At 41.1% G+C, this 57671-nt stretch carries 57 protein-coding genes (2 of these 57 only partly in view); 54 read left to right on the top strand and 3 right to left on the bottom strand.

What is annotated here, in order from left to right; all coding sequences use genetic code 11:
- From LMF89_RS02565 to LMF89_RS02545, 5 genes are all read left to right on the top strand, one after another.
- Window positions 1–195 carry the 3' end of an ATP-binding protein gene (locus LMF89_RS02565; protein ID WP_229533760.1) on the top strand. It extends 1653 nt beyond the left edge of the window, so the window shows 195 of its 1848 coding nt (coding positions 1654–1848); the start codon falls outside the window, past its left edge; its stop codon occupies window positions 193–195.
- A 10-nt stretch (window positions 196–205) separates the two neighbouring features.
- Window positions 206–907, top strand: coding sequence for a GNAT family N-acetyltransferase (locus LMF89_RS02560; RefSeq protein WP_229533759.1), 702 nt, complete (start codon window positions 206–208; stop codon window positions 905–907).
- A gap of 35 nt (window positions 908–942) precedes the next feature.
- Window positions 943–1659 carry an aspartate/glutamate racemase family protein gene (locus LMF89_RS02555; protein WP_229533758.1) on the top strand — a complete coding sequence of 239 codons (717 nt, stop codon included), beginning with the start codon at window positions 943–945 and terminating at the stop codon, window positions 1657–1659.
- Window positions 1660–1795: 136 nt separating this feature from the next.
- Window positions 1796–2110: a pyrimidine/purine nucleoside phosphorylase gene (ppnP, locus tag LMF89_RS02550; RefSeq protein WP_229533757.1), complete on the top strand. Its 315-nt coding sequence runs from the start codon at window positions 1796–1798 to the stop codon at window positions 2108–2110.
- 99 nt (window positions 2111–2209) lie between these two features.
- Window positions 2210–3451 (top strand): GDSL-type esterase/lipase family protein, encoded by a 1242-nt coding sequence (locus tag LMF89_RS02545; RefSeq protein WP_229533824.1) that lies wholly within the window; start codon window positions 2210–2212, stop codon window positions 3449–3451.
- A gap of 234 nt (window positions 3452–3685) precedes the next feature.
- Here LMF89_RS02545 and LMF89_RS02540 read toward each other — a convergent pair whose 3' ends face one another.
- A complete protein-coding gene (locus LMF89_RS02540) occupies window positions 3686–4552 on the bottom strand; it encodes a MurR/RpiR family transcriptional regulator (protein ID WP_007958818.1) in 867 nt (288 codons plus the stop codon).
- Between the two features lie 785 nt (window positions 4553–5337).
- On the opposite strand from LMF89_RS02540, the gene LMF89_RS02535 reads away from it, so the two are divergent.
- From LMF89_RS02535 to ilvB, 15 genes are all read left to right on the top strand, one after another.
- The gene (locus tag LMF89_RS02535; protein WP_229533756.1) at window positions 5338–6672 is read left to right on the top strand and encodes a GntP family permease; all 1335 of its coding nucleotides are present in this window, start codon (window positions 5338–5340) and stop codon (window positions 6670–6672) included.
- A gap of 179 nt (window positions 6673–6851) precedes the next feature.
- Window positions 6852–7946: a zinc-dependent dehydrogenase gene (locus tag LMF89_RS02530; protein ID WP_229533755.1), complete on the top strand. Its 1095-nt coding sequence runs from the start codon at window positions 6852–6854 to the stop codon at window positions 7944–7946.
- Between the two features lie 207 nt (window positions 7947–8153).
- Window positions 8154–9671 (top strand): FGGY-family carbohydrate kinase, encoded by a 1518-nt coding sequence (locus LMF89_RS02525; RefSeq protein ID WP_229533754.1) that lies wholly within the window; start codon window positions 8154–8156, stop codon window positions 9669–9671.
- The gene (locus tag LMF89_RS02520) at window positions 9672–10703 is read left to right on the top strand and encodes a 2-hydroxyacid dehydrogenase (protein ID WP_229533753.1); all 1032 of its coding nucleotides are present in this window, start codon (window positions 9672–9674) and stop codon (window positions 10701–10703) included.
- 19 nt (window positions 10704–10722) lie between these two features.
- Window positions 10723–11541: a Cof-type HAD-IIB family hydrolase gene (locus tag LMF89_RS02515; protein ID WP_229533752.1), complete on the top strand. Its 819-nt coding sequence runs from the start codon at window positions 10723–10725 to the stop codon at window positions 11539–11541.
- 18 nt (window positions 11542–11559) lie between these two features.
- Window positions 11560–13092, top strand: coding sequence for a gluconokinase (locus LMF89_RS02510; RefSeq protein WP_229533751.1), 1533 nt, complete (start codon window positions 11560–11562; stop codon window positions 13090–13092).
- A 40-nt stretch (window positions 13093–13132) separates the two neighbouring features.
- Window positions 13133–14095: a phosphoglycerate dehydrogenase gene (locus LMF89_RS02505; RefSeq protein WP_229533750.1), complete on the top strand. Its 963-nt coding sequence runs from the start codon at window positions 13133–13135 to the stop codon at window positions 14093–14095.
- A 144-nt stretch (window positions 14096–14239) separates the two neighbouring features.
- Entirely contained in the window at window positions 14240–14482 is a 243-nt protein-coding gene (locus LMF89_RS02500) for a carbonic anhydrase (protein ID WP_229533749.1), read from the top strand.
- Window positions 14483–14561: 79 nt separating this feature from the next.
- Window positions 14562–15911, top strand: coding sequence for a methyl-accepting chemotaxis protein (locus tag LMF89_RS02495; protein WP_229533748.1), 1350 nt, complete (start codon window positions 14562–14564; stop codon window positions 15909–15911).
- On the top strand, window positions 15904–16698 hold the full coding sequence (locus tag LMF89_RS02490) for a DctP family TRAP transporter solute-binding subunit (RefSeq protein WP_229533747.1): 795 nt from the start codon (window positions 15904–15906) through the stop codon (window positions 16696–16698). The genes LMF89_RS02495 and LMF89_RS02490 overlap by 8 nt, the downstream gene beginning before the upstream one ends.
- Before the next feature lie 831 nt (window positions 16699–17529).
- Window positions 17530–18075: an acetolactate synthase small subunit gene (gene ilvN, locus LMF89_RS02485; RefSeq protein ID WP_229533746.1), complete on the top strand. Its 546-nt coding sequence runs from the start codon at window positions 17530–17532 to the stop codon at window positions 18073–18075.
- A gap of 100 nt (window positions 18076–18175) precedes the next feature.
- A complete protein-coding gene (gene ilvC, locus LMF89_RS02480; RefSeq protein WP_229533745.1) occupies window positions 18176–19171 on the top strand; it encodes a ketol-acid reductoisomerase in 996 nt (331 codons plus the stop codon).
- A gap of 18 nt (window positions 19172–19189) precedes the next feature.
- A complete protein-coding gene (locus LMF89_RS02475) occupies window positions 19190–20716 on the top strand; it encodes a 2-isopropylmalate synthase (protein ID WP_229533744.1) in 1527 nt (508 codons plus the stop codon).
- Window positions 20717–20809: 93 nt separating this feature from the next.
- Window positions 20810–21883, top strand: coding sequence for a 3-isopropylmalate dehydrogenase (gene leuB / locus LMF89_RS02470; RefSeq protein WP_229533823.1), 1074 nt, complete (start codon window positions 20810–20812; stop codon window positions 21881–21883).
- A gap of 24 nt (window positions 21884–21907) precedes the next feature.
- Window positions 21908–23581, top strand: a complete 1674-nt coding sequence (gene ilvB, locus LMF89_RS02465; RefSeq protein ID WP_229533743.1) for a biosynthetic-type acetolactate synthase large subunit — start codon at window positions 21908–21910, stop codon at window positions 23579–23581.
- 187 nt (window positions 23582–23768) lie between these two features.
- On the opposite strand, the gene LMF89_RS02460 is transcribed toward ilvB, so the two are convergent.
- On the bottom strand, window positions 23769–24956 hold the full coding sequence (locus tag LMF89_RS02460) for an aminotransferase class I/II-fold pyridoxal phosphate-dependent enzyme (protein ID WP_229533742.1): 1188 nt from the start codon (window positions 24954–24956) through the stop codon (window positions 23769–23771).
- Window positions 24953–25432, bottom strand: coding sequence for an Lrp/AsnC family transcriptional regulator (locus LMF89_RS02455; protein ID WP_229533741.1), 480 nt, complete (start codon window positions 25430–25432; stop codon window positions 24953–24955). The genes LMF89_RS02460 and LMF89_RS02455 overlap by 4 nt, the downstream gene beginning before the upstream one ends.
- A gap of 382 nt (window positions 25433–25814) precedes the next feature.
- Between LMF89_RS02455 and LMF89_RS02450 the strand changes: the two genes are divergently transcribed.
- The 34 genes from LMF89_RS02450 to LMF89_RS02285 form a co-directional block, all read left to right on the top strand.
- Entirely contained in the window at window positions 25815–26231 is a 417-nt protein-coding gene (locus LMF89_RS02450) for a deoxycytidylate deaminase (protein ID WP_229533740.1), read from the top strand.
- A 21-nt stretch (window positions 26232–26252) separates the two neighbouring features.
- Window positions 26253–26912 carry a nucleoside triphosphate pyrophosphohydrolase family protein gene (locus LMF89_RS02445; protein ID WP_229533739.1) on the top strand — a complete coding sequence of 220 codons (660 nt, stop codon included), beginning with the start codon at window positions 26253–26255 and terminating at the stop codon, window positions 26910–26912.
- 95 nt (window positions 26913–27007) lie between these two features.
- On the top strand, window positions 27008–28036 hold the full coding sequence (locus LMF89_RS02440) for a glycosyltransferase family 4 protein (protein WP_007958856.1): 1029 nt from the start codon (window positions 27008–27010) through the stop codon (window positions 28034–28036).
- A 151-nt stretch (window positions 28037–28187) separates the two neighbouring features.
- Window positions 28188–29369 (top strand): non-hydrolyzing UDP-N-acetylglucosamine 2-epimerase, encoded by a 1182-nt coding sequence (wecB, locus tag LMF89_RS02435; RefSeq protein ID WP_229533738.1) that lies wholly within the window; start codon window positions 28188–28190, stop codon window positions 29367–29369.
- A gap of 369 nt (window positions 29370–29738) precedes the next feature.
- Window positions 29739–29951 (top strand): AtpZ/AtpI family protein, encoded by a 213-nt coding sequence (locus LMF89_RS02430; protein ID WP_229533737.1) that lies wholly within the window; start codon window positions 29739–29741, stop codon window positions 29949–29951.
- A gap of 28 nt (window positions 29952–29979) precedes the next feature.
- A complete protein-coding gene (locus LMF89_RS02425) occupies window positions 29980–30363 on the top strand; it encodes an ATP synthase subunit I (protein WP_229533736.1) in 384 nt (127 codons plus the stop codon).
- Window positions 30364–30421: 58 nt separating this feature from the next.
- The gene (atpB, locus tag LMF89_RS02420; protein WP_007958863.1) at window positions 30422–31093 is read left to right on the top strand and encodes a F0F1 ATP synthase subunit A; all 672 of its coding nucleotides are present in this window, start codon (window positions 30422–30424) and stop codon (window positions 31091–31093) included.
- 71 nt (window positions 31094–31164) lie between these two features.
- Window positions 31165–31416 carry a F0F1 ATP synthase subunit C gene (gene atpE / locus LMF89_RS02415; protein WP_007958865.1) on the top strand — a complete coding sequence of 84 codons (252 nt, stop codon included), beginning with the start codon at window positions 31165–31167 and terminating at the stop codon, window positions 31414–31416.
- A gap of 79 nt (window positions 31417–31495) precedes the next feature.
- The gene (atpF, locus tag LMF89_RS02410; protein WP_229533735.1) at window positions 31496–31999 is read left to right on the top strand and encodes a F0F1 ATP synthase subunit B; all 504 of its coding nucleotides are present in this window, start codon (window positions 31496–31498) and stop codon (window positions 31997–31999) included.
- Window positions 31993–32559, top strand: coding sequence for a F0F1 ATP synthase subunit delta (locus LMF89_RS02405; RefSeq protein ID WP_229533734.1), 567 nt, complete (start codon window positions 31993–31995; stop codon window positions 32557–32559). The genes atpF and LMF89_RS02405 overlap by 7 nt, the downstream gene beginning before the upstream one ends.
- A gap of 2 nt (window positions 32560–32561) precedes the next feature.
- Window positions 32562–34088: a F0F1 ATP synthase subunit alpha gene (atpA, locus tag LMF89_RS02400; RefSeq protein WP_229533733.1), complete on the top strand. Its 1527-nt coding sequence runs from the start codon at window positions 32562–32564 to the stop codon at window positions 34086–34088.
- A 5-nt stretch (window positions 34089–34093) separates the two neighbouring features.
- Window positions 34094–34948 carry an ATP synthase F1 subunit gamma gene (gene atpG, locus LMF89_RS02395; RefSeq protein ID WP_007958873.1) on the top strand — a complete coding sequence of 285 codons (855 nt, stop codon included), beginning with the start codon at window positions 34094–34096 and terminating at the stop codon, window positions 34946–34948.
- A 22-nt stretch (window positions 34949–34970) separates the two neighbouring features.
- Window positions 34971–36380, top strand: a complete 1410-nt coding sequence (atpD, locus tag LMF89_RS02390) for a F0F1 ATP synthase subunit beta (protein ID WP_229533732.1) — start codon at window positions 34971–34973, stop codon at window positions 36378–36380.
- A 3-nt stretch (window positions 36381–36383) separates the two neighbouring features.
- Complete coding sequence (locus tag LMF89_RS02385; protein ID WP_229533731.1) at window positions 36384–36794, top strand: F0F1 ATP synthase subunit epsilon; 411 nt, start codon at window positions 36384–36386, stop codon at window positions 36792–36794.
- A gap of 125 nt (window positions 36795–36919) precedes the next feature.
- Window positions 36920–37675 (top strand): YwmB family TATA-box binding protein, encoded by a 756-nt coding sequence (locus tag LMF89_RS02380; protein WP_229533730.1) that lies wholly within the window; start codon window positions 36920–36922, stop codon window positions 37673–37675.
- A 62-nt stretch (window positions 37676–37737) separates the two neighbouring features.
- Complete coding sequence (gene murA / locus LMF89_RS02375) at window positions 37738–39015, top strand: UDP-N-acetylglucosamine 1-carboxyvinyltransferase (RefSeq protein ID WP_229533729.1); 1278 nt, start codon at window positions 37738–37740, stop codon at window positions 39013–39015.
- A 172-nt stretch (window positions 39016–39187) separates the two neighbouring features.
- Entirely contained in the window at window positions 39188–40180 is a 993-nt protein-coding gene (gene spoIID, locus LMF89_RS02370) for a stage II sporulation protein D (protein ID WP_229533728.1), read from the top strand.
- Between the two features lie 55 nt (window positions 40181–40235).
- Window positions 40236–40961 (top strand): M23 family metallopeptidase, encoded by a 726-nt coding sequence (locus LMF89_RS02365; RefSeq protein ID WP_229533727.1) that lies wholly within the window; start codon window positions 40236–40238, stop codon window positions 40959–40961.
- Between the two features lie 152 nt (window positions 40962–41113).
- Entirely contained in the window at window positions 41114–41380 is a 267-nt protein-coding gene (gene spoIIID / locus LMF89_RS02360; protein WP_229533726.1) for a sporulation transcriptional regulator SpoIIID, read from the top strand.
- A 151-nt stretch (window positions 41381–41531) separates the two neighbouring features.
- Complete coding sequence (locus LMF89_RS02355; RefSeq protein ID WP_229533725.1) at window positions 41532–42560, top strand: rod shape-determining protein; 1029 nt, start codon at window positions 41532–41534, stop codon at window positions 42558–42560.
- 49 nt (window positions 42561–42609) lie between these two features.
- On the top strand, window positions 42610–43353 hold the full coding sequence (flgF, locus tag LMF89_RS02350; protein ID WP_229533724.1) for a flagellar basal-body rod protein FlgF: 744 nt from the start codon (window positions 42610–42612) through the stop codon (window positions 43351–43353).
- A 184-nt stretch (window positions 43354–43537) separates the two neighbouring features.
- A complete protein-coding gene (flgG, locus tag LMF89_RS02345; RefSeq protein ID WP_229533723.1) occupies window positions 43538–44326 on the top strand; it encodes a flagellar basal-body rod protein FlgG in 789 nt (262 codons plus the stop codon).
- A gap of 9 nt (window positions 44327–44335) precedes the next feature.
- On the top strand, window positions 44336–45328 hold the full coding sequence (gene flgA, locus LMF89_RS02340; RefSeq protein ID WP_229533722.1) for a flagellar basal body P-ring formation chaperone FlgA: 993 nt from the start codon (window positions 44336–44338) through the stop codon (window positions 45326–45328).
- 61 nt (window positions 45329–45389) lie between these two features.
- Window positions 45390–45989, top strand: coding sequence for a flagellar basal body L-ring protein FlgH (locus LMF89_RS02335; protein WP_007958894.1), 600 nt, complete (start codon window positions 45390–45392; stop codon window positions 45987–45989).
- 13 nt (window positions 45990–46002) lie between these two features.
- Window positions 46003–47115 (top strand): flagellar basal body P-ring protein FlgI, encoded by a 1113-nt coding sequence (locus LMF89_RS02330; RefSeq protein WP_229533721.1) that lies wholly within the window; start codon window positions 46003–46005, stop codon window positions 47113–47115.
- Between the two features lie 14 nt (window positions 47116–47129).
- Entirely contained in the window at window positions 47130–47507 is a 378-nt protein-coding gene (locus LMF89_RS02325; protein WP_229533720.1) for a rod-binding protein, read from the top strand.
- A gap of 199 nt (window positions 47508–47706) precedes the next feature.
- Entirely contained in the window at window positions 47707–49113 is a 1407-nt protein-coding gene (locus tag LMF89_RS02320) for a phosphodiester glycosidase family protein (RefSeq protein ID WP_229533719.1), read from the top strand.
- A 50-nt stretch (window positions 49114–49163) separates the two neighbouring features.
- Window positions 49164–49472 (top strand): biotin/lipoyl-containing protein, encoded by a 309-nt coding sequence (locus LMF89_RS02315; protein WP_007958907.1) that lies wholly within the window; start codon window positions 49164–49166, stop codon window positions 49470–49472.
- 16 nt (window positions 49473–49488) lie between these two features.
- Window positions 49489–51294 (top strand): SpoIVB peptidase S55 domain-containing protein, encoded by a 1806-nt coding sequence (locus LMF89_RS02310; protein ID WP_439651920.1) that lies wholly within the window; start codon window positions 49489–49491, stop codon window positions 51292–51294.
- 340 nt (window positions 51295–51634) lie between these two features.
- Window positions 51635–52408 carry an MlaE family ABC transporter permease gene (locus tag LMF89_RS02305; RefSeq protein WP_229533718.1) on the top strand — a complete coding sequence of 258 codons (774 nt, stop codon included), beginning with the start codon at window positions 51635–51637 and terminating at the stop codon, window positions 52406–52408.
- Between the two features lie 22 nt (window positions 52409–52430).
- Window positions 52431–53195, top strand: a complete 765-nt coding sequence (locus LMF89_RS02300) for an ABC transporter ATP-binding protein (protein WP_229533717.1) — start codon at window positions 52431–52433, stop codon at window positions 53193–53195.
- Window positions 53192–54466, top strand: a complete 1275-nt coding sequence (locus LMF89_RS02295; protein WP_229533716.1) for an MlaD family protein — start codon at window positions 53192–53194, stop codon at window positions 54464–54466. Before LMF89_RS02300 ends, LMF89_RS02295 begins: the two co-directional genes overlap by 4 nt.
- 128 nt (window positions 54467–54594) lie before the next feature.
- Window positions 54595–55896, top strand: a complete 1302-nt coding sequence (locus LMF89_RS02290) for a TolC family protein (protein WP_229533715.1) — start codon at window positions 54595–54597, stop codon at window positions 55894–55896.
- Between the two features lie 329 nt (window positions 55897–56225).
- Window positions 56226–57671, top strand: the 5' portion of a protein-coding gene (locus tag LMF89_RS02285; RefSeq protein ID WP_229533714.1) for a translocation/assembly module TamB domain-containing protein. The gene runs 2868 nt beyond the window's last position; 1446 of the gene's 4314 nt are visible here — the first part of the coding sequence; its start codon is at window positions 56226–56228; its stop codon lies off the right edge, out of view.

Genomic DNA, 57671 nt, shown 5'->3' with positions numbered 1-57671 from the left:
GGCTCAGGAATAAAAACTGAAATATTAGAGAATATTGGAATCCCCTTTCAGACAACAAAGGAAAGCGGTACCGGTTTAGGTTTACCCGTTTGCTATAGTATTGCCGCAAGACATAATGCGAAAATTACGGTAGAAACTGGTCCTAAAGGAACGGAGTTCTTTATTAAGTTTAAAATAGGACAGAATAATTTATGATAATGAGAGGGTGATAATCATAATAGATGTAGCAGATAACGACCATAGTAAGGAATATGAAATTAAGTTTTTAAATGAAACTCACTTAGACCCAATACTCTGTTTACAGGATACCGTAATAAGGAGTTTATCAGATTCAGCAATTTACTATGGAGAGCCAATAGAATTTTTTCGCAAGCAATTAATGATTAAAGACGGTTCAATGGGTATTTTTAAAAAGGAGCAAGTAGTAGGCTTCCATATGGCATCATTTCCCAGTTTCAATGAAGCTCAGTTAGGTGTTGATATTGGACTAAATCAAGAGGAGTTGTCACAGTTTGTTCAATTAGGACCAGTTGTCATACATCCAGACCATAGGAAAAAGGGACTTCTAACTAGAGTTGCTAATATGCATTTGAAAACTCTTGAAGAAATGGGATATAAGCACGTATGTCTTACTATTTCTCCTAATAATTATCCCACAATAAGGACAACTTTGGCTCAGGGTTTTGTGATAAAGCAGATAAAGAAAAAATTTAACAATTTACTTCGTTATATATTTCATTTAGATTTTAGAAATCGCTTTAAGCAACCTAAATACAGTGTTCGAATACCAAATACAGATATTGAATCCCAAAAGTTTATCTTCAGTCTAGGATTTTACGGTTATAATGTTTTAAAAAATGATAATGGTTTTGACATTGTTTTTGGTCATGATGCAATCAAAGCATAATCGTACTAGTTCATTTCGTTGAGGAGGGAGCTATTTTGAAAACTTGTGGTATTGTCGGCGGTATGGGACCAGAGGCAACCGCACTGTTTTATATGAAGATCGTCAAACAATTCGTACATACCAAAGGATATCCTCCCATTCTTATGTATAGTGTTCCCGAACCCTTTCAAATTGCCGATTGTTTTTTACAACGTAATGAAGAGGGAGACTTGCTAGAACAACTTGTGATTGAAGGCATTAAAACAATACATGATAACGTGGATTTTTGTGTAATTCCTTGTAATACAGCTCATATTTATATAAATGCAATTCGAGAGGTTTCAAAAGTTCCTGTTTTTAGTATCGTGGAAGAAACCTGCAGGCATCTTAAGCTGCATAAAATAAGAAAGGTGGGAATTCTAGCCACTACTGCATCTGTTGATAACCAGCTATACACAAGACCCCTGTACGAGAATAATATAATTCCAATATTGCCTATGACATATCAGCAAAAGACTGTGTCAGAAATTATATATCGATTGGTAAAAGGAGAAATCTTAGCACCTGACAAAGCAGCATTACTGACGATTATCGGCAGTCTAAAAGAAATGGGTGCCGAATGTGTGATATTAGCTTGTACAGATTTACCTATTTTACTTTCGCAGGATGATATTGATTTTCCTCTGTTTGATACCTTAGATATATTAGCAGAAGTAGCTAAAAATGCAATAATAGGTGAGTATACAGTTGGTAATACCCTAAGTACAGCTTAAAGAATATATAATTAGACTAGCTCTTAGAATTTCTAGCTTTTGCATTTGGTAATGAGTATGATACAATGAAAAAAGTAAAAAATATGGATCGCCTAATGCTGTATAATGAAGATGGGAAAGACAAGGGGGAATACGTGTGGATCAATTTAAAAATGTTACGATTGTAAAAAAGGCAAATGCATATTTTGAGGGGAAGGTAACAAGCCGAACAGTTCTTTTTGCTGATGGAACTAGAAAGACCCTGGGAATTATGCTGCCAGGCGAATATGAGTTTGGTACTGACGCTGCTGAAGTCATGGAGATTTTGGCAGGAGAACTAGAAGTATTGTTATCAGGTGAAAGTACCTGGAATGTATATACAGGCGGAGATCGCTTCCAAGTTCCGGCCAATTCACGTTTTTCATTAAAAGTAAAAATTGTTGCGGATTATTGTTGTTCCTATGAAGAATAATTCACGATAAGAATGTAGTAGATACATACTGTTGTCACAAGCGTATGCTTGTGGCAACATTTATTTTGGTATATAAAGAGAGGAGAAAGTTTTTTGAGAGTGTTAAGGATTATTTTTTTTAGTCTTGCGCTGTTTTTGGTAACGGTAAATGGCTATGCCCAAAACGATAAAATACAGCTTGTATGGCATAATGCTGAGGATGCAGTTATGTATGAATTGGAGGTCGCCAATTGTCCCATTAAGAATAATAAGAAAGCTTCTGCCAAGCAGATTGTTTATAGTACAACCAAGATTTCTACTCCTGGTATTGAATTGAATACAGCTTTATTTAAAGGCGAAAAACTAAAAAAGCTGTATTATCGTGTTCGTCCTTTAGATTTAGATAAGAATCCTCGTGCTGCTTTTTCAAATCCTATTGCTTTAAGTAAAGGGGTCCTTAATCCTGATAAGCCAACCATTACATCCAGCTTAAAAAAGAATCACCCCCTGCCGCTATATCCTGTATATTCATGGATACCAGTATTAGGAGCTGATTCTTATGAAGTGGAAATATTGAGTGCCCCGCCAGAGAAACCTAATGGCACGGAAGCATCAAAATATAGAATCCGTTCTTCTATACTACAAGGAGGATTTGGATTTGATTATTATGATACTCATGCCTATGTAGAGCCAGGGACGTTTTACTGGCGAGTACTTGCATTAGATGAGAATAAAAAGCCGATTGGCAAGTATTCTGATGCGAGCCCATTGACCGTGAAAACAGGCAGCCGAAAATGGGCTGTGTTTGGCGACAGTATTACTCATGGGGGTGGGGCCATTTCTAATCCGCCATCGGATGATCGTTTTGAATATGTCTCGTACTTGCCTTTTCCTGTGAAGAATTTAGGCAGAAGCGGAGATACCAGCGAGGCGATGGTGGAGCGTTTTGAACATGACGTACTTCCCTTTAAGCCTCAATATCTGTTTATTTTGGGCGGAACGAATAGTATTCGTGGTGGTGTATCTGGAGAAGAAGTCATTGAATCCCTAGAATCACTAAGGGAAAAATGTGAGGAAAATGGAATCACGCCTATTTTCTTGACGGTCCCCCCTGTAAATCCTGAAAGAATACAACGGGTATTTGATCAGTCAACCGCTGATAACTGGCAGGTGGAATTAGCGAAAGTGAATGAGTTTATTCGGAATCAACCCTATGCGATTGAAATTTATTCCCTGCTAGCAGATGAGAATGGAATACTTCCAGTAAAATATGCTCAGGATGGATTGCATCCTGACATCTCAGGTAAAAAAATTATGGCTGATTCCATCAAGAGTTTTTTAAAAAATCATCCCGAGCTGTAAAGCCGTACTGAATAATAATATAAAAAACACCGATTGCGAATTTTCGCATCGGTGTTTTTTATAAGTAGAGAACGTATAAGTTTTTAGGTGCGGAAAAGATGAGATTTTATGAACCACAAAGGCACAATGCCGCTAACGCGGCACGCAAAGGAGTGCACGAAAAATAAATAAAACCCTTTGTGTCCTTTGCGCCTTTGTGGTTCAAAACGGCTATGTTTTAAGTGAGCACTTTTCTTATAAACGAGTTTTAGCAATGGATTGACGAATCTTTTGCATATTGTGTGTAATTCGATCGGGTTGTCTTAACATGGCTCCAACATAAAGCACGTCAATGATTGCTAGATGAATTAAACGTGAGGACATTGCCTCGGATCGATAATTAATTTCTTTCGCCATACCGTTTAAAGTGATATTTGATATCTGGCTAAGGGGAGATCGGATGTGACTTGTGATACCGATAATCGTTGCGCCATTTTCTTTTGCAATTTTTACAGACTCCAGAACGCTTTGATTAGAGCCAGTATGAGATATGGCGATTACGACATCACCAGGATGCAAGAGTGAGGCAGAAATCGCTTGCATGTCCTGGTCAGCATAAGCTCTGACAGAAATGCCAAAACGTGAAAAGCGATGTTCCACATCGGCAGCGATGGGTGCTGAACCTCCTGTGCCGTAGACCTCAATGCGACGAGCCGCCAAGATTGCAGTGATTGCGTTTGATAAAGATTCTGCATGAATGATTTTTAGGGTGTCATGCAACGCCTCGTTGATATTTTGAAAAACTTTGCTGGCGACTTCGTCAATAGGATCGTCTGCATTGACTTCGTTGTATATGGATTCAAAGGGTTCGTATAAGTCGCTTGCTAAGGCTATTTTAAGACTTTGAAAACCTGGAAATCCTAATTTATTTTTGCAGAATCGTGAAATGGTAGCCTCGGCGCTCCCTGTAATTTCAGCCAGTTCGGTGATTGTCATATGAATGACTTCGGATGGATTGGAAATGATGTATTCTGCTAATTTTCGCTCTGTTTTAGTTAAGGATTGAAACATATTATGTATGAGTGCTAAGCACACGTTAGGTTTAGGCTCTCGTGTAGTCATATTTATCTCCTTATGAACCGTACTTTGTAAATGAAAATATTATATTGATCAAGGTATTTGCGAACTCAGAAGAACTCTTTGTGTAGCAAGGTTGTTTTACTATTGTGCAGATGAAAAAAATACATTAAATGTAAAGTCAACCGTTGACAATGTAAGTATAACAAATGACGGGGAAGTATAACAAGAATTCTTTATTGAAAATGAAAATAATATCAAAAAAACATAGAGTTTTATCCTTTTTAAGGTCGTATTTATCGTGTTTTAAAAAGTGAAAATAATTTTACAAAATGCAAATAAAATCAAAAAAGATACATAAATATGAATAAAAGAAGTTAAAAACAATAAGTGCTATTCAAAAAAAGTTTTTCTCTAATGCGGAAGATATTAAGAACAGCGTCTTACGTATTAATAAATATAGTTAAGATCTTCACCATGATAACACTGAAAAACTAAAATGAAAATAATTACGAATTGTATAAAAATATTGAAAATTACATTTAAAGTTATTGATTTTATTCTTTGCAAATTGTATAATACATATGAAAATAATTTTTAAAATATAATAATGATTGAAAATAATTTGCAAAAATGATTAAATAAGCCTGATCAATTATTTTTGCAGATATTCATAAGAATCGCTCCTCGTTTTTAAAACGGAGTTAAACAAAATAGAAAGGCGGTGGGAAGGGGTTAAATAACAGAATTTTCTTTGTTTAAGACAAGGAGGGATGAGGTTAGTCCCACGAAGGGAACAAAGCTAGTAGGATAAAAGAGGAGGAATATTAATGTTAATCGGAGTTGCTATTGCGGCTGTTCTTTTGCTCTTGCTTATGATTACTTATTTTAAAATTAATCCTTTTGTAACCTTAATGATTGTGTCGGTATTCTTAGGAGTGGCAGCGGGGATGCCCTTTGACAAAGTCCTTGCCTCCATTCAAGCGGGGTTAGGTAATACCCTTGGTTTTATTGCAATTGTTTTAGGACTTGGCACCATGTTGGGAAAAATGTTAGAAGAGTCTGGTGGTGCAGAAAGAATTGCCAAAACCTTGATTAACTTGTTTGGATTAAAAAAAGTTCACTGGGCAATGATGATTGTTGCCTTTATTGTTGGGATTCCTGTTTTTTTTCAGGTCGGTGTTGTACTTTTAATTCCTCTTGTATTTACGATTGCAAAGGAAACTGGAATTTCTTTGCTGAAAGTTGGCCTTCCTTTGGTTGCGGGGTTATCCATTGTTCATGGTTTGGTTCCCCCTCACCCTGCAGCTATGGCAGCTGTAGATATATTTAAAGCAGATGTTGGCAAAACAATATTATATAGTCTTATTGTTGGTTTGCCTGCGGCAGCTCTTGCCGGTCCCTTATTTGCCAGTTTTATTTCAAAACGCATGCGAGTGGTTGGGGTACCTGAAGGTTTTGCTGACCAGATTAAAGCAGGTCGGGAGGATCATGAAATGCCGGGATTCGGCATTACAGTTTTCACGATATTACTGCCCGTTATATTAATGCTATTTGCAACAATTGCTGATTTGACAATGGATCGTACGTCTCAGATGTTTGCGATTTTGAAATTCATCGGCAGTCCATTTATGGCCCTCTTAATTGCATTATTGTTTGCTTTTTATAGCTTTGGTTTTAGTCGTAATTTTAACTTGACGCAAATCGGTAAGTTCTGCGATCAATCGCTTCCAGCTATGGCCAGCATTTTAATGGTTATCGGCGGTGGCGGTGCATTTAATAAGGTATTATTAGATAGTGGTATTGGTAATGAAATCGCTAAGATGGCCTCCACGATGGGGTTAAGCCCGATTATGTTAGCTTGGACGATTGCAGCTATGATTCGTGTTGCTACAGGTTCCTCTACGGTTTCGATGATGACTGCAGCTGGTATCGTAGCACCTCTTGTTGCAAATTCGGCAGGCGTGTCCAAAGAAATTATCGTGCTGGCTGTGGGATCAGGAGCGCTGGTTCTTTCTCATGTGAATGATGCCGGGTTTTGGATTGTAAAGGAATACTTCGGTATGTCCGTTACTGAAACATTAAAAACATGGACAGTTCTGGAGACGATTCTTTCTGTATCTTCATTGATATTTATATTGCTTCTATCTAAGGTAGTTGCATAGAACATAAAGGTGTATGGACGTCCAGGTGTACATTAACTACAGCTGGACGTCCAACTATGGTGGAGAGATCGAATATAAGTTTAAAATAGATTCACTTATCATTAACGCTCATAAAAGAGTAATTTCGGTTCGATTTTATCAACTGTTGATTATTCTTATAAGACAAAGGAGGAAGTAGTATGAAAGCAGCGATATATCAAGGCATTGGAAAAATGACAGTTGAGGAGATTGAAACACCTCAGGTTCAGCCAGGAACTGTTTTGATTAAAGTAAAGGCTTGTGCAATTTGCGGCGGGGATTTAAGAACCTTTCGTCATGGCCATGCGGCGATTAAACCGCCAATTGTTTTAGGGCATGAAATAGCAGGAGAAATTGTAGAGGCAGCGCCGGATGTTACTGCATATTCGGTAGGTGATCGAGTCATCGTTGCACCAGGTATTGGGTGCGGAACGTGCTCCTATTGCTCATCTGGCTGGCAAAATATGTGTTATACACGCAAAACCATAGCCCATCATTATAATGGTGGCTTTGCTGAATATGTGCTTGTTCCAGCAGGTGGTGTCCGGGTTGGTAATATCAATCGTATTCCCGATGAGGTTACCTATTTGGAAGCGTCTCTTGCTGAGCCGCTGGCTTGCGTATTGAATGCTCAAGAAGTAATGAATATTGGTTTGGGTGATTCAGTGGCGGTGATCGGAGCAGGACCAATCGGCATTATGCATGCTGAGGCGGCCAGGGCAAGAGGAGCAGGCAAGATCTTTTTAATTAACCGGAGTCCCAGACGTTTGGAAGAAGCAAAGTCATTTGGCTTTGATGGATATATTGACCTGAGTTCCCAAGATGGGGCGAAGGCTGTGATGGAGCTGACAGGTGGCTTGGGAGCGAATGTAGTGATCGTCACGGCAGGTACACCAGAAGCTCAAGTTTTAGGTATTAATATGGCTAGCAAAATGGGCAAAGTTTGTTTGTTTGCAGGATTGCCTAAAGATCAGCCTGCGATTACAATCGATGCTAATTATGTACATTATCGGCAAATTGCTATTTATGGTGCATTTTCATCAGCGCCTCGGCATAATGCACTAGCCTTAGAGTTGATTCGTAATGGTAAGGTATCAGCTAAGAAAATTTTGACTCATTTAGTGACATTGGATGAGATCTGCCAAGGGATGGATCTGGTTACTAATCGGGCAGGGCTGCGTGTGTCGGTAACTCCATTCCTGGATGAACTTAAGGATGAGATTGACCAGCATTCTGGGATCATCGTTATAAAATAAATGTATAGCATCCAGTAAGAAAAACGCTACGCGTCCTTTAAAACATATAAAGGAAACCGAACCACAGAGAACACTCTGTGTCCTCTGTGTTCAACATTCTCCTAAACTTATAAATTCTATAAGAAATGAATATTGATTATTAGTCTGCCATGTGTAACCTTTACTTCAACGGATGTACAAAGAGATAAGAAGCAGGAGGGGAAGGAATTGGCTTGTTTAATCGGCATAGATATAGGAACTACGAATTGTAAAGCTGCAGCCTATACAGAAGATGGTATGTTTAAAGCAGTGGCTAGTCGTCCAACTGTGACTCACTATTTAGAAAATAATTGGGCCGAATTCGATCCTGGACAAATTTGGGATGCGGTACAGGATATATTACGAGATATTACCCGTCAATTGGGAGGAGAAAAGATTGATGGCATCGCAGTGGCTAGCATGGGGGCTGCTGGTGTTCTGCTTAATGAGAATGACGAATGGATACATCGTTCAATTGCTTGGTTTGATACCCGGACGGAAGGAATTGCTGCCGAGTGGCGCGAGGATTTTGGCAGTGAAGAAGTATTCAGCATTAGTGGTTTTGTACCGAATCCGATGGCGGGTATTACAAAAGTGCAATGGATTCGAAGGCAAAAGCCAGAATTGTTTAAAGGTGTGAAGCGATGGGTTTCCATGCAGGATTACATCGTGTACCGGCTTACTGGCGAGGCAGTAGTCGATTTATCCGTAGCTTGCCGGACGATGGCGGTTGATCTAAAGGAGCGCTGCTGGTCTGATAAGATTCTGGATCATGCACAGATCCCACGAGAAATATGTTCGACCATAAAACGTTCGGGAGAATTGGCCGGAACTGTAACAAGTCATTCAGCTGGTTTAACAGGCGTTGAGGCGGGAACTCCTGTTTTTGCTGGTGGGATGGACTATGTATGTGGCGCTTTTGCTTGTGGTTTGACGCAAAGCGGTCAAGTGTTAAGTGCTATAGGGACCAGTGAGCAGGTTCTTATGGTTGTTGATGAACCAGCTAATGATGTAAAGCATATTGATACCAACTTTACTTGTGTAAATTATGTTGTGGATGATAAGTATTATATCGCAGGTCAAGTCATTTCATCGGGTGTGATTTTAGATTGGTTTCGCACTGAAATGACCAAGGAGGATTTGACTACCTTGCTCGATGAGGCAGAAAAGTCGCCATTGGGAGCAAAGGGAGCGATATTATTGCCTCATTTCCGTGGGAAATATGCACCAGGAGCGGATCCCTTATCCAAGGGAGCACTCATTGGATTGACTACTTCTCATACAAGAGGCGATTTGGCAAGAGCGATCATAGAAGGACTCTGCTATGAATCTACAACGATTATAGAAGGAATACAAAAGATAGTAGATTATGAGATTGAGACTGTGAATGTAGTAGGGGGAGCAACAAAGTCACCTTTTTGGATGCAGATCAAAGCAGATATCTTAGGGAAACCTGTTGTTTGTTTAAATGTGCCTGAGGCTGTTACACTTGGTGCAGCAATGCTGGCTGGACTTGGTGCTGGGATATACAAAGATCCCGAAGATGCTGTACGACAAACAAGGCGTGATGATACGGTTTATCTTCCAGACTCAGTGAGGCATGAAGCATATCGTACCATGTTTGAAAATGTATATGAAAACGTTTATCCTGCGCTTCAAGGGATACATCACAAAATCGATGCTCTAATTAAGAAGGAGGAGAAATAAATGAAATTTTTAGTGGTAGGAGATCCAATGCTGACAGCAGATACGCTGGCAAAAGCAGTACGTGATGTCTTCGGCGATGAAGCGGTTGTAAAAGGGGTAGATTGGAAACCAGAAAGTGAGGAAGAATTTTGGTTCTTACGCAGTCAGGTTGAAAAATTTGGTCCTAGTGCCGGAAAACCTCCAGCGGAATTAATCGAAGCAGGCAAAGATGCCGATGTGATTATTACTCATCATACCCCATTGAATAAAGAGCTGATTGAGCAAAGCAGTGCATCTTATGTTGGAGTATGTCGTGCTGGCACCGAAAATGCAGATGTTAATGCTGCAACAGCAAAAGGCACTAAAGTAATGAAAACCATGGGGCGGAATGCAGAGGCTGTATCCGATTTTACGATTGCACTGCTGCTGTCGGAGCTGCGCAATTTGGCAAGGGGCCATGCTGCATTGATGCAGGGAGACTGGAAAAAGAAATATGCTAATTCTGGATTTATGGGTGATGTGCGTGAAAAAACGATCGGTTTAGTAGGCTTGGGTTATATTGGGCGTCTGGTTGCCCACAAATTGGCAAACTTTAATGTTCGCGTTCTGGCATATGATCCATATATCAAGGCGGAAGCGGTGCAAGGATCGGGAGTGGAATTAGTTTCACTAGAAGAACTATGCAGGCAATCTGATTTCATTAGTATCCATGCCAGACTTAGTAAAGATACGGCAGGTCTGATTGGCAAAGAAGCGCTTTCATGGATGAAACCAACGGCGTATTTGATTAATACTGCACGAGCAGGTTTGATTGATGAGAAGGCATTAATAGAAGCGTTGCAGAATAGGCAAATTGGCGGAGCGGCCCTGGATGTTTTTTGGACAGAACCAATAGCAAAAGAACATCCCCTGTTAACTATGGAGAATGTCACTTTGACCCCTCATTTGGCTGGTGCGACGAATGATACATTTGCTCAAACACCGTATTTATTATTGCGCGAATTGAAACGTGTTTTAGATAACAAAGAAACTTCCAGTTGGATTGTAAATTAATTTGTAGAGAGGTAGCTTTATGATGTATCCTCCTGTTCGACTGATTGCTCTTGATTTGGATGGAACGTTATTAGATGAAGAGAAAAAGATTCCCGATCAGGCTGTACAAATGATTGTCAAGGCCAAAGAGAAAGGAATCATTGTTACGCTGGCATCGGCAAGACCTTTTTGTTCTATGCTGCCTTATGCCCGCCAATTGCAGTTAGATACACCGCTGATTTCTCTGAGTGGTTCCTATGTGACAGATGAAAGAGAAGAAAGAATATGGCTAAAAAGACCGATGAATTTGCTGAAGTTTAGAGAAATGGTTCGCATTTTTGAAGAAGAAAACTATTATGTCAAAGTATATTTAGAGAATCAGCTTATTGTTCAGCAAGCCACCAAAGAAACTGTCAATTATTCTCGAATCTTTGGGGTGCCTTATACGGTCCTAGGTCCAAAGAAATTAAGAACATTGGAGAAGGCACCTCTGCGCATTGCATTATTTGATGATTCTATACGGATTCGAAATGCGCAGCAAATTTTAAAAACGTGGTCAGATGATTTTGCTGTGATTCGGGATACCGATCATGGTTTAGAAATTGTAGAACCGACTGTCAGCAAAGGAGCGGCTTTGAAAATAATCTGCTGCGGTTTGGGGATTCCTATGGAAAATGTGATGGCAATTGGAAATGAAGGCAGTGATATTTCAATGATTCGAGAAGCGGGTATTGGAATCGCTATGGGCAATGCCTGTGAGGAATTAAAGCAGTGCGCTGATGATGTAACAAAAACAAATGAAGAATGTGGTGTAGGATATGCAATACAAAAATTTGTTTTTAAAGAATCATTAAAATAGTGAGTAAGGATGATGAAGATGAAACCTTCTGTATGGATCGGTATCGATATAGGGACAACGGGAGTAAGAGCCGTGGCGTATCAAGCTGACGGGCAGTCTCTTTGTGCTGCTTCTCAGGACTATCCGCTGTATACTCCTCATCCCGGCTGGGCTGAGCAAGATCCTAATGAAATCATTGGTGCAATGGAAAGTGTCATCAGCGATGTAGTAACCTCGTTAACCCAATCTGGACGCAAGGCGGAAGGGGTTTCCATCAGTTCCGTATTTCACAGTTTTCTCGCCTATGATAAAGAGGGAGAGCCGACTACAACGCTAATGACTTGGGCAGACAACCGCAGCCAGGAAATTGTGCGAGAGATGAAAAGGATAGATCCCGATTTCCTGTCCATATACCGTCGTACAGGATGTCCGCTTCATCCCATGTACCCTATGGCTAAGATTGCTTGGCTTCGCAAAGAACGTCCTGAGATATTCAATCGCTCATCGTATTTTGGCTCGATCAAAGATTATGCCTTTCGAATATTGACTGGGCAATGGGTGGTAGATCGTTCGATTGCCAGCGGTTCCGGTTTGTATAATCTATTCAGCCTAGAGTGGGATCGGGAGTTGCTAACATATCTGTCTATTTCGGAAGAGACACTGCCGAATGTTGTATCGACAACATACAGCCAGCCCTTAAGAGGTGAGATGGCTCGCCGGACAGGTTTGCAGCCGGGAATTCCTGTAGTGATTGGTGCTGGTGACGGCGTATTGGTAAATGTAGGCATCGGTGCGGTAAGACCTGGGGATATGAGTGCTACGATTGGCACAAGCGGTGCAGTCCGTATGCTGACAGATAAACCGTGTACAGACGAAAAAGGACGGACTTGGTGTTACAATCTTACGGATACCGTATGGGTTGCAGGCGGAGCCATTAATAATGGTGGAATTGCACTGCGCTGGATGCGGGATCATTTTAGTGAGACAGAACAAAGAGTGGCAGAAAAACTTGGCATCGATTCCTATGAATTGATGTCTAGCTATGCAAAAAAAATAGCGCCGGGCTCAGAGGGGCTCATTATGCTTCCTTTCTTTACCGGTGAGCGAGCTCCAAACTGGAATGCGGACGCCAGAGGTGTACTGTTCGGTCTTACCCTGCAGCATGATAAACGACATATGATTCGCGCCACCATGGAAGGGGTATGTTATCGAATGAACAGTATCCTGCTTGCCCTGCAGGAAGTGACGGGACCGGCTCGTGAAATTAGGGTAAGCGGCAGCTTTATCAGGTCAGAATTATGGCTGCAGATTTTAGCTGACACGTTGAATCAGGAAATAAATGTCCCAAATGTAAACGAAGGGGCAGCTTTTGGTGCCGCGGTATTAGGCTTCGTTTCTGCGGGAATTTTGAAGGATATATCTTCTACGGCTGATTTTGTAACAATTGAAAAAACCTATAAGCCGGGAGCGTCGGCAGTTAAGTGTTACCAAGAACTATATGATATTTATAACCGTATATACTGGAATCTGCAGCAGGAATTCATGGATATTGCTGCGTTTGGTAAAAAATGATACATCTAAGATAGCCAATAATTGCTAGGGGGCATAGAGTATGGCAAAGGTATTAATTACGGCCCGTTCAGTTGCTGCTAATAAAGAAGGCAAGGCAATACTAGAAAATGCAGGGCATGAAATTATCACTCATGTTAGTGATGGTGTTAAGTCAGAGGCTGAGATGATTCGCATTATTCCCGGTATGGATGCGATTATTGCCGGTCTAGATGAAATTACTGACAAGGTTATTGAAGCAGGAGCGCCTGGATTAAAAATAATAGCCAGAAATGGTGTGGGATATAACAAAGTAGATGTAAAAGCTGCTGCAAAGCTAGGTATCCCCGTTACCCTTGCACCAGGAACTAATACCATATCGGTTTGCGAATTAGTATTCGGCTTGATGTTGTCTCTAGCAAGAGCAATACCGGGTCAGGATGCCCAAGTTCGTCAAGGCAGTTGGAAACGTAATTTAGGTTGTGAATTATATGGAAAAGTATTAGGGGTGCTGGGTACAGGGAATATTGGCAGCGAAGTGATAAAAAGAGCACATGCTTTTGGTATGGAAATTATAGCTTTTGATGTTTGGCAGAAACCTGAGTTATGCCAGAATTATAATGTGAGATATCTTTCCTTAGAAGAAGTAGTAGAAAAAGCTGACTTTTTAACAATGCATTTACCCGTTACCCCTGATACAAAGTGCCTTATTAATGAGCGTACTTTGACAAGCATGAAAAAGTCTGCTTTTATCATCAATACGGCTAGAGGTGAACTGGTAGATGAGAAAGACCTTTATATCGCATTGAAAACAGGAATGATAGCTGGCTATGGTGCGGACACTTTGACTCATGAACCGCCGGCACCGGATCATCCGCTGCTTACACTGCCTAATGTAGTGTTAACTCCTCACTGTGGAGCATACACGGAAGATGCTGTTACACGATGCAGCGTTACCGCCGCCCAAGAAGTTGTACGTGTTCTAAGTCATCAGGAACCTATGCATGCTGTTGCAGTAAATGCATAGAATAAAGGATTATCATATAAGAGTTACTAGTAAAGTGTTAGTAAAAAACGACTAAGGCTTGGATCGTATACTTGGCTCAATGAGCGCTTCTGATTCTATATCTGAAGCGCTCATTGAATAACTTTTGGAGTATTTTGTTGTCAAATGATGATATCCCCAGGCATGCTGAAACAAAAGATGCAAAACCGAGGGATTGATAAGAGGCAGATTCGTAAATTTGAGGAAGAAGCAATTGCTTGGCTGGACAAAGTTCACGATAGTGAGGAAGAGGTTAAGAAACTGGTGGATGCACTGCGTAAAACGACTATTATTCCAAGGAATGTTCCTATTCATGGACTGATGATTCATCCTGACACAGGTGAAGTATCACTTTTGACAGATGGTTAGTGCTTTGAAAGATTTGTTATGAATGATGTTATGCAACCATTTGTATTGTTAATGAACAAATCGGAGGAGGCGTTAGATTATGGAAGAAAAATATATGAAATTATTTTTTGTATTATCGCCCATATTAGTACTTGTTTTACTAATGTATATCATTTTATCCGGATTTGATGTGTATAGCATATTCTTAACGATTGGAGTTTTACTATCTTGTTCTTTCAACTCAATACTATTGCATCGAATCATTCGACCTTTGAAAATAGTTTCAGAACAAGCTTCCCGCATGAAGGATGGAGATTTGACAGTTTCGCTGGAATGTGCAGGTAATAACGAATTAGGAGAAATAACAACATCAATTAACTCTGCATTGGAATATCTACGTACACTCTTGGGTTTAGTGACTGATGAAGCGGCAGAAGTGTCAAAAAAAAGCGTAGAAATTGCATCTGTCTCGGATGGGACTAGTCGCGATATAAGGCTAATATCAATGACAGTAGCTGAACTTGCTTCAGGTGCTCAGGAAACGGGTACTATGGCGCAAAATGCTGCTAGCAAAACAGATCAAGTTTCTGAATTAGCAAAAAATACGGCAGCAGGGTTGCAATCTTTATTGCAAATTACACAGCAAATTGTGGCGTCAGTCCAACAGGGGAGCGAAGCAATAGGACGGTCGAGAAATATTGTCAATGAAATTGCAGCAACTGCTCAGTATAATGTACGCCTGGGTGGAGAACTTAAGGGGAAATCGCAAGAAGTAAGAGAAATTATCAAGCTTATCAATAGCATTACTGCACAAACGAATTTACTAGCATTGAATGCAGCGATTGAGGCAGCAAGAGCAGGAGAGCAAGGCAGAGGGTTTGCAGTTGTCGCAGAGGAGGTTCGTGAGCTTGCCAACCGATCTCGCCATGCGGCTGGTCAAATTAATGAAATTGTCGAAAGTATGCTTTCTGATATTGGACATGTAGTGGTAGCCTTTGAAACAACGCAGGAAAGTATGAATACAGGTGTAAATACAATTACGGAGGCGAATGTTAGCTTTGCAGATATAAGATCCGATATTGAGAAATCCCGTATTAAATTACAAGAGGTAACATTGCTTGCCGATAATCAGGCAGAAGCTGCTGCTGATTTGATGTCAACTGTGCACGGTGTGGCTGCGATTGCTGAGCAATCTGCTGCAGCAACGCAAACAGCGGCTGCTAGCAGCGAGCAAATCACCACGTCTGTTGCCCAAATCGCTAGTGGTACTCAACAGTTATCTCGTTTGGCCGGAAATTTGGAACAAGCAGTTTTTCGATTTCATTTTTCGAATACAAAAACCTTACGCGTTGGGTTTGAAATGACAGATAAGTCTGTATGCTATGCGGGTATGGAGAGATTTGGACAAATCCTGCATGAACGCACTCAGGGGCGTTATAGTTATGATTGAAAAGCTAAAAGAAGGAAGTCTAGAAATGACATATCCGGCTTTGCCGACGCTGGCAGGCTTAGATAAACGATTTATGATTTTTGATTTCCCATTCTTGATTAGAAATGAGAGCATAGCAGATTACATACTTCACGGACCTTTTGCCAGAAAACTGCTGGATATGCTTGATCAATACGGATTTTATGGTCTGACATTTGCTGAAAGCGGATTTCGCAATACGACCAACTCGCGGCACGCTATTAAGGGATTAGAGGATTTTCGCGGACTGAAGATTAGAACCATGCAGAATGATCTTCATATCGATACTTGGAAGGCTTTGGGAGCAGACCCAGTACCGCTGCCTTTTGCGAATTTATACAATGCTATGCGGTTAAAAGAGGTAGATGGTCAGGAAAACCCTATTGCTACGATCTATGACGATAAATTTTTTGAAGTGCAGAAGTTCTTAACGCTCACCAATCATGTGTATTCACCTTTTATACTGATGTACTCGAAGAAGCTATGGGACATTGTTCCAGCTGAAGATAAACCTATTATCGAGCAGGCTGCAAAAGAAGGTGCCTTATATACCACTGAGGTGAATCGGAAAAGGAAAAAGGATAATTTGCAAGCATTAGAAAGAAACGGTATGTCCATAGGGCAAATTAGTTCGATGGAGATAGCTAGAATTCAAGAAATGGTTAAGCCGGTAATTGATCGATATAAAAATCAAATTGGCAAAGAGTTGGTAAACGAGCTTTTTGCAGAGATAAAACAAGCAGAAGAAAAAACAGTATATAAAAGTTAAAAATGGTCTAAATACTTCGAATTTTTATTTGTTGCTTATATTTAAAATGATTACGATATTTATTCATGCTATTTTAATAATAATACAGTAGAGAACCCTTGCTGTCCTTTTAAAACACAAAGGAATAGTAAGGGTTTTCTGCTATGCAGGTATATATTTGGGAGGAATTAGCTGGTCATTAACCCGGCTGACTGAATTGGATTCTGCTTAGCAAGCAATGGGATGTTTTCTCTATACTGAGGAATATGAAAAGGTGCAATACATTTTTCTTTTAAATATTATGGTAAAACAGTAAAATAATCTTGCTTTTTCTCTGTGATGACTGGTATAATGGCTTAAAATGTTACACATAGGTAGTCATGTAGAATAAGTTTGTATTTCTGTGAAGGATATTTTCCTTATTTGTTCATGCTGCAGGTTCATATTTACTGAAGGAGGACTTGTATGCATTGGCATGAGAATGTTTAAACTATGTATAATCTGATGTGTAATCGCCAATAGGAAAAGGTGACCGGTAAAAAGAGTTGAGTATACAGCCGATTGGTCTTGGCAATAGAGTAACGTTGTCGTTTGAAGTGTAAAAAAAAGTTACAACGTCGTAACGAGAAAGAGTATCTAGGGTTCCGCTGTAAAAAGGACTGGACCGAGCGATACAAATGCGCGTATGCGGATTACACCGTGAGTATAAAAGACTCTGCGGAAATTTTCTCACTGCTGAAGCCTGTCGTATACATGATTGTTTCAGCAAAGAATAGACAAATCTATTCTTATAGTGGGAACCTTTCGGTGGTTTTTTTGTTTTTACTAAGCAATAAAATGGAGGTGGATGGAATGGGTCATCATACAATCTCAATTTTAGTACTGAATCAATCGGGGGTATTGGTACGAGTAGCTGGAATGTTTTCTCGCCGAGGGTTTAATATTGAAAGTTTAGCCGTAGGTACTACTCATGTCCCAGAATACTCGCGTATTACAGCGGTCATGCAAGGGAGTGACGCGATTGTAGCACAGGTGGTGAAGCAATTAGAAAAATTGGTAGAAGTAAGGGCCGTAGAGATCCTGCCTGTTAATACCGCAGTCGTAAGAGACATGGCGATGATAAAAGTCAAGGCGGAGCAAGATAAGAAGTTAGAAGTTTTGCAGCTGGCAGAAACTTTTGGAGCCAAGGTCGTGGATATTTCAAATGAGACTCTAATGGTAGAAATAACTAGTGGGAAAACCAATACGGATGCATTAATTGATGCTTTATCATCCTATGGAATCTTAGAAATGATTCGTACAGGCGTTGTTGGCTTGCAACGAGGTGACTGTAGTATCTATGAAAAAGAAAAATGTGAAATTAGTGATTTATTCGATGCAACCCAAGTTAAGGTATAGGGCAAAACCACCTCTCAAATTCTAAAGAGGCTAGCTCTAGAAAAGTAAGAGGCTGTTTTATATAACATAAGAATATTAAAATGTAGGAGAGATGATGAAAATGAGTAAAATGTATTATGACAAAGATGCGGTAGTAGAATTAATTACAAGAAAAACGGTGGCGATTATTGGTTATGGAAGCCAAGGGCATGCTCATGCACTGAATTTACATGATAATGGAGTAAAAGTAATTGTAGGTTTGTACGAGGGCAGTAAATCTTGGGAGAAAGCAAAAAGTGATGGTCTAGAGGTTCAGGAAGTTGCTCAAGCAGTAGCTGCTGCTGATGTCGTTATGATTTTAGTTCCTGATGAAAAACAAGCTAAAATTTACAAAGAGCAAATCGCACCAAATTTGAAAGCTGGCTCTGCCTTGGCTTTTGCCCATGGCTTTAATATTCATTTTAACCAGATTACTCCGCCAGCGGATGTAGATGTATTTATGGTGGCTCCTAAAGGTCCTGGGCATTTAGTGCGCCGTGTATTCCAAGAAGGCGGCGGAGTGCCATGTTTGAAGGCTGTATATCAAGATGCGTCAGGTCAGGCCGAAGCTTTATCCTTAGCTTATGCATGGGGTGTTGGCGGTACAAGAGCAGGAGTATTGACAACTACTTTCAAAGAAGAAACAGAAACAGATCTTTTTGGTGAGCAAACTGTCTTGTGCGGTGGTACTACTGCTTTAGTAAAGGCCGGTTTTGAAACGTTAGTAGAAGCTGGTTATCAGCCTGAGATTGCTTATTTTGAATGTTTGCATGAATTGAAATTGATTGTAGACCTTATGTATGAAGGCGGTATGGCAGCTATGCGTTACTCTATCAGCGATACGGCTGAATATGGTGATTATATGGTTGGTAATCGCATTGTAACAGATGCAACAAAAATAGAAATGAAAAAAGTCTTAACAGAAATACAAAACGGTGTATTTGCGAAAAACTGGATTTTGGAAAATCAAGCAAATCGTCCTGAATTTTCTGCAACTAGACGCCGTGAAGCAGAGCATCAAATTGAAACAGTGGGTAAAGAATTGCGCGGTATGATGAGCTGGCTGAAGAAAAAATAGTAGGACAGAGGTGTTGGTATGGAACGCAGAATTAAGATTTTTGATACCACACTACGTGACGGTGAGCAGACGCCTGGCGTATGTTTGGATATGCATGAAAAACTGGAAATTGCCCGAAGTCTGGTTAAATTAAATGTGGATATTATTGAAGCTGGTTTTCCCATTGCTTCTCCAGGGGATTTTAAAGGTGTCAGTCAAATTGCAGAATGTATAAAAGGCCCTGTAATTGCAGGCTTATCAAGAGCCAATAAAAAAGATATTGATGCCGTGGTGGAAGCTTTGAAGAAGGCTGAGCGTCCTCGGGTTCATACGTTTATAGCCACTAGTGATATTCACATGGAATATAAATTGAAAATGTCCCGGGATCAGGTTTTGGCGGCTACAGAGGAATCGGTTCGCTATGCGAAACAATTTATCGAGGATATTGAATTTTCCGCGGAAGATGCTTCTCGGTCAGACTGGGGTTTTCTCTGCCAGGTATATGGCAAAGCCATCGCAGCAGGTGCGACGGTTATTAATGTACCTGATACAGTAGGGTATACAACACCTGATGAATACGGTGCCTTAATTCGTCATTTACGGGAACATGTGCCTGGTATTGATAAGGTCGATATTAGTGTTCATTGTCACAATGATTTAGGATTGGCTGTGGCCAATTCTCTGGCTGCTGTGCAAGCTGGTGCTAACCAAGTGGAGTGCACGATCAATGGATTGGGTGAACGGGCTGGAAATGCTGCATTGGAAGAGCTGATTATGGCCTTTTATACTCGCCGTGATTACTATAAAGTAACCACTGGCATTGATACAAAACAAATTTATCGTGCCTCTACGCAAGTGAGTGCATTAACAGGTGTGGATGTGCAGATTAATAAGGCAATAGTTGGTGATAATGCTTTTGCTCACGAGTCTGGCATACATCAACACGGTGTTATGAATAACTCGCTAACCTATGAAATTATTTCTCCTGAAGTGATTGGCATGAGTCGTAATTCCATTGTGCTGGGGAAACATTCCGGCAGACATGCTTTTGAAGAACGTCTAAAGCAGCTGGATTATAATTTGGACAGTGAAACAGTTAATATGCTGTTTGCCAAATTTAAGGACTTGGCGGATCGCAAAAAAGTGGTGTTTGATCAGGATATTGTAGCCTTGATTATTGACAAACCTTCTGTCCATCCTGCCTGGTATCGTTTAGTTTCTTATCAAGTCGTGAGCAGCGGCAGTGCAAATGCTGCAACAGCTTCTGTGCGATTAGAGACAAGTAATGGTATCACGGAAGAGGCGAGCTGCGGTGATGGTCCGGTAGATGCAGTATTTAAGGCGATTGAACAGGCGGTAGGTTTTGCTATTGGCTTAAAAGATTATCAATTAAAAGCCATTACTGCTGGCGAAGATGCTTTAGGGGAATCGACTGTATGGATCGAGTACAATGGCGCTGTATATAATGGACGAGGTTTAAGCACAGATGTGATTGAAGCAAGCGCCAGAGCGTATATTAATGCGATTAATAAACGATTGACAGCATGTGGTTATCCCGAGGCTTAAGAAAGTCACCGCGGAGTGATGCTGGTGAAGTAAATAGTAGCTGCAGGATTATTTCATGCTGCAGTTGATTTAGTAGGTCAAGGAGAAAAAATGATGAGTGAGAAACGAATTGTTGTGATCCCTGGTGATGGTATTGGGGAAGAAATAACAACAGCTGCTGTCTGTATACTAAAAAAAGCAGCAGGTAAGAGTGGAATACAATTGCATGTTGAGCGTCACTTGGCTGGCGGCGCGGCCATCGATGCTTATGGTCTTCCTCTGCCTGATAGTACCATCCAGGCAGCGAAGAAGGCAGATGCCATACTTCTTGGAGCGGTTGGCGGTCCTAAGTGGGATCAGGTTGCTCCGGAAATTCGAGCGGAAAAAGCGATTTTAGGATTGCGCAAAGAGTTGGGGCTATATGCGAACCTGCGGCCCATCCGTGTAGCAGAAGCATTAATTGAATTTTCCCCCTTAAAACCAGAGGCAATTTCTGGTGTGGATATTTTATTAGTACGAGAATTAAATGGCGGTATTTATTATGGCGCGAAAAATGAAGCGGCAGTGGTAAACGGTGTGGAGCAAGCATCGGATCTAGAAATATATAGCACTCCTGAAGTGGAGCGGATTGTAAAGCTGGCCTGCCAGGCAGCTCAATTACGGCGCAAACAGGTAGTATCTGTAGATAAAGCCAATGTCTTGGCTTCCTCACGTTTATGGCGTAAAACAGCGCAAAAGACTGCCGCACAGTATCCTGATGTCAATTTGAGTCACCTTTATGTTGATAATTGTGCTATGCAGTTAATTTTGGCACCAAAGCAGTTTGACGTAATTGTAACTAACAACCTGTTTGGCGATATATTAAGTGATGAAGCTGCTGTTCTTACAGGATCTATTGGCATGCTGCCGTCGGCTAGTCTTGGCGATGGTACGGGCTTATATGAACCGATCCATGGTTCGGCTCCTGACATCGCAGGTAAGGGCTTGGCCAATCCGGTGGGGACCATCTTATCCGCCGCCATGCTTCTTCGTTACTCATTAGGTGCCGAAGAAGCAGCGGCAGCAATTGAAAAAGCCGTGGATCAAGTCTTGGTTCAAGGATATCGTACAGCCGATTTGTATAAACCTGGTTCAACTAAAGTTTCAACGGAAGAAATAACGAGTTTGATTGAGAAACAACTTGGTTAACATCTTCGTTAGGAGGTGACTTGTATGAAGATATCTGGTGCCCAGGGGATCATAGATTGTTTATTAGAGCAAGGAGTCGATACGGTTTTTGGTTATCCTGGAGGACGTATTCTGCCCCTGTATGATGCGATATATGAAGGAAAGATACGCCACATCCTTACGGTGCATGAACAAGGGGCTATCCATGCGGCAGATGGTTATGCCCGTGCTAGTGGCAAGGTAGGAGTTTGTATCGCCACCAGCGGTCCGGGAGCTACCAACTTAGTAACTGGTCTTGCGAATGCCTATTTGGATTCAGTACCCTTAGTCGTTATCACGGGTCAAGTTTCTACAGATCTAATTGGTGCTGATGCATTTCAAGAAGTGGACATCACTGGGATTACGATGCCGATAACGAAACATAATTTTCTAGTTAAAGATGCTGCAACCTTACCGGAAATCATGCGTTTTGCTTTTCGGATTGCCTCTTCAGGACGTCCGGGTCCTGTACTGATTGATATACCCAGTGATATTCAAACAAACCTGTTTACCTTCAACAAAGAAGAAGATCAGGAAAAAAACAAACCTAAATTTCAATGGGAATTATCAGAACTGGGAAGTTCGCTGATCGATAAGGCGGTAGCAGTGCTGGAATCAGCAAAACAGCCTGTAATGATCGTTGGCGGCGGTGTAGTTTCATCTGGTGCTTATGAACAGGTTGTTGCCTTAGCTGAAAAGATGAATGCTCCTGTTGTGAGCACTCTGATGGGGCTGGGATCATTTTCTTCTGAACATCCATTATTCTTAGGATTAACAGGGATGCACGGACATAAAAGAGCCAATCTTGCCGTTCATGGTGCTGATGTGGTAATCGCCATCGGCAGCCGCTTCAATGATCGGGTAACAGGTAATAAGTTTAAATATGCAGAAGGAAAAACGCTAATTCACATTGATGTAGATCCTGCCGAATTGGATAAGAATGTTTCCACCCATATTCCTCTGGCGGGAGATGTGAAGCAATTGGTAACGACACTGCACGAGCGGATGAAGCCTCTTAATCCCTGTCTATGGTGGAATGTGATCCAGGAATGGAAACAAGAATTTGCAGCAAAACCGGATGGAAATGATCTTTCAGCCACATGGATGCTAAAGCAAGTAGCTGAAAGAACAAAGGGCAAACCATTCATTTTTGCGACAGATGTAGGGCAGCATCAAATGTGGGCGGCTCAGAATCTCCACATCGAGACCCCTCGTTCTTGGATTACTTCTGGCGGCTTAGGTACGATGGGATTTGGTCTTCCTGCTGCCATTGGTGCTCAGGTAGCCATGCCGACGAAGCGGGTGATCGCCATTGTCGGTGATGGGGGCATAAAAATGACGGGTTGTGAACTCTTTACCGCAGCGAGTCAGGGATTGCCTTTGATTACGATTATTGTGGATAACAGTTCTTTGGGAATGGTGCGTCAATTACAGCAGCTGTTTTATAAACAGCGGTATTCGGAGTCTTTATTGCCGGTGCCGATGGATTTTGTCTGCTTTGCAAAAGCCTTTGGCATTGAAGGTACATTGACTACAACGCAAGAAGAATTCTTAGCAGCATTTTCCGCTGCAGTGGAAAGCAACTGTCCTCGGGTGATTATTGTCAAAATCCCCACGGAGCAGATCGTTACCCCCATGCTGAAGCCGAATTCACCACTGGATACATTTATGGATATATAGTAAAACAAAGAGACCTAAGCACTGTAGCTTGGTCTCTTCGTTTATAGTATCATTGGAATGTATGATAAAATTATTAAACCATAAATTTTACGAACCACAAAGACGCAATGCCGCATCTGCGGCACACAAAGGGGAACACAAAAGATATAAATAAACCCTTTGTGTCCTTTGCGTCTTTGTGGTTCGCTTATGTCTTGGACGCGTCAGTGTTTTTGAGACTTTCAATAAATCGTCCGATGCGTTCCAGGGCTTCTGTAATATTTTTGGTAGAGGTAGCATAGGAACAGCGGACAAAGCCTTCGCCGCTTTCACCAAAGGCATCCCCTGGCACTAAGGCTACTTTTTCAGTCATGAGAAGTTGTTCGGCAAATTCTAAAGACGTTAGACCTGTCTTCTTAATAGAAGGGAAAATATAAAATGCTCCCTTGGGTTCAAAACAATCCAGGCCCATTTGGCGAAATCCATTGAAAATTAAACGACGGCGATAATTGTATTCTGATACCATGTGTTCTACGTTCTTTTCGCCGCTCTTTAGGGCTTCAATCGCTGCAATTTGCGCTGTGATGGGAGTACATAACATCGTATACTGATGGATTTTCGTCATGGCAGCAATGAAATCAACATTGGAAACTGCATAACCAATACGCCAGCCTGTCATGGCATAGGCTTTGGAAAAACCATTTAACACGATGGTGCGATCTCGCATGCCGGGTAAACTGGAGAAACAAGTATGAGTGCCATCATAGGTTAATTTGGCGTAGATCTCATCAGAAATAACAATGAGATCATGTTTTAGTGCAAAAGCAGCAATGCCTTCTAAGTCATCTCTGCTCATAATCGCACCGGTGGGATTATTGGGATAACCGATGAGTAATATTTTGGTACGAGGCGTCACATATTCTTCTAATTGCTCTGCCGTAATCCGAAATTCATTTTCTACATTGGTTGGTATAGTAATGGGAGTGCCGCCTGCTAATGTGACGCAGGATTTATAAGATACATAGCAGGGCTCAGGAACAAGGACTTCATCACCAGGGCCTAGCAGGGCCCGCATGGCCAAATCAAGACCTTCGCTAACCCCGACGGTTACAAGGACTTCTTGGCGGGGATCATAGGTTACCTGATAATCCTTATGTAGGGATTTGGCAATTTCTTCACGAAGCTCGAGCAGTCCATAATTGGAAGTGTAGGAAGTATAGCCGCGGTGCAAGCCGTGAATACAGCTTTCTCGTATATGCCATGGCGTGATAAAATCCGGCTCACCAACACCCAAGGAGATTACTCCTTTCATTTCGGCAGCGATGTCAAAGAAGCGACGGATGCCTGAAGGCGGAATGGCTTTAACGGTTGGCGCTATGCGATCAGACCAATTCATGGTGATACCACCAGCCTATGCTCTTCTTCTTCATCATTAATAATAACCCCGGCAAATTTATATTTTTTTAGCATAAAATGAGTTGTAGTGCTGACAACCCCATCGATTGTAGATAATTTGGTAGAAACAAAATCGGCTACTTCTTTTAGGCTGGTCCCTTCTACGGTAACCGATAAATCGTAACCTCCTGACATTAAATACAAGCTGCGTACTTCCGAATAACGATAAATGCGTTCAGCGATGGCATCAAAGCCTACTTCACGCTGAGGGGTAATTCTTACTTCAATTACAGCGGTGACATTATCCACGCCCGCCTTTTCCCAATCAATGATGGTTTGGTACTTTACAATGATTTTTTCATCTTGATATTTTTTTATCAGTGCGGCAATTTCCTCTGCAGGTTTATTTAGCATAATTGCCAATTGCTCCGGGGTTTGGGTATGGTCTTTTTCTAGACATTCTAAAAGTTCTTTCATCGAATGTTTCCTCCTTGCTATTTTAAAGAACACTGTATTTTTTAGAATACCACATATGCTGAAAAAAAGTACATGTATTTACAAAAATAATATGATGATTATTGAAAACAATGCGCTTATTTATGAAAAAAATAATGAACCGCGAAGGGATATTATGAACCACAAAGGCGCAATGCCGCTGTCCGCGGCACACAAAGGAGAAAAAGTATAAAAGAATCCCTTAGTGTCCTTTGCGTCTTTGTGGTTCAATTCGTTTTATTTGTTTTAAAGAATGCGTTAAGCATTTTCGTATTCGCTAATTCTTTTTTTTCCTTTTTTATAGTATAATTGGAAAGAAGTATGTATAGCATTTATGATGAATAGTTAATTAGAGGGGACATTTATGCGGAAGAACTGGGATTTATATTTTTTGGATATTGCATTTCAGGTAGCGGAGCGCAGTACTTGCTTAAGACGGCAGGTGGGCGCTGTGATCGTAAAAGATAAAAGAATCAAAGGGACTGGCTATAACGGCAGTCCGGCGGGGTTGCCTCATTGTCTTGATGATGGCTGCGCTATGCTGGATGGACATTGTATACGCTGCATTCACGCGGAGCCCAATGCCTTGCTGGAGTGCACTCCTGATGAAAGGCAAGGAGCTACTTTGTATTGTACTGATAGGCCCTGTCCTGAATGCCAGAAGCTCATCATTACTTCTGGTATTACAAAAGTAGTATATGGGAGAGATTATAATCCCCATACAGATTGGTTTGCACTATCTTCTATTGAAGTAGTATACATGCCAAAAGAGGAAATGTAATTTTATCCTAGGAGGAGCATTGTGATTGAGTCGATTTATCTGCCAAAGCTGAATAATCTAACTCCTACCTTAGATTCAACGCTGCTGAAGATTATGGAAGAAGCCGGTGAATTAGCCCGAGCAGTGCTGCACTTCTTGCCATATGAGAATATGCTGTCTGCTAAGGAGAATATTCCAGTAATCGCAGAAGAATTGTTAGAAGAAGTAGCAACCGAGTTATTAGATGTAGCGCAAACATGTGTTACCATGTTGTTTGTTATGGAAGAATCCTATGATGTAGAAGTGGATGCCTTAATTGATGAACATATTGGGAAATTGACACGTAAAGGATATTTGTTTGATCATACGCTTTTGTATAGTATTACAACGGTAGGTGCATTTAAGTATTTAAATTTACCTAGGCTCATTTTAGATGATGTGACCCTTTTAACGACGGTTTGCAAAATTCAAGAAGAAATAGGGGAATTTACGCAATTCTTGGGAAAACGATCAGGGGCATCAGGTGAAAAGCCAGACTTAGGAGTGCAGGCTGCCTTGTTAGGCTGTGCCTATGAGCTATTAGACGTGGCTCAATGTTGTTTTACCATGATGTATATTCTGGCAAAAAAATATCAGGTTAATATGGAAGAGCTATTAGCAGGACACATAGCCAAACTCAGGCGAAAGGGTTATTGCATGTGATTGAAGCAAATGAATTTCACTAAAGTAGAATCCGTTTGACAAGGGTATTAGCGTGATGTAAAATGGGATTGTTGCGTAGAAATGAGGTGCTAATTATGCAAACATATATTGTGGCGTTTACGATTGCTTTAGCGGTTGCTTACTTTGCAACACCGCGGGTAAAAGATTTTGCGATAAAAGTCGGAGCATTGGATGCTCCAGATGATCGAAAAGTGCATACTAAACCCATTCCCCGGATGGGTGGATTGGCTATTTATGCAGCCTTCGTGTTGGCTGTGTTAGCAAGTATGTACGTAAGTCGTGAGGTTATGGGGCTGCTAGTAGGCGGTACAGTCATTCTAATCGTAGGTATTATTGATGACTTAAAGCCATTGCCAGCGAGGGTGAAGCTGTTAGGTCAAATCATAGCAGCGGCTGTTCTGGTCATGTTCGACATTAAGATTGAGTGGCTAACCAATCCTTTTGGCGAAATGATTTATGTAGAGTACTTGGCAATACCACTGACGATTTTGTGGGTGGTTGGCTTAACTAATACAGTTAACTTGATTGATGGATTGGACGGATTGGCGGCAGGAGTATCTACCATTGCGTCAGTTACGATTCTGTTAGTGGCGTTGCAGCAAAATTTCTGGACTGTGGCTGTGTTAACAGCAGCGTTAGCTGGGAGTGCATTGGGCTTTTTACAGCATAATTTCAATCCAGCGAAAATATTTATGGGTGATACAGGAAGTATGTTTTTAGGATATATGTTAGCTGCGATATCCATTCTCGGTACTGTGAAAAGTGCGGCTACCATTGCTTTGATTGTACCGATTGTAGCTTTAGGTTTGCCGATTTTGGATACGGCTTTTGCAATTATTCGCCGTTACATGAGTGGACGTCCTATTTTTAAACCCGATAAAGGGCATTTGCATCATCGATTATTAGAGATGGGGCTTACGCAAAAGCAAGCCGTATTATTAATGTATGTTATGAGCGGCTGTTTAGGTTTGAGTGCCATTGCCTTAACCGAGGTGAATAAATCCTTTGGGGCGCTTATTATTGTTGTTTTGCTGGGTATTGCCTTTGTTGGTGCGAAAAAAATAGGTGTCCTAAAGGCAACGAAGTCAATTGAAAGTCACTGAGGATACATTTTGGGCGGGCATTATGCCTGCTCATTTTTATTCTATATCTAATTTAAAAGTGCTTAAACTCGAAGAAATGTTTTGTTTATGTTCTATTCTTTGTATCTGCGTTTAAAATATTTTTCAAGTGGATTAAAGGGGGAGTATGTATATGTCACGTATTAAAGTAATGACCGTATTTGGGACAAGGCCAGAAGCAATTAAAATGGCTCCGGTTATTTTAGAACTCAACAAGCATTCAGAACATATTATACCGATTGTAGCAGTTACTGCCCAACATAGAGAGATGTTAGACCAAGTACTACAATTATTTCACATTGTGCCAGACTATGATCTGGATATTATGTCTCAAGGACAAACCTTATTTGATATCACTTCCAGGGCTATGTATGGGCTAAATGAAGTGCTAAGTAAGGAAAAGCCTGACATTGTTTTGGTGCATGGAGATACAACCACTACTTTTGCGGGAGCATTGGCTGCATTTTACCACCAAACAGCTGTTGGTCATGTAGAGGCTGGTCTTAGGACTCATAATAAATATTCACCATTCCCTGAGGAAATGAATCGTAAATTAACAGGTTCCTTGACCGATATCCATTTTGCTCCAACAAAAACGGCAAAAGAAAATTTAATAAGAGAAGCAATAACAGCCGATGCTACTTTTGTTACGGGTAATACTGTAATTGATGCGCTGCTGACGACTGTGGACAAAAACTATCGATTTGCCGAGGAAGTCTTGGCGAATATCGATTATACAAAAAAACGGGTTATTTTAGTAACGACTCATCGACGTGAAAATTTAGGGGAGCCCATGAGGCATGTATACCAAGCCTTACGAGATATTGTGACAGAGTTTGAAGATGTGGAAGTTGTTTTTCCAGTCCATAAAAATCCTCTTGTACGGGATGTTGTCAATAGCGAATTAGGCGGTATTGAAAGGGTGAAATTAATTGATCCTCTAGAGTATCAGCCATTCGCCAACTTATTGGCTCGTTCATACCTTGTTCTCACTGATTCCGGCGGTGTGCAGGAAGAAGCTCCTGCCTTAGGAAAACCTGTGTTGGTATTGCGGGATAATACAGAACGCCCAGAAGCGATTGAAGCCGGAACTGTAAAGTTGATTGGTACGAATAAAGATAGAGTGTATCAAGAGACACGATTATTACTAGCTGATTCGGGGGAATATGATCGTATGGCAAATGCTTGCAATCCTTATGGCGATGGACAAGCTTCCAGACGAATTGTAGAAACGATTTTATGGAAATATGGCTTTTTCCAAGAAAAACCAAGTCAGTTTGGTGATTCTTGCGATCTTAGGATAAAAAAAGATTGATACAGGTGAAGACTACTCTTTTTGAGTTCTAGGAACGCCTATTTGCCGGATTTGTGGCTCTGAGGCTCCCACTAAAAAGAAGGGAATCTTAGAGCTGTTTATTTATTACATTAGATTGGAATATGCTTGTGTAAAAAAGACAAAAAAAAGGGCAAGAAAATGCCATTGTATACATAGATAATGGCAGGAGTTTCCTGGTGGCTGTCGAAAATTAAACTATTAGAAAAAATGACTCGAATCATTTTATCATGTAAGGATGTTTTTGATGATTTTTTAATACTGGTTTCCCAATCGTAAAACTTATAGTTGCAGGTCAATTCGAGCAATACTAACAATTATGAATGAAAAGATTATATAGAGGTAGATGCCATGCGAAAAGATAAGAACACATTGTTAAGTGCATTTAATACAGCGGCATCCATTGGTTTTTATTTTGTATCCTCTGTAGCAGCAGGCATATTGTTAGGCAGGTTTGTAGATGGGTATTTTTCTATTGCTCCTTGGGGAACTGTGTGGGGCATTGTGCTCGGTATGATAGCGGGAATGTGGTCCATATATAAGAAAGTGGTGGGAGGAAAATAGAGAGTAATTCATTACTTTCTGGATCGATATGCAGGAATATGTTGTAGAAATTAAAAAGACAATCATGCAAATGTTAGTATGGGGTAGTTTGATCTGTGCTGCGGCTTATTTTACAGGACATTCTGAAAAAATAGCCGGACTCATTATTGGAATTTTCACTAGTGCGATTTATTTTTTATTAATGGGGTATCGTATAAAGAAAAGTGCTGAAATGCCTGTAAATCAGGCGTTACTATATACAAAAATAGGTTGGCTCATACGGTTGAGTTTTATTGTTGCGATGCTGTTATTGTCAATAAAACTGCCAGGAATTGATTTTTGGTCAGCAGTATTTGGCTTATTTAGTCTGCAGATTGTTTTGTTCTTACAAGCTGTAGTGCTTGTAACAAAAAGGTTTTTCGTAAAATCATAGTTGCATAGACGCAATTTAGCGTTTTAGCATATTGTACTAACAAGAAAGGAGGGAGGATATGGAACACGGTCATGAAATTGGAAGTCATCCCTTAGCCCATTTTGCAGGTTTGACCTTTAATATGGATACGCTAATCATGACTTGGATTACGATGGCAATTGTCATTGTACTGGCGATAGCCGCAACCAGGAGAATTGAACTTCGGCCGCGAGGCTGGCAGAATTTCTTAGAAATGGCTGTCGTTTATTTACTGGAACAAGTGGAGACAAACATGGGACCAAAAGGTCAAAAACTAGCTCCGCTCATTATCACACTATTTTTATTCTTAGTAGTAGGTAATGAACTCGGACTAGTACCGGGTTTTACATCGCCAACCAATGATATTAATACGACACTAGGATTAGCATTAATGATTGTTGCAATCGTTCATGTTCTAGGAATCAAAAACAAAGGGTTTACAAGGTATATCAAACATTTTTTTGAGCCCTATATACCTTTTGTAGTGATTAATATTATTGAAGAGGTTGCCAAGCCAATTACATTATCATTTCGTTTATTCGGTAATATTTTGGCTGGAGAAATTCTATTACTGGTATTAGGCATGCTGGTACCTTATTTTGTACCTACGTTATGGCTGGCTTTTAGTGTGTTTGTTGGTATTGTACAAGCATTTATCTTTACCATGTTGTCAATATCCTATCTTTCAAACTCAATGCAAGACGGTCATTAGGTAAGGCGTAAAGATTGTGAATACAGATGATAATCAAATAAATTAAAAAGATATTTAAGGAGGAATTTATTGTGGAACATGCAATTATCGTGGCTGCTTCCGTTTTAGGGGCAGGATTTGCCATTGGTTTGGCTGCAATTGGTGCTGGTATTGGTGATGGTGCTGTAACGGCAAAGGCGATTGAGGGGATGGCTAGGCAGCCAGAAGCCAAAGGTACAATTTTGGTTAATATGTTGATTTCAGTAGGTTTGATCGAATCGATTCCAATTATTGCTGCTGTAATTGCCATTGTATTGGTATTTGCGAATCCGTTTATAAAATAAGGTTTTTTATATAAGGTTGCTGGCTTGAAAAGTTCTTGCCAGTGTCTCCTTTATACCGATCAAAGAGGAGGTGCTTTCATTGGTTGAATTGAATGGGACGCTACTAGCGCAAATTGTGAATTTCCTGCTTTTAGTTGTCATCCTTGCTAAATTTGCCTATAAACCGTTAATGCAAGGCTTGGCAGATCGTCAACAAAAAATTGCGGATGCGATTGATACCGCAGAACGTGACAGACGAGAAGCTGAACAACTAAAACTAGAATATAAGCAGCATTTGGTAGAAGCGCGAGCTAAAGCACAAGCAATTGTGGAAACCGCTGAGAAATTGGCAGAAGAAAATAAAGAAGAAATTTTAAAATCTGCACGAGCAGAAAGCGCTCATATCTTGCAAAAAGCCCAAGAAGAAGTGATGCGAGAACGTGAGTTAGCTCTAGCACAGCTTCGCAGTGAAGTGGTAGCTATGTCTATGGCAGCTGCAACTAAAATTGTAAAAGAAAAAATGGATACCGAATTAAACGCTAGCATTGTGTCTGATTTTATTGAAAAACTCGATGAACAGAAAATAGGTGGTCTGCCATGCTAGCCAATCAGTTAGCCGTAAAATATGCTCAGGCCCTTTATGAATTGGCCGCTGAAAAAGATATGCTGGATATAACGGAACAAGAGCTGCATTTTGTAGAAAGTACAATTGCCTCTTATGACGACCTATCGACATTGATGTATCATCCCCAGGTACTGGCCCAAGTGAAAAAAGAAACCATTCATAAAGTTTTTGGACAAGACATTCATGATTTTGTCCTTAACTTTTTATTGTTACTGGTGGACAAACGACGGGAAAGCATTTTACCAGCAATTATTTATGAATATGTAAAACTGGCAAATCAGGCTCGCAATATTGTGGAGGCTGAAGTAACTACAGCCTTACCTCTAGATGAAGGCCAGCATACAGCACTTGTAAATAAATTAAGTTTGGTAACGGGCAAAACAATCGTATTGAAAACACAAATTAATCAAGGGATTATTGGAGGAATCATTGTCAAGATTGGCGATAAGCTCATCGATGGCAGTGTGGTTCGTCAATTAGCGACATTGAAAAAAGCGCTTTTAAATAATGAAGTGACGGGGATTGAGGTGACAGACTAAATATGAAAATCAGGCCAGAAGAAATAACTGCGATTATTAAGCAGCAGATTGAAAATTATAAAGTAGACCTTAATGTCGATGATATTGGTACTGTTATTGAGGTTGGAGATGGTATTGCTCGTATTCATGGTCTCGCCAAAGCGATGGCAGGTGAATTATTAGAGTTTCCTCATGAAGTATATGGCATGGTACTGAATCTTGAAGAAGACAATGTAGGTGCGGTTTTACTAGGGGGAGAAACCTTAATTAAAGAAGGCGATACTGTACGTCGTACAGGTCGTATCATGCAGGTTCCTGTTGGCGAAGCAATGGTTGGACGAGTCGTCAATGCACTCGGTCAGCCCATTGATGGAAAAGGTCCCATACAGACAACGGAGTTTCGCCCCGTTGAATTTTTGGCTCCAGGTATTGCAGCTCGTCAATCCGTTAAGCAGCCCCTGCAAACCGGTATCAAGGCTATTGACTCGATGGTTCCCATTGGTCGCGGACAGCGTGAGCTGATTATTGGAGACCGTGGTACCGGGAAAACAGCCATTGCCGTTGACACAATTCTGAACCAAAAAGGGCAGGATGTAATTTGCATCTATGTGGCAATTGGGCAAAAAGCATCTACGGTAGCTCGTGTAGTGCATACCCTAGAAGAAAGCGGCGCTATGGCTTACTCCATTGTTGTTGTTGCCTCGGCATCCGACAGTGCGCCATTGCAGTACATAGCCCCTTATGCTGGTGTCGCCATCGGTGAGTACTTTATGTACAAAGGTGGTCATGTACTTTGCGTATATGATGACTTATCCAAGCATGCGGTAGCCTATCGTGCCATGTCATTATTACTGCGTCGTCCTCCAGGACGTGAAGCGTATCCGGGTGATGTTTTCTACTTGCATTCTCGCTTGTTGGAGCGGGCAGCTAAGCTATCTGATGAATTAGGCGGTGGTTCCATTACCGCATTGCCAATCATTGAGACATTGGCAGGCGACGTATCCGCATACATCCCCACCAATGTAATTTCCATTACGGATGGTCAGATCTTCCTGGAAAGTGAAATGTTCTACGCGGGTGTCAGACCGGCGATTAATGCTGGCTTGTCAGTATCCCGGGTAGGGGGTTCTGCTCAAATTAAAGCTATGAAACAAGTCGCAGGACGTTTGCGTCTTGATTTGGCACAATATCGGGAATTGGCAGCCTTTGCTCAGTTTGGTTCTGATCTTGATAAAGACACCAAAGCTTCTTTAGATAGAGGACAACGTACCATTGAAGTATTAAAACAGCCTCAATACTCTCCGATAGTGGTGGAAGAACAAGTCATGATTATTTATACGGCCATTAATGGCTATATCGATGATGTTCCTGTGGCGGATGTGGCTAAGTTTGAGCGTGATTTTATCAAGTTCTTACGATCTAACCATCCTGCTATTGGAGAAACCATCAGGGAATCAAAAGTTCTGTCTACCGATACGGAAAATGCGCTAAAAGAAGCGATTAAAGAGTTTAAAGAAACATTTCTTACTGATGATAAAACGGCGAGGTGATGTAAATGCCTAATGCACAGGATATACGCCGCCGTATAAAAAGCGTAAAAAATATTGAACAAATTACCAAGGCTATGAAAATGGTGGCGGCCGCAAGGTTGCGCAGGGCCCAAGAAAAAGCTGCTGCAAGTCTTCCTTATACACAAAAAGTACGAGAAGTGCTGGCAAGCGTAGCTAGTCATGCAAGTGATCTTTCTCATCCTTTGCTGGAAGTAAGAGAAGTCAAAAACATTGCTTACTTAGTGCTAAGCGCTGATAAGGGATTAGCAGGTGCCTATTCTTCTAATGTGATCAAAGAAGTGTTGCCCCGTATTGCAGGTAAGGCAAACAGCAGTGTGATTACCGTTGGGCGTAAGGCCAGAGATTATTTTAAACGACGCGGCTATCGCATCGATGAAGAATTTACCGGCTTTTCGGAAAAACCTACCCTGCAGCATGCGATCAACATCGCCAGATCTGTAGGGGAAGGGTTTAAAAGCGGCAGATATGATGAGATCCATTTGGTCTACACCGTATTTCATTCTGCGATTACCCAAAAGGCTACCAGTGTAAAGCTTTTGCCCATTGAAGATGTGGCGGCATCGGATGCGGATGCCAATCCTTCAGACTACATTTTTGAGCCTTCAGCGGAAGAAGTTCTGAATCACTTAGTTCCTCAATATTTAGAAACGACGATTTATGGGGCATTGCTTCAGGCATCCGCTAGTGAGCTGGGAGCTCGCATGACAGCCATGGGTTCTGCCACTGATAATGCAGAAGAATTAATTGCAAAATTGATTTTAAATTATAATAAGATTCGTCAGGCTACCATTACTCGGGAAATTTCCGAGATCGTGGGCGGCGCCGAAGCGTTGAAGTAAAAAGAAAAGGAGGGGGAACCCTTTGAGTACAGGTAAAGTGATACAGGTTATTGGACCTGTTGTTGATATTGAATTCCCTCCGGAGCAGCTACCTGCCATCTATAACTCTGTTAAAATCGCAGATACGTCTACAGACGTAGAAGTCAGCCTAACGGTAGAGGTTATGCAGCATCTTGGAGACAATCTTGTTCGCTGCGTTGCTATGTCTTCTACAGATGGTTTGACTCGCGGTATGCAAGCGATAGATACTGGCGCCCCAATTAAAATTCCTGTGGGTAAAAGTACGCTGGGCCGGGTATTTAATGTACTAGGTAATACAGTAGACAATAATGAAGCCCCGGTAGAAGCGGAAGATCATTGGCCCATTCATCGTCCAGCACCAAGTTTCGAAGAGCAAGAGACATCAACACAAATTCTGGAAACGGGTATTAAAGTCGTAGACTTGATCGCTCCTTATTCCCGGGGTGGTAAAATTGGCTTGTTTGGTGGCGCGGGTGTAGGAAAGACCGTACTGATCATGGAGCTTATTCGCAACATTGCCACGGAACATGGCGGGTACTCTGTATTTGCGGGCGTAGGTGAACGTACCCGTGAAGGGAATGATCTTTGGGTAGAAATGCAAGAGTCTGGTGTTATTGAAAAAACCGCATTGGTATATGGACAGATGAATGAACCGCCAGGAGCCAGAATGCGGGTTGCTTTAACAGGTCTTACTATGGCAGAATATTTTCGTGATGTAGGTGGTCAGGATGTATTGTTCTTCGTGGATAATATTTTCCGCTTTATTCAAGCCGGTTCAGAAGTTTCTGCATTGTTAGGACGTATGCCGTCAGCAGTAGGCTATCAGCCAACATTGGCGACAGATGTAGGGGCATTACAAGAACGTATTACCTCCACGAAAAAAGGTTCGATTACTTCCGTACAAGCCGTATATGTACCTGCAGATGACTTGACAGATCCAGCTCCTGCGGCAACTTTTGCCCATCTGGATGCTACGACTGTACTATCCAGACAAATTTCGGAGCTTGGTATTTATCCTGCAGTGGATCCCTTAGATTCCACATCCCGAATTGTTGATCCTAACATTATTGGGGAAGAGCATTATCATGTGGCTCGGGGTGTGCAGGAAGTGCTGCAGCGCTATAAAGAATTACAGGATATTATCGCCATCTTGGGTATGGAAGAATTATCGGATGAAGACAAACTTACCGTATCCAGAGCACGTAAAATACAACGTTTCTTAAGTCAGCCTTTCTTTGTGGCAGAAGCTTTCACGGGTACGCCAGGTAAATACGTGCCATTAAAAGAAACCATTCGAGGCTTTAAAGAAATTTTAAGCGGCAAATACGATGCTTTGCCGGAAAGCGCCTTCTATATGGTTGGTTCCATTGATGAAGTGGTGGAAAAGGCACGGACAATGAAAGGGGAATAATAAATGGCGAAAACAATTCGGCTGGATATTGTTACCCCAGAGAAAATGGCTTTTTCTGCTGAGGTTAGTATGGTGATTGCTCGGACGACAGCTGGGGATGTTGGTATTCTTCCAGGGCATGCTCCCCTGATTGCTGCATTGGCGATCTGGCCTCTTCGCATCATTACAGATGGTGAAGAGATACCAATATCCATGTGTGGTGGCTTTATTGAGGTGCAGCCTGAAAAAATTACGATATTAGCAAATTGTGCGGAGCTTCCAGAGGAAATTGATGTTGAGCGGGCCGAAACGGCCAAAGCACGTGCGGAGAGTCGTTTGCGTGATAGTAACTCAGATGTTGCTAGAGCGGAAGTCGCCCTCAAAAGAGCTATGGTTCGCTTGCGGGTTGCAGAGCATAATAAACATAAAATGTAAATCAAATACAAAAAGCAGACTGGGTAGTGAATGATACTCAGTCTGCTTTTTGTATATCCCATCGAACAAGTGGCAAGAATAGGCATATAGAGTAAAAGATAACCTGCTTTTAAAGGATGGGAAGAATGAATACTATTTTTAGATTGGGAGTAATAATCGGATGTTTATTGCTAGTCTTATTTGCTGCCATAGGATATGCGCCTGCTGCCTCGTCAGAACCATTACCTGCCGCCATGAAAGCAACTGGCGCACAATTGGAGGAATACAGCATAAATGCATGGGTGAAATTGCCGCAAGATCATTACAGCGATGAGGAATTGCAAACGGTAGTAGTGCAAGTTATGGAGCAATTAGCAATGGACTCTAAAAGCGATGAGATAATTCATCAGCAAAGAAATAAAAATCGGATTGTAAAGGCGGAGCGCATTAGATCCGGCGATCATGTTGTTGTAATGGCTCAAGTTGTTCCCAACCAGAAAAATAGCGCAAGAGAAGAAGCATATCTAGTGATTAATATGGAGTTATTGACCAAAGAATATACCTCTATTATCCTCTTACAAGAAAAAATAAATAGGATTGTAAAAAAATTTGGTGATTCACCAAGGATTAGCACTTGCTTGATTGGCTGGCTTGATGGTAAACTAATGGATGGAGAGTCAGAGAGTATCTTAAAAAGTGCTTTCTTGGCAATCGATGGTGCCATTGTTGATCAACTCCAGCAAGAACAGTATGTAAGTGTTACTGGTTTTTCTTCTGCAATTCAGGAGTATCTGCAAGTTGGCGGCAAAAAAATCAATATAAATATTGCAATTCGCTATAGTCAGTATGATAATCGTACCTATGTGATTGTCGGGTCGCCGATTATTACTCGGGAATACTAATTTGTGAAATTGAACTTTTTCTACAATCTATTTTAGTAGTGTTTTTGGGAGGATATAACCTTATGGAGAAATTAGTTATCCGCGGAGGTAACAAATTATACGGAACCATTAAAATTAGTGGAGCAAAGAATGCAGTGCTGCCCCTTATAGCGGCAACATTACTTGGGACATCACCAAGCACTCTTGAAGGCATACCTGATTTGGAAGACGTGCGTACTTTTACCCAAGTGCTTAAGCACTTAGGGGTAGCAACGCAGTATAATAAAGCAGAACAAACGATGTTTGTAGATAGTACAATTATTAGCAGTTGTGAAGCACCTTATGAATTGGTGCGAAAAATGCGTGCTTCTTTTACGATTATGGGTCCACTGTTGGCTCGTTATGGGCATACTAAAATCTCTCAGCCTGGTGGTTGTGCAATAGGTACACGTCCAATTGATTTGCATCTAAAAGGATTAGAAGCCTTAGGAGCTAAAATTGATATTGGGCATGGTTATATTGAAGCCACAGCACCTAACGGCTTAATTGGTGCTAGAATTTATTTGGATTTTCCTAGCGTTGGTGCTACCGAAAATATTATGATGGCAGCCAGTATGGCGAAAGGGCAGACTATTTTAGAAAATCCTGCCCAAGAACCAGAAATTGTTGATTTGGCTAATTATCTAAATACCATGGGTGCACGTATTCGTGGTGCTGGTACAAATGTAATCAAGATTGAAGGTGTACCTGAATTAACCGGCAAAACCTATGAAGTTATTCCTGATCGTATCGAAGCTGGTACTTATATGGTAGCAGCAGCCATGACTGGTGGTGACTTATATGTTGAGAATGCTTTACCTGAACATTTGAAGCCAGTGATTGCGAAATTAAAGGAAGCTGGTGTAACCATTGAAGAAGATATAAATGGTATACGCGTTAAAAGTGATGGCAAGCTGCGAGCCATTGATATCAAAACCTTGCCATATCCTGGTTTTCCTACAGACATGCAAGCTCAATTTATGGCAATGACGACAGTATCTCAAGGGACAAGCGTAGTGAGTGAAACTGTATTTGAGAATCGTTTTATGCATGTAGATGAACTAAAACGCATGGGGGCCAATATCAAAATTGATGGGCGAAGTGCAGTAGTCGAGGGAGTAGCGGCATTAACTGGCTGTCCAGTGAAAGCGACAGACCTTAGAGCCGGAGCTGCTTTAGTATTAGCAGGTTTAGTGGCTGAGGGGGAAACAGAAGTGGGATATCTTCATCACATTGACCGTGGCTACGATGGTCTAGTAGAAAAATTATGCGGTGTTGGCGCCGATATCAAACGTGTTGGTACAGCAGAACCTAAAAAATAAATAAACAAATTTAAAACTGGTGAGACATTGTCTTGCCAGTTTTTTTAGAAAAAACTTTTAATTCTCCATATTCTTGTTCCCAAGGATGCGTTAATGATTTGGTTCCCAGTCATACTTACCCCAGGCTTGGCATAGGATGTAGTACTTATGTAGAGCAGGAGGAGGGGCATGTGTGAAGAAAGTACTAGCATGGACGGTTTTGTTGGTGCTGGTGTTGGTGATTGTTATTCCGATTCTAGTGATAGGCGGTTTTCACGGAGAGCCAAGGCAGGGTGGGAGTGCTAAAATGGCAAAAGGCGATCATATCATCATCAAAGTTTATTTTCATGAACAGCAGAAAATCGTTGAAATGAAGTTAGAAGAGTATTTAAAAGGTGTAGTAGCGGCAGAAATGCCTGCTGAATTTGAACTGGAAGCTTTGAAAGCCCAGGCAGTAGCAGCGCGGACTTATGCTGTGAAAAATATGACAGCCTTTGGCGGCAGTGGCCTGGCAGAACAGCCTGGTGCTGATGTGAGTACCGATTACAAGCAAGGTCAGGCATGGATAAATGAAGAGGCGCTAAAGAAACGCTGGGGGAGTAACTATGAAAAATTCTGGGATAAAATTAGCCAGGCAGTTGAGGAAACAAGTGGTGAAGTAGCTACTTATAATGGGGAATTCATTCAGGCGGTATATCATTCTACCAGTGGGGAAAAGACAGCAAGTGCAAAAGAGGTATGGGGGTTTGATTATCCTTACTTACAAAGTGTACCCTGTACATGGGATCATAAATCTCCCCGATATTATGATAAAAAAGAATTTTCTTTTGCTCAGGTGGAACAACTATTAGGTCCAGAAACGCAAGTCGTAGCTGCTATGCAAAATAATAGCAGTGGAGCTATGGCTATTTTGAATACCACTGAATCTGGGCGAGTAGGCCAAATTCGCATTGGCAGCAAAGTATTCTCTGGGGCAGAGGTAAGGGAAAAACTGGATTTGCGCTCTAATAATTTTAATGTAGAGCTAAAAGACAATAAGATCGTTGTCAACACAATCGGTTATGGGCATGGTGTGGGTTTATGCCAATATGGAGCCAATGGTATGGCGAAAGAAGGCATGGATTATCGGCAAATTATTACGAAATACTATACTGGCGTGGCTCTTAAGAATATAAACGCCTACTAATAGGAGACTGTTTAAAAAAATTTTTTATCGGACATACTGAGTATGAGGTGATAGTATGTCAAAATTAAAAATTCCTGCCTTATCTTTTATCACGCTGCATTTAAAAAAAATAAATACAAGTTTATACAGACGACGTTTTTATCGAGAGCAGATCCCCTTTAAAAGCCTGTATACTGGTGCATGCTTGTTGATGCTGGCAAGTGTATTAGTAGCAGCTGTGTTTATAACTATACATAAGAAAGAGCAAAATATTGTTATCATTCCCCAGCAGGATCAGGAAGAACAAGTTTCTGCTCCTACTGGGGTATTGATCGTAGACAAGAAAGCAGATTTACCTCAAGAAGCAGCTTCGGCATCCGCGCCAGTGGCAAAAGGCCAGCTATCTACAGGGGATTCAGAACGTTTTCTAGGAGTAAAAGGTGAGATAAAAGTAAAGTTCGGCTGGTATTTACATCCATTGTATAACGATTGGCGTTATCATACAGGAATTGATGTAATGGGACGTAAGGGACAGAGCGTATCGGCCATACATAATGGGCAGGTAACTGAAATATTCCAAGATGCAAATAGTGGATTGACCGTAGTGGTAAAACATAATAATTATCAAGTGTACTATGGATCTCTTTTGAAGGTTGCCGTTGAAAAAGGAGACTTTATTCGAGCAGAACAAGAGATTGGCAAAATCGGCAGCTGTGATGCCGAACCATATGATCATTTACACTTAGCAATCAAAGAAAATGATGACTATGTAGATCCTTTACTGATAATAAACAAAGACTAAGATTCTTATGGGCGTAATGTGACGCCAGTAGTATCAGTTCGTAAATGACAAGCGAATAAAAAAGTAGCCTTTAAAAAGCACAGTAGTGCTTTTTTTTATTTTGTCCGCATATATATATGTTAGCAAAGCAAGGGTGAGGGGGCAGAAAGGTTATGAAGGATTATATCCGTAAAAGGGTATTGGACATTTGTCAGCACATTTTGGAGAGTAAGCATACGGTGCGGCAATCAGCCATAGTGTTTGGAGTAAGTAAAAGTACGGTGCATAAGGATATGATAGAAAGATTGCCGCTTGTGAATAAAAAAATGGCAAACCGTGTAAGGGTGATATTGGAGCAAAATAAGGCGGAACGTCATATTCGCGGTGGAGAAGCCACACGAAAAAAATATAAGGAAGCGGGAGAAATTAGCAAAAAATAAAGGATTTTTTTTATTCATGTAGAATGGAAACAAGTGAAACTGTTTTTTAAGGCGTTAATTAACCACAAAGGCATAGCTGTATTTTCTTAGTCTTTGTGGTTTAAATAAAAACTAAAGAATGGACAAGTAGGAGTAGGAGAGGGGATTATTCATGTTTGGAATGTCAATGGACATTGGTGTAGATCTAGGGACTGCCAACGTTTTGGTGTACATAAAGGGTAAGGGGATTGTATTGCGAGAGCCATCAGTAGTGGCGATCGATCGTGATTCCAATACAGTATTGGCCGTAGGAGAAGAGGCGCGTCGAATGCTTGGAAGAACTCCCGGCAACATTATTGCCATTAGGCCACTACGAGAAGGCGTCATTGCAGATTATGATACAACGGAAAGCATGCTGCGTCATTTTATTAGCAAAGTCGTTCCCAAGAACTTCTTTTTTAAACCTCGCATCATGGTTTGTATACCTTCCGGTGTCACAACAGTTGAAAAACGGGCAGTACTAGAGGCTGCAGTGCAGGCTGGTGCTAAAAAGACCTATTTGATTGAAGAACCCTTAGCTGCAGCTCTTGGTGCAGGATTAGATATTTCAGAACCATTTGGTTCTATGGTGGTTGATATTGGCGGCGGCACGACGGATGTAGCAGTATTAAGTTTGGGCGGTATTGTAGTGAGTGAATCATTGCGAATTGGCGGAGATAAGTTCGATGAGGCTTTAGTGCGTTATGTGAAACGAGAATATAACGTGATGATTGGTGAGCGCACTGCGGAACAGATCAAAGTTACCACTGGTACAGCATTGGTCTCAGGACGTAATGAAAGTATGGAAATTCGCGGACGGGATTTAGTCTCTGGCTTGCCGAAAACATTACGTATTACATCAGCTGAAACCTTCGATGCATTAAATGAGTCTGTGTCCTTGATTGTTCAACGGGTGAAAACGGTACTGGAAATCACTCCTCCTGAATTGTCATCTGACATTATGGATCGGGGCATTGTCATGACTGGCGGTGGTTCGATGCTTTATGGTTTGGACAAGTTGATTCAGCAAGAGACTGGTATTCCTACCTATTTAGCAGAAGATCCCCTTTCTTGCGTGGCATTAGGTACAGGAAAAGCCTTGGATTCATTAGGCACGTTAGAAGATAGTCTGACAACATTAAAAAGAGGCAGTATCGCCTAATGAAGCGGTGCTCGTAAAAATTTTTGAGAATGAAAAAGGGAGTGATTACATGATTCGCGGTTTATATACAGCTGCTTCTGGTATGCTTGCAGAGGCAGAACGTATTGATGTTACCTCCAATAATTTAGCAAATGCTAATACTGCTGGATTTAAAAAGGATGTGGCTGTTACTAAAGATTTTGCTAACATTTTAATTTCTCGCGTTAATGATGGCGAGGAAGCTCCTGTTATTGGTGGTATGGGAACTGGGGTGTTAGTGGATGAAGTGGCAACGATGCATACTGGCGGTTCTATAAGAACTACGGGGAATGCCTTTGACTTAGCAATTGAAGGAAGAGGTTTTTTTGCCGTGCAAACTCCTCAGGGATTGCGATATACACGTAACGGTACTTTTGCAAAAAGCACACGAAACCAATTAGTTACAAGTGATGGATATCAGGTATTAGGAGAAAATGGTCCGATTACGATCGATGGCAATAAAATGTCGGTTGACGAAAATGGTCGCGTAATTGTTGATAATGAGGTAGTAGGACAGCTAAGAATGGAAGAATTTGCTGATGAAAAACAGATTTCCAAGGAAGGATCGAGTCTGTTTGCTGCAGCCCAAGGTGCACAAGCACAGCCAGCAACTGGTAGTGTAATACAAGGAGCCTTAGAAATGTCTAACGTGAATGTTGTTGGGGAAATGGTGAATTTGATTACTAATTATCGTTCCTATGAAATAAATGCTAAAGTAGTACGTTCTCATGATGATTTATTGGGAAAGGCTGCCAATGATATCGCAAAACTATAAAACTTTATTTTTTATTTAAGATTTTGCTCTATTGTGGCGATATTATAAGTAGGATTAGTTAAGGTCCTACTGTTATAATTTAGTATACATATGTGGAGTTAATGTTTATGTTTTACAATTAAGTTTGATATCGGGTAAGGTTTTTAGCAATATATTTCATGTGATTAGGGAGGATTTTTAGACTATGATGAGATCATTATGGACTGCTGCGTCAGGAATGGTTGCCCAACAGGCGAACATTGATGTGGTTTCCAATAACTTGGCAAATGTTAATACGACAGGATTTAAAAAGAGTCGCTCAGATTTTGAAGATTTAATGTATCAAACTATACGGCAGTCAGGAACGGCGACGGGTGCCGATACCCAGCTGCCTACGGGAATTCAATTGGGGAGCGGTGTTCGTCAGGTAGCTACTCAAAAAATTTATACCCAAGGTCCGACTCAATCAACTGGTAATGATCTTGACATGACTATCGAAGGAGATGGCTTCTTTCAAATCACTATGTCTGATGGAACGATTAACTATACTCGTGATGGTGCGTTTAAGCGCGATGAGCAAGGCAGAATTGTTAACTCAGAAGGGTATCCCCTAGAGCCAGCCATCACCATCCCAGAAGGTTCCTCTAATATTGCAATATCGTCTGATGGTCGCGTTTCAGCTAAGTTAGCAGGTCAGACTGCATCGCAAGAATTAGGACAAATACAGCTTGTTAAATTTGTAAATCCTGCAGGTCTAGATAGCGCTGGACATAACCTACTAAAAGAGACTGCAGCTTCAGGAACTCCAGTTGCCAGTGATCCCGGGGTGGATGGAACAGGCACAATTATGCAAAAATATTTAGAAATGTCTAATGTTCAAGTTGTAGAAGAAATGGTGAATATGATTGTAGCGCAGAGGGCTTATGAAATTAATTCAAAGGCCATTACTACATCCGATACTATGCTGGAACAAGCTGCTAACTTGAAACGTTAGGTGAAAGCAATGAGTAAGAGAGTGTGTTTACTTATCTTATTCCAAATTTGCTTATTTATCAGTTCAGCTTTTGCTGAGGGCACTAGGGTTGTCATTGATGAGCAGGTTAGAGTGAATGGCGCAACCATCAGCCTTGGACAAGTAGCTACGATCAGTGGGGATGACGAGGAAAATAATCAAAAACTGCGCCAAGTGAAAATGGGTGATGCACCTGTTCCGGGCAGCAGTTTTGTGTTAACCAAAGAAGTCATCAATATGCGATTGGCGGCAGCGGGGATTGATTTAACAAGAGTTATGTGGATCATTCCTGATCGTGTAACTGTGATTGGTGATTCGCAGGTTATAAATGCGCAAACATTGATTGATAAAGGAATCAATGCGATTCGGGATCAAGTGGGACCTAATGTGAAATATGATGATTTACATATATTTTATGTTGGACGTGAAAAAGATGTAACAGTGCCTGTAGGGACTGTTGCTCTATCCGCTTCTTTACCTTATGGGATTCGTTATAATACTCCCACTACGGTAATGATTTCTATAAGTGTGGATGGACAAGCTGTTACCAAAGTAGGTCTGAGATTTAAGGTGAATTTATATCGTCAGGTAACGGTGGCAGCCCGTCAAGTGAATGCCCGTGAGATCTTTACTGAAGATGATTTGCGATATGAACGGATGGATACAGGACAAATTGCAGCGGGTTTTATTACTGATAAGAATAAGATACTAGGATTAATGGCCAGACGCTTAATAACTCCAGGTATGGTGATAAGCGATTCCATGGTAAATAAGCCTGTAATCGTTAAACGGGGTAATATGGTAACTCTAACTGCTTTTATTGGCAATATAGAAGTAATAGCCTCGGGGCAGGCTATGCAGGACGGCTATGAAAATCAATTGATCCGCATTAAAAATGTCAGCTCTAATAAAATTGTTTTGGGTAAGGTTATTGATGAAGACAAGGTGCAAGTAGTAACATATAAGAGTGCTTCTGCCTCTTAAAAAATAGTTGCTTTGGATGAATAAAATTTCGTAGAGTGAGTAGAAAGTGAAGGTGTAGAATATGTTTAACCTAACAAAAAAAAATATTGGTTTGCTGTTAGGTTTCCTGTGCCTAATGTTTTTGGTAGCAACTCCGGTCTCTGCGATGTCCTTGTGGAGTGATAGTGGAGCTAGTAGCAGCTTGTATGGTGATTATAAGGCTCGTGCCGTTGGCGATACTCTTACTATCATCATCAGCGAAAATTCTAGTGCGAATCGTGCTGGTAACGCTGCAAATTCTAAGTCGACCAGCTTAAATATGAATGCTGGAACGGGAATTTTTCATGGAATTGCATCTGCTACAGCAGGTAATTCTGACAGCTTTCAGGCTAAGGGTTCCCTTGTCAATACCAATAACGTTACGGCAAGAATGACGGCTCAGGTGCTTGAGGTGAAGCCTAACGGGGACTTAATTGTCTCTGGAACACAAAGTATCAAACAAAATGGTGAAGAACAAAAGATTACGATTTCCGGAATTGTACGTCAAGCGGACATTTCAGCTGATAATACCATATTGTCTACTTACATAGGTAACGCTCAAATAAAAATAGACGGCAATGGTCCGATTGCTAGAAAGCAGCGTCAAGGGATTATAAGCCAATTACTGAACTTCTTGTTTTAAAACGGAGGATATTATGCGCAGGTTAATCATCATGATAACGATTTTATCTTGTGCTATGGCGATTGTGCCAACAGCACTAGCAGCCAGCTCAATAACACGGATAAAAGATGTAGCAAAAGTACAAGGTGTTAGAGCCAATCAACTGGTGGGATATGGGTTGGTAACCGGGCTGGCTGGTACAGGTGATTCAAATACACTTGTCCAAACGAGACAGTCCATTGCCAATATGCTAAAAAGTTTTGGGTTGACAGTAAGTGATTCGCAGCTTAAATCGAAAAATGTAGCTGCAGTCATGGTTACTGCTCAATTACCGGCTTTTGTAAAGCCTGGTGATACCATTGATATGACAGTATCTTCCATGGGAGATGCGAAAAGTCTTCAAGGCGGTATTTTGCTGCAAACGCCCTTGAAGGCAGCGAATGGACAAGTATATGCGGTAGGGCAGGGACCTATCTCTACAGGTGGCTATAGTGCAAGTGGCGGTGGCAGCAGCCAACAAAAAAACTTTCCGACTACTGGCACTACCCCCAATGGTGCAATTGTAGAACGTGAGGTACCTACCCAATTGATATCGCCCAGTGGTTCGATTACACTGGCTTTGAGTCAGCCTGACTTTACGACTGCTGCTCGAATTGGTGACGCTATTAACAATCGGTTTGGTAATATTTCCACGACACGTGATCCAGGTACTGTGGTGGTTTCAGTTCCCAGTACTTACGACAACGACGTGGTGGGATTCGTCGCTTCCATAGAAGAACTCTATATTAATCCTGATAATATTGCCAAGATTATTATTAATGAACGCACAGGTACCATTGTAATGGGTTCCAATGTTACGATTGATGAAGTAGCTGTAGCGCAAGGTGGACTCAGTATTCGTATTGACAGAACGACAGATGTATCTCAGCCGCCGCCTTTTTCTGGTGGATCTACAGTGGTTACAAATAATACTTCTGTTGATGTGAAAGAAGATAAAGCAAATGTTATGGTATTGCCTTCTACGGCGAGTGTAGGCGATGTTGTCAATGCACTAAATGCCATTGGTGCAACACCACGGGATATTATCTCTATATTGCAAGCTATGAAGGCTGCTGGAGCCTTACATGCTGACTTACAGATTATTTAGGCAGGTGGATACGAGTGCAGATAGCAGGAATTAGTTCATCAAGTATGATCAGTAATTTGGATTCTGTGCAGACTAAGGCTAAAGGTGATTTTGCTGAGCATTTAGCACAGGAAACAGAAAAAGCGCAGCAGGCAAAAGATGATGTTAAGTTAAAAAAGACTTGTCAGGACTTAGAAGCTGTATTTCTAAATATTATGATGATGAATATGCGTAAGACGGTGGATAAGTCCAAATTAGTAGATAGTTCTCAGGAAGAGACGATGACATCTATGTTGGACGCAGAAATGACAAAAGATATGGCAAAGGCTGGAGGTATTGGATTGGCGGATATGCTTTACCGCCAATTACGTACCCCGGATCCTGTCAGCAATAAGTCCCAGGCACCGAAATAGTGCCTGGGTTTTTCTCATAAGTAGAGAAAGTATAAGTTTTATAGGTGGAAAGAGATGAGGTTTTATGAACCACAAAGGCACAATAAAAACCTTTGTGTCCTTTGCGTCTTTGTGGTTCGATTGTTTTATATGTTTTCAAGGACGTGTTGCTTTTCATATTAAAAATAGTACTAGTGGTTTTCTTAGGGGGAATATAACAATGAAAATTTTTAAACGTGTGTACATATTGATGATGCTGATCATTTTTTGTTCGCAGATCGTGTGGGCAGCTCCAGCTAAGCCTGTGCTGCAAAAAGTTCGTTACAGCCAAAGCGCAGAGCAAGTACGTATTGTATTTGATGTAAATGAACTGCCTGAATATACCGCTCAGCTTTCTGCCAATCAGGATCAGATTATCATTGATTTTACGAATACAGATAGTAGCAAATTACCAATGTTACAATTAAATGATCCAATTGTCAATAATGTGCAAGTTACCCAAGTACAGCCAGACAAACAGCGGGTAGTCATTACTCTCAAAAAACCGATTGTATCCTATAAATTGTTTACACTATCGAATCCCAAGCGGATTGTAATTGATATTGTAAAAGAATTTGATCGTAAGTATGAAGAACAAATTGGAACTGGCTTAAAGTATACCTCTTTATATCGCAGTACTAAGGCAGGACCTATTTCTGCATATGTGGTGGATCTAGCTCCAGGCAGCAATTATGTCATAAAGCCAGTATTGTCCAATAATGCGATTGTGGATTTAGAAAAAGTACAAGCGATGGCAGAGCGTAATAAAGGCATCGCTGCCGTTAACGCTTCTTATTTTGCTCTTAATGGCGAAATCATAGGGCTGCTGAAAATGAATGGTGAAATTGTGAGTTCTCCTACAATTGGACGAACTGCCTTAGGAATCTTGCCAGATGGTAAGATATTGTTTGACCAGATTGACTATAAGGGGACGGTTACCTTACCAGATGGAGCTACAATTGCTATTACGGGGGTGAATCATGAGCGGGGGCAGGATGATTTAATTCTGTATAATAATTATTATGACAATATGACCGGTACAAATGAATATGGTACGGATTATATTGTGAGTCAAGATGTTATTACTGCAATCGTACATGGTAATGCCGTTATTCCACCGGGAGCAGTTGTGCTTTCAGCTCATGGCAGCAACGAAAAAGCGTTATCCAGTTTGAAAGTGGGTGATGCAATAAAAATTAATCAGACACTTGGTTCTGTTTGGGATAAGACAATATATGCTATTGGGGCAGGTCCACGCTTGATTAAAAATAACAGTGTATTCTTAACCAGTAAAATAGAAGAATTTCCTCCAGATATAGTAGTCGGACGAGCGCCTCGTACCGCAGTCGGCGTAACGAAAGATGGACATGTTCTGCTTGTTGTAGTGGATGGAAGGCAGCAGCATAGTATGGGAGTGACGCTGTTAGAATTAGCCTTATTGATGCAAGAGTTTGGAGCTGTGGATGCGATGAATTTGGATGGGGGAGGCTCTAGTGAGATGGTCGTCAAAGGTAAAATTATGAATAAACCCTCCGATGGGCGCGAGAGATCAGTAGGAGATGCATTAATTATTGTTCCTAAGGATTGATAATTCATGCTAATGCTGTATAATGAAACTAAGTAAGGAGGTGGCTTACCATGCTTCATAGAAAAAGCATAGCAGTTTTGGTAATCGGTTTTGTGCTAATCGTTGGCAGCTTATTAGTTACTGCAAATAGTGTTGTAGAACAAAAGGCCTCTCTGGCTGGAACCATTACAAGTAATGGCTTGGTTAAACCGGGGACTACTGTCCGTGAAGGTGACGTGTTGGTGAAGATCGACACAATAACGGGGGCGATACCAGCATCAAGGGCCACAGCTAATGGCGTTGTAAAAGAAGTTTTAGTTTCACCGGGAGTTTCAGTTGCTGTTGGTGATGTAGTTGCTCGTATTGAAATCGGTAAATAAAGAAAGGATGATATATTTGGTAAAACTATGCAGGCAGTGTCGTCTGGCACTGCTTATTTTTTTATTAATGCTGCCGATGTCCTTAGTATGGGCTGCACCCGAGATCATGCCAGTAGAGAATATAAAGGTAGGTATGCAGGGAATTGGCAAAACTGTAGTTTCTGGTACTAAGTTAGAAGAATTTGGTGTAGAAGTATTAGGAATTATGAAAAACAAAGGACCAGCAGGGGATTTGATTTTGGTGCGAACCTCTGGAGACGTTATTGACCAAACGGGAGGAATTGCACAAGGAATGAGCGGCAGTCCCGTCTATATTGATGGCAAGCTGGTAGGAGCGGTGGCCTATGGTTGGTCATTGACTGATCATAAAGTTGGCATGGTTACTCCTATTGGGGATATGCTGAAATTATGGGATATGCCTGACAATTATAACGCTACGATGCAGTTTATGAAGGAAATACCAGATTTTGAGCCAATGACCACACCATTGATGGTATCTGGTTTTAGTGAACACGCTTTAACAATGCTGCAAGACAAACTTAAACCTTTTAATTTGGTACCTCAAGAAGTAGGAGAAGCTCCTTCAGATGTTGTGTTTGCTCCTCTAGAACCAGGGAGTGCTGTAGGAGTTGAGTTAGTTCGCGGCGATGTGAGTGTGGGAGCTTTGGGTACTGTTACTTACGTGGAAGATAATAAAGTCTTAGCATTTGGTCATCCATTTTTGAAGAAGGGGAATATTGGATACTTCATGACCAATGCCTACGTGTTTTCCACTGTTAATGGCTTAGAAAACTCATTTAAAGTCGGTACGATGGGAGAACCTGTCGGTATTATCAACCAGGATCGAGGAGCAGGAATTGCTGGATACCTTAGCAGGTATCCCACCATTATCCCGATACGCATCATCGTGAAAGATAATGATACTGGACAAACCCAGGATGCAGCAGTACAAGTGGTAAAAGATGAGCAGCTCTCATCCATTTTGTCGGCTACCACTATGTTCAATGTCATTGACAAGACCATGGATCGGGTAGGGCCGGGAACAGCTAAAGTTAGTTTTGAAATTTCTGGTCAGAATATGCCTGGAGGGATTATTACTCGAGAAAATATGTTTTACAGCCCTGCCAGTATCGGTGAAGCGGCTGTGGGTGAGTTTTTGGAAGCCATGACAATGCTAACGGGGAATCCATACAATCCAGTTAATCTGATGGATGTTAAGGTCCATGTTTCTGTTAGCGAAGAGCGTCGTACCGCTACTATTGTGGAAGCCCAGACAAAAACTCCTAGTGTAAAGCCTGGGGAAAATGTTGAAATTGGCGTAAAAATAAAGCCGTTTCGCGGCGAGCCGATTCAGCGCAGCGTTTCCTTTGCTGTTCCTAAAGATCAGCCGGAAGGGCCTCTTACTCTAGAAGTGCGTGGGGGCGGCATGGTGCCTTTAATCCAGCTGTTAGCTAAAAATCAGGGAGTGGATGAAGGGTTACTAATGCTCAGCAATCCAAAACCCAAAAACCAGGACTTTGCTGATGTGGTTAAAGAATTTATGGAACGTGACCGCAACAATGAAATTGTTGTAGAAGTGCTGGATATGGGAATGAATGATCTATTCGGCAATGCTGCTTTAGGAAAAGATAAAAACAATAACAAGAAGCAAGAGAAAGGTATAGTAGAAAATACAGTTTCTCTGAAAACTAATATTAAAGCTGTAAATGCTAAGGATAATAAAAAGCAAGGAAAAGTAAAAAACAGCATTACCACAGATTATATCATTGACGGTGATACACAAGTCGTAGTCAACGTAGTAAAAGCCCCAGCGAAGAAATAGATAAAGAAGACTTTGATTGAAGAGGGGATTCGAACCTTCTCCGAATCGAAGTCTTCTTTATGTTACTATCAGAAAAACCACAATGCCGCTGCTGCGGCACACAAAGGAGTGCACCAAAAATATAATAATCCCCTTTGTGTCCTTTGCGTCTTTGCGGTTCGATTATGTTATATATTTAAATGGACGCATCAAATTTTCTCTTATCCATGTTATACTATTCCATCAATTTCCCCTGCACGGGGTGCAGGGAACTTACGTTTTTTATGGAATACTTCATAATAAGACAATTTTTTAATATAATCTTAATATTAAAGTTTAAATGTCAATGTGAGGGATTATAATGTTGCTAGCTATAGTAGAAAGCATTGGACGGCAAGTGATTCTTTGGATGGAAAATAGCGGTCGGATTGTTATCCTGTTAGGCAATACCTTATTTCATTTGCGGGAAAAGCCTAGAATGAACCATGTACTGCATCAAATGGCGCATCTAGGTGTAGATTCTTTGCCAATCGTATTGCTGACGATTTTATTTACAGGTATGGTAATTACACTGCAAACTGCCACTGAATTTATTAAATATGGTGCTCAGTCGTCTGTGGGAGGCGTTGTGGCAATTGCCATGGCAAGGGAACTAGCCCCTGTTTTAACAGGAGTGGTAGTTGCAGGACGTGTAGGAGCAGCCCTTACGGCAGAGATTGGTTCTATGAAGGTTACAGAACAAATTGATGCGCTGCGGGTGATGGCCATTAACCCTATCAAATATTTAGTAGTACCCAGGTTATTAGCTTGTGTTATTATGGTACCTATATTAGTCATCTTTGCTGATATCATTGGTACAGTAGGTGGTTACTTGGTAGCCACCTTATACGCTGATATCAGCTCTTTTACCTATATTCATTCTATTACACTTTTTACTGTAGTTAATGATATAATAGGCGGTTTGGTTAAGGCCATGTTCTTTGGCGGTATTATTGCGATTATCGGCTGTTATAAAGGCTTAACAACAGGTGAGGGCGCTGAAGGTGTGGGGCAGGCTACAACTGCATCCGTAGTTAGCTCGATTATTCTGATTTTTATTAGCAATTATTTTTTGTCTTTAGTGCTGTATCGGTAAGAGGCGAGAGGATGGTGAATGAATGATAAAATTAGAAAATATTAGCATGGGTTTTCATGGAAAATATATATTGCAAGGCATTAATTTGGAAGTGAAGAAAGGGGAAACCTTAGTCGTAATCGGTCCCAGCGGTTCGGGAAAAAGCACGCTGCTGCGTTTAATGGTGGGGCTCTTAAAGCCTACCCAGGGAGAGGTGTGGATTAAAGGACAAGAAATCTCTCATTTATCAGAGGATAATTTAAACAAAGTTCGTATTGGTATGGGGATGGTTTTTCAGTACTCTGCCTTATTTGATTCCATGACAGTGGGAGATAATGTGGCCTTTGGACTCCGCGAACATACCACGATGACCGAGGCTGAGATTCATAAAATTGTCACTCGTAATCTTCGCATGGTGGGACTAGCAGGGCAGCAGGATGTCATGCCTAATGAGTTATCAGGAGGTATGAAGAAACGGGTAAGCTTAGCCAGAGCTATTGCAATCAGACCGGAAATCATGTTATATGATGAACCGACAGCAGGTTTAGACCCGATTATGTCAGGAACCATTGATCGGCTGATTATGAATGCCAAGCGTGTGTTAGGTGTTACCTCTGTAGTCGTTACCCATCATATGTCCAGTGCTTTTAAAATTGCTGATCGTGTTGCCATGATTCATGGAGGACGCATTATTGAGGTGGGGACGGTAGAGCAAATCAAACAGTCTGAAAACCCTGTGGTACAGCAATTTATTCTTGGGCTTAAGTCACCTAACGCATATGTAAGAAGGAGGTCGGAAATGAGATGAATATAAGCACAGAAGCTAAAGTCGGTTCGATGAGTCTGATCGCCTGTATGTTATTGGTATATATTGTTATTCATTTGAGTGGCTTTACCTTTGGCGATAAAGGGTATCCGGTGCAGGCTGTATTTAGGCAAGTAAATGGAATTAAAGAAGGAAACATAGTACGATATGCCGGTGTGGATGTTGGACGAATAAAAGAAGTACGTGTCTTGCCACAAGAGGGAGTGCAAGTGACGATGTTAATGGATCCGGGAGTTAAAATTCCAGAAGGATCAAAATTTCTCATTGGTGCTGATGGGTTAATGGGAGAAAAATATATTAATATTATCCCGACAGATCACAGCTCCAGTTATTTATTACCGAATGCCAAGGTAAAAGGGGAAGAGATCCAAGGCTTGGATGAGCTCATTGCCTCATCAGATCGAGTATTAGCAGAGGTTCATGATTTAGTAAAATCCCTAAATGAGATCGTAGGGGATGACAAAGTCAAAGCTGCCATGAAAAATACCATTTTGAATGCTCAGGAAATAACGGATAATATGAATATCATGATGGGGAATCTTGCACGTATGACCCAAGAAAATGGTGACATTGATGTTACAGTAAAAAATTTAAGTGCGATGTCGCGCAGCTTGCGGGAAGCTGCGGCAAGAGCAGAAATCATGATGCAGGCAGTAGACAATGATGGGCAGACGGCAAGCGATCTGCAGGTAACCCTTGTTAATATTAAAAATACCAGCATCCGTGTAGAAAAAATGGCAGCAGCTTTAGAAGGGGTAGTAACAGACCCTGACACTGCGCAAAACATCAAAGAAACATTAAAAAATGCTCGTATGGCAAGTGAGAGAGCGAACAAGATGTTAACAAAGGTATCTTCCATCGATACGAAAGTGGGATTTGAGACATTATATAATCAGGATACTGGAAAATATAGCAGCAATGCAGATTTGAAAATTAATACCTCACCTACGGATTTTGCTATTATTGGAGTAAGTCATATTGGTGACGGCAGCAGAGGGAATTTTCAGGTTGGCAAAGGTAATGAGGAGTTTGCCGGCAGAGCTGGCGTGATTGACAGTAAAGTGGGGGTGGGGGTAGATACGAGAATCGGCAAGCAAATGTCATTGTCATTGGATGTCTATGATCCTCAAGATGTACGGGTGAAATTGCGCTCTTTATATCAAGTCGCTCCAGACACATTTATTGTAGGACAGAGTGACGGGATCAATAAGCAGGATGAGCAGACGTATTTCGGAGTACGAAGAAATTTTTAAAGAAAACCAATGATATTTGCAGTGATCTTTGATTGACAATAACTGGACTTCATCCTATAATTAATACAGGTTGATGATGTTGACTAACTAGTCATAGCTCTTTGATGAATTGAGGGGGATTTTTTTACATGATGAAACAAACTCTTTGGAAAAGACAATTGATGGCAGCACTGACGGGTGGATTTCTGGTGTTACACACGGTAAGTGGATTCGCAGCACCGATAGAACTATCTTTGGAAGAGAGTATTGCAAGAGCTTTGCAGAACAATCCTGCAATTAAGATAGCAGATGCAGATAGACAGGGAGCCGAGTATAATATACGTGTAGCAAAAGGTGGAAAATTACCTACGTTGAAGTTAGAGCACTCTGATGGTCGCTCGAAAACATATGTGAAAGACACTGCAAGTATCGGAAATGAATTTGGCAGTTCGGTTACTTTGGAAATGAATCTATATACGGGTGGAGAAGTAGAAGGTGCCGTAGAGAAAGCTAAGATTGGTTTAAAAGTGGCTGATTTGGATGTAGAGAAAAGTAAACAGCAAATAAAATTAGATGCTACGAATGGTTATTTTACGATTCTGCAAACGAGAAATACCGTAAAGGTAGATCAAGAATCTGTGGATCAAATGGCAGCTCATTTAAAAAACGTAGAAGCTCAGTATAATGTAGGAACACAAGCAAAATCTGACGTACTACGTTCTCAGGTAGAATTAGCCAACAATCAGCAAGTGTTGACTAAAGCGCAGAATGCTTATGAATTAGCGGTTTCTAATTTGAATAATATAATGGGTTTACCATTAAATACAGAAATACAAATAAAAGATGAGCTGGTTCATGAGCCTTATAACTTATCATTAGAGGATAGTATTAATTATGCCATGAGCAATCGTCCAGAAGCAATCCAAGCAGATCACAATATAGAGATCGCAAAACAATCTGTCAAAATCGCAAAAGCTGGTAATTTACCTACTGTGGCTGCTAGTGCCAGCAAAAAGTGGGCTGATGATGATTTTCCAGGAACGGATGACAATGGTTGGTCGATTGGTTTGAAAGCTACTTGGACTCCTTTTGATTCTGGTGTAACCAATGCTCAAATTAAAAAGTCCAACTCTGAGGTAGAAAAATCACTGCAAACAGCCAAACAAACGAAAGATACAGTTCAGCTAGAAGTACGTCAAGCGTACTTGAATATGATAGAAGCTGAAAAGCGGATTAGTACCTCTCAAGTGACAGTAGAGCAAGCCGAAGAAGATTTTAAAATTGCTCAGGTCCGTTACAGTGCTGGGGTGGGAACGAATACAGATGTAATCGATGCACAAGTAGCCTTAACACAAGCGAAGAATAATTACATTCAAGCAATGTATGATTTCAATACAAGTAAAGCGAACCTAACAAAGGCTATGGGAGTACCTGTAGAAACTGTAAAATAATATTGTAAAAAGAGCTGGGAATATCCCAGCTCTTTTTGGTAAGCACCAGAAAATATATAAATCCCCCCTTTGTGTCCTTTGCGTCTTTGTGGTTCAATTCGTTTATATGTTTTAGTGCTCTATTCGACCTATTCTTCGCGTTTTCGCGGCTCAAGGTTTTATTTTTAGAAGAATGCGCAGCGCTTTTCGTAACCATCATTATACCCTTGGAATAAATTACTGTACCAGGGATAAAATAATTTCAGCTAAAAGATAGAGGAAGCTGGCAGTGCTGTGTAGAAGTATATGCTGTTATGAACGCCTTATGAGGTGGAATCAGGAGGCTGAGAATGAAAGATAGAGTCATTGCAGTATTGGCAGTATGTATGATCCTTTTAATTGGCAGTGCCTACTGGCTAACTAAAAGCCAAACCGTTATGACGGGGGCACAAAATGCGTTAAGCATAGAATTGGCTAATGTAATAGGCAGTTTAGTCACTTTGGGGGACATTGAGGTTACCTCTTATAATCAAGTAACCATACACAATGTGACTATTTATGATAAACAGTCGGAAATTCTAGCTGCTAGTGACAAAATTATTGTTTCCTATAGTCCTTGGAGTATTTTGACTGGATGGAATGTGGTAAAATCCATTTCTGAGCTAAGGGTAGAGGAACCTACTCTTTGGCTGGCGCAGCGAGATAATGGGCAGTGGAACATTCAAGATATTGTTATTAAAGATGATTCATCTAAGTCATCTTTATCTGCTAAAGTAAAAGTAGTGAATGGTAGGGCTGTTGTGAATGCCTATTATTCTCAATGGACGTTAGAGGAATTAAATGGAATTCTGGATCTTGCCAATGCTCCTAGAATAAAGATGGATCTAGAAGGATTGCACAATGGAGCAGCAGTGAAAGCAAAGGGGACGATTCATAGTAAAGGACGCAGTACTCTCTCTCTTCATGCAGATCAACTCATGTTAGCCGATTTTCAGAGGTTAATACCAGAAGACGGATCGATTCAGTTGGTGGGAGGCAGCGCGAAGCAGATAGAAGCAACCATTGCCTATGAAAAAGGAGCTGTGGAGTGGGCTGGGGAAGCGCGTCTGGAAAAAACCGATATAAATCTTGATGAGATTCCTTTACGTCAAATCGATGGAGGTATCGCTTTTACCAATAAGAAGATATATATGTTTGTGGCAGGCAAAGTATTTGAGCAGCCTATTGATGTACGAGGCAGTGTGGACACGGATGCCAGTGAAATGATTGTGGATCTAACGGTGGCTTCTGCTGCTTTTGATCCTAGCGCAACAAACTATGATATTCCTGTTAAAGGTATAGCAGCATTTAAGGCTGGTATTACGGGCGTTATCTCAAATCCTGTTGTTACAGGGGAAATCCAAATGCCAGCAGGAGAAGTAGCTGGCTACCAGGCAGCCAATGTACAGACGAAAATCAATCTGGTAGATAAGACAATTACAATTCAGCAATTTGAAGCAGACATCTTTGATGGACATGTTTCTGCTTCAGGGCAATTCCAGCATGAGATAGGCAGTTATCAACTTTCCCTTAGTGGTCAGCATCTTAATATTCAAAATTTCCCTGATCTAGTGCCGGATATGAGCGGTTATATGGATGCTGCTGTGGCGATAAAGGGGACTGGGAATTTAGCGGGGGCTGAGATTCAAGGAACCGCGTCAATAGGGCCTGGTGAAATCAGCAATATTCCCTTTACTTTTGTGACCAGTGGATTTTACTATCATAAAGGAAATGCTGCCGTAGACTATTTGAATATT

This window comes from Pelosinus baikalensis (assembly GCF_020819555.1).
GTDB classification, from domain to species: Bacteria; Bacillota; Negativicutes; order DSM-13327; family DSM-13327; genus Pelosinus; species Pelosinus baikalensis.
Note: the sequence above shows the minus strand (reverse complement) of the source record. Positions and strands in the feature narration are given on the sequence as shown.

Coding starts and splice junctions, on each gene's coding strand:
- leuB (WP_229533823.1), top strand. CDS start 20,810: ATGAGTGAGAAACGAATTGTTGTGATCCCTGGTGATGGTATTGGGGAA.
- LMF89_RS02490 (WP_229533747.1), top strand. CDS start 15,904: ATGATTGAAAAGCTAAAAGAAGGAAGTCTAGAAATGACATATCCGGCT.
- LMF89_RS02455 (WP_229533741.1), bottom strand. CDS start 25,432: ATGAAAGAACTTTTAGAATGTCTAGAAAAAGACCATACCCAAACCCCG.
- LMF89_RS02380 (WP_229533730.1), top strand. CDS start 36,920: ATGAATACTATTTTTAGATTGGGAGTAATAATCGGATGTTTATTGCTA.
- LMF89_RS02330 (WP_229533721.1), top strand. CDS start 46,003: ATGCGCAGGTTAATCATCATGATAACGATTTTATCTTGTGCTATGGCG.
- LMF89_RS02425 (WP_229533736.1), top strand. CDS start 29,980: ATGCAGGAATATGTTGTAGAAATTAAAAAGACAATCATGCAAATGTTA.
- LMF89_RS02450 (WP_229533740.1), top strand. CDS start 25,815: ATGCGGAAGAACTGGGATTTATATTTTTTGGATATTGCATTTCAGGTA.
- LMF89_RS02430 (WP_229533737.1), top strand. CDS start 29,739: ATGCGAAAAGATAAGAACACATTGTTAAGTGCATTTAATACAGCGGCA.
- atpA (WP_229533733.1), top strand. CDS start 32,562: ATGAAAATCAGGCCAGAAGAAATAACTGCGATTATTAAGCAGCAGATT.
- LMF89_RS02300 (WP_229533717.1), top strand. CDS start 52,431: ATGATAAAATTAGAAAATATTAGCATGGGTTTTCATGGAAAATATATA.
- ilvC (WP_229533745.1), top strand. CDS start 18,176: ATGAGTAAAATGTATTATGACAAAGATGCGGTAGTAGAATTAATTACA.
- ilvB (WP_229533743.1), top strand. CDS start 21,908: ATGAAGATATCTGGTGCCCAGGGGATCATAGATTGTTTATTAGAGCAA.
- LMF89_RS02460 (WP_229533742.1), bottom strand. CDS start 24,956: ATGAATTGGTCTGATCGCATAGCGCCAACCGTTAAAGCCATTCCGCCT.
- LMF89_RS02355 (WP_229533725.1), top strand. CDS start 41,532: ATGTTTGGAATGTCAATGGACATTGGTGTAGATCTAGGGACTGCCAAC.
- wecB (WP_229533738.1), top strand. CDS start 28,188: ATGTCACGTATTAAAGTAATGACCGTATTTGGGACAAGGCCAGAAGCA.
- LMF89_RS02515 (WP_229533752.1), top strand. CDS start 10,723: ATGATGTATCCTCCTGTTCGACTGATTGCTCTTGATTTGGATGGAACG.
- atpG (WP_007958873.1), top strand. CDS start 34,094: ATGCCTAATGCACAGGATATACGCCGCCGTATAAAAAGCGTAAAAAAT.
- LMF89_RS02290 (WP_229533715.1), top strand. CDS start 54,595: ATGATGAAACAAACTCTTTGGAAAAGACAATTGATGGCAGCACTGACG.
- spoIIID (WP_229533726.1), top strand. CDS start 41,114: ATGAAGGATTATATCCGTAAAAGGGTATTGGACATTTGTCAGCACATT.
- LMF89_RS02295 (WP_229533716.1), top strand. CDS start 53,192: ATGAATATAAGCACAGAAGCTAAAGTCGGTTCGATGAGTCTGATCGCC.
- LMF89_RS02475 (WP_229533744.1), top strand. CDS start 19,190: ATGGAACGCAGAATTAAGATTTTTGATACCACACTACGTGACGGTGAG.
- LMF89_RS02540 (WP_007958818.1), bottom strand. CDS start 4,552: ATGACTACACGAGAGCCTAAACCTAACGTGTGCTTAGCACTCATACAT.
- LMF89_RS02335 (WP_007958894.1), top strand. CDS start 45,390: ATGTTTAACCTAACAAAAAAAAATATTGGTTTGCTGTTAGGTTTCCTG.
- LMF89_RS02530 (WP_229533755.1), top strand. CDS start 6,852: ATGAAAGCAGCGATATATCAAGGCATTGGAAAAATGACAGTTGAGGAG.
- LMF89_RS02385 (WP_229533731.1), top strand. CDS start 36,384: ATGGCGAAAACAATTCGGCTGGATATTGTTACCCCAGAGAAAATGGCT.
- ilvN (WP_229533746.1), top strand. CDS start 17,530: ATGGGTCATCATACAATCTCAATTTTAGTACTGAATCAATCGGGGGTA.
- LMF89_RS02365 (WP_229533727.1), top strand. CDS start 40,236: ATGTCAAAATTAAAAATTCCTGCCTTATCTTTTATCACGCTGCATTTA.
- LMF89_RS02305 (WP_229533718.1), top strand. CDS start 51,635: ATGTTGCTAGCTATAGTAGAAAGCATTGGACGGCAAGTGATTCTTTGG.
- flgF (WP_229533724.1), top strand. CDS start 42,610: ATGATTCGCGGTTTATATACAGCTGCTTCTGGTATGCTTGCAGAGGCA.
- atpB (WP_007958863.1), top strand. CDS start 30,422: ATGGAACACGGTCATGAAATTGGAAGTCATCCCTTAGCCCATTTTGCA.
- LMF89_RS02315 (WP_007958907.1), top strand. CDS start 49,164: ATGCTTCATAGAAAAAGCATAGCAGTTTTGGTAATCGGTTTTGTGCTA.
- LMF89_RS02500 (WP_229533749.1), top strand. CDS start 14,240: ATGATGATATCCCCAGGCATGCTGAAACAAAAGATGCAAAACCGAGGG.
- LMF89_RS02320 (WP_229533719.1), top strand. CDS start 47,707: ATGAAAATTTTTAAACGTGTGTACATATTGATGATGCTGATCATTTTT.
- flgA (WP_229533722.1), top strand. CDS start 44,336: ATGAGTAAGAGAGTGTGTTTACTTATCTTATTCCAAATTTGCTTATTT.
- flgG (WP_229533723.1), top strand. CDS start 43,538: ATGATGAGATCATTATGGACTGCTGCGTCAGGAATGGTTGCCCAACAG.
- LMF89_RS02405 (WP_229533734.1), top strand. CDS start 31,993: ATGCTAGCCAATCAGTTAGCCGTAAAATATGCTCAGGCCCTTTATGAA.
- murA (WP_229533729.1), top strand. CDS start 37,738: ATGGAGAAATTAGTTATCCGCGGAGGTAACAAATTATACGGAACCATT.
- LMF89_RS02440 (WP_007958856.1), top strand. CDS start 27,008: ATGCAAACATATATTGTGGCGTTTACGATTGCTTTAGCGGTTGCTTAC.
- LMF89_RS02495 (WP_229533748.1), top strand. CDS start 14,562: ATGGAAGAAAAATATATGAAATTATTTTTTGTATTATCGCCCATATTA.
- LMF89_RS02520 (WP_229533753.1), top strand. CDS start 9,672: ATGAAATTTTTAGTGGTAGGAGATCCAATGCTGACAGCAGATACGCTG.
- LMF89_RS02505 (WP_229533750.1), top strand. CDS start 13,133: ATGGCAAAGGTATTAATTACGGCCCGTTCAGTTGCTGCTAATAAAGAA.
- LMF89_RS02510 (WP_229533751.1), top strand. CDS start 11,560: ATGAAACCTTCTGTATGGATCGGTATCGATATAGGGACAACGGGAGTA.
- LMF89_RS02535 (WP_229533756.1), top strand. CDS start 5,338: ATGTTAATCGGAGTTGCTATTGCGGCTGTTCTTTTGCTCTTGCTTATG.